This is a genomic window from Paenibacillus radicis (ex Xue et al. 2023), from assembly GCF_024722015.1.
Classification (GTDB): Bacteria; Bacillota; Bacilli; order Paenibacillales; family NBRC-103111; genus Paenibacillus_S.
The window spans coordinates 57672-115182 of the sequence record NZ_JANQBD010000015.1 but is presented as its reverse complement, the minus strand read 5'-3'; the positions used below and the strand labels follow the sequence as shown (position 1 = coordinate 115182).

The following is a 57511-nucleotide window of genomic DNA, read 5'->3' as shown; positions in this document are numbered from 1 at the left end:
GAAGAACCCGCTATCCATCATCGTAATAGATGTTGGATAGCGGGTTCTCTTTTTTCATATACAAACAGCCCCGAATTATGCAGTAGTATGCACAATTGGAGCTGCTCGACAATTCAGTACCCTTTTTATAACTATCTAGTAAGGCTTTGGAACCTCAATCTTATGCGTAACGCCGTCCTCAGTGAAGTACAGGTGCACACCATGTCCCTGATCGTCCATAAAGTACGAAACATACTTAGGTTCATCCTTACGAATCGGTACAAGTAAAGTTGCAATTCGATGGCTTCGCGCCGTGCGCGTTGATGCCGTCAAATGCCACTGGCGATCCAAGCCTTCAATTTCCGAAGGATCCACATCGGTAAATTCACTGCTTTGCGACAGCTCCAAATCACCGGAGGAGCTGTATACAAAATGTCCGTCCATATCCGCCTTCTGTCCTCTTACCTTAAATGACTGCCCATCCAGCTTCATCTCATACAAGGTGTGGAATAACCAGTCGATTTTTCCAGGCTGGGATAAATCCACTTGATCAACAACTACGATATAAGACTCGTTGAAGAAATACAGCTCTCGTACATAACGCTCCAGATAAGGCACATTTTCCTTGTAAGCCGCTGTTGCGTTACAACGAGAATAAGTATAGGCAGGATGGGTCTGAACGTCCTCCACTATGCCGGATGCAGCCATATTCAGTACTTTATTCGTTCCTGCATATTGCCCTAAGCCGTCAATTAACAGGTTGTTCGTTGAACGTGTCTGCCGGCGCCAATTCATATGCATCGTGCTGTTAAAAGCGATATAATAGCCGCTTTCAATCGCAAGCGGTTCCCCGTATGCATGGAGCAGGAAGCCGTTCTGGTCGCCATGGCTATGACTAATAGAACCATATGGGCTGCTTTTGGTCAAAAGCATGATATGTTGGTCAGGCTGGTCCATATTCGCATGAAAGGCTACCCATCCGATATCACGGAACCATTTGACCGGTTCAATTTCCTTCGGCTGTTGAGCAGGAATGGATGGATAATCATTCAGGTAAACCATTTCGTCAAATCGGAAATCCCACCAGCCGTAATTGTAGAACTTCATCTCTGAATCCGTATCGATCGCTTTTGTTTGCTCGAAATACCATTGATACAGTCCATTGCCCGTAATGCCAGCAAATTGGCGGATATTAAACCCTGTTTTCAAGCTGACAGGATCCCCAAGCGTGGATTGATCACCAAAGCTTGCGCGAAGCGTATCGGGACTGAAGCAATAGAGCGGATAATCACCTGTTTTTTGAAAAAACGGACGTTGGTAAAAATCAACCCCGGTATATTTTTTAAGCAAATTAATCGCTTCTGTTACAAATGCCATGCCCGTAGTCCAGTACATCGGCCCTTCAGCCCAGCCTCCATCAATCCCACCCCACGGTGAATAGAGGCAAGCATAGTACTCTAAAGTATAGTTAAGCCATTGTTCTGCCTTCTCCTCTTCTCCAAGCATTGCAATGCAACCTGGTACTAGTACAGAAGATAAGGAACGTACGGCATGACTATCAAAAGGAACATGATGGATTTTACTACGCTCGATAACATGAAAGGCAATCTGCTCTGAACGAAGCAGCAGGTTCCCTCTTACAAGCTCACGCTCTTCATGCGACAGCTCGTTGTACAGCCAATCGTAACCCCAAGCCAATGCACCCGTGATCCGAAAGGATGCTTCATCATTGTAATCACGGCTTGTCGTTCCATTGACTTCCCAGCTTGTAATATGAAGCAGCCAAGTTTTGGCGCGATCTATAAGGCTCTGATCTTCCAACACTACTCCGGCAACGCTTAAATGACGAACCGCATAAAGTGCTTCCTGACAATCAATATACATTTGACGCCACAAGCTGGCTACACGTTTGTTGTTAGGATACGGCTGTGGTTCAGCAATAAGATCACGTTCAATCCAAGGCTTAACAGAGCGCTCATAGAATGCTTCCCATCCTACGGATACAGGGTTCTCTCTGACTTTGCGGCGAAAATCCGGCAGCTCACTAGCTTGCAACCACAGTCTTGGATGCTCCTTGCCTGCTTGCGCATATCTTACCCCTCTGCCAGCTAAAGGAGTCTCCGGTAAACCTTCAGTAACCGTAAAGCTGCGAATCGTACTCCATTCGGTTTGAAAAGCTAATTCGTCCGGAACTGCAGTTCCTTCTTCTTTTTCAAGAAGCAGGGCATAACGCCAATAATACACTCCAGGCTCCAATACATGATCAGGCGTATATAAATTATAATCGATCGAGAGAACCGTCACTGTATCCTCCGTATTGAATTGGGAAGAACGTGAATACTGCAAAACATAGCGATCATGTTCCAATTGAGCGGGTATCCAAGTAAACCGCGGCGGATTTTCAATCAGAATAGATTGCTCATTCGGAGCATATTGGACGGTCAATACGCCGCTCTGCGGCTGGTATAGTGGTTTACTCATTGTCTTCCTCCCATGTCACTTTCAATCCTTGTTGTGCATCCAATTCACAAACAACTCTCTTTTGTTGATCCCCAATAATAATTCGCCCTGAACCCGTTCCATCTGTGGCAGCAACGGATTGCCAGCTTACAGCAGGAGCAGAGTCAAGCTTATAAATATGAATAAAGCTGGCCTTTCGGCCGTTACGCCGGTGCAATAATCCGTTCAGCTGCTTGCTAGGATCAACAGAAGTTCCAGGTGTTGCGATCCGGTAGAGAGCATCTGCTTCACTATCGAACTGTACTGTCGATTGATACAATGTGCCAGATGCAGCATCCCCTAGGTTATAGCTAACTGTCAGCACGGGAGACGATTCGCCCGTTCCACTTCCGGCGTTTGCCGCGTAGCGATCAAGCAGCTCTATGCGGTCATAGCCACACTCCTTAGAACCTAATGTCTCCGAAGCATCGCACTCGATACTAACCCATTTGCCCCCAACAGCTTCAGGTGAAGCAATCGCATGCATCCACCAATCTATCATTTGCTCGTTGTCCAGACTGACTTCAAACCAGTCTAACAGCCATTCATCGGTCAACAGCAAATGGCGTTCAAGCAAGCTTCCCTCATAAGCACCTTCAGACTGCAGCCAAGCATAGACAGATTTTTCACTTTCGGTAAATTGCTTGCAGCGCCCTTCATGAATGGCCTGCGACTTGCCTCCAATTGAAACTGTGTTATGGCTAGCTGTCTCTGCAAACCATTCTTTACGCAGTGATGAACCATAAGGAACCATACCCAGATCAGGCGCAAATGCTCCGCCTTGATGCTGCAAACTTAGGTGCAGCTTGTCATAATGTCCATGCGAGCCGCCATGAGGACCGAAATCTACCAGAAACGACAAGCCATTATTCGAGTTCCTGCCAACTGCGAATCCGGAATCAGCCAGAAGTAATGAGCTTCTGGCAGGCATGGAACCCGTCAAATCAGCGTTCCCTTCGCCGTAGACTAGAGCCTCCAACGAGATACGGGAGCGCTGCCCATCCATTTGCCGATAAGCTTCTCCCAAGATTGGCGCATAAGCTTCGTTACCATATGCAGCAAGTCCTATCTCCATAATCTCTGCAATCTCTCTAGCAAATGGTACCCTCGCTAGTGGACCGTCATGCAGTGCAGGAAGAACACCTTGATCATCGGAAAGTCCGACAAGCACATCGAACATTCCTTTCATCGACTGTCCCTGTTCACCTTCGGCACGATACAAATCAATATCGAAGCGCTGAGCCATCTCAGCAGAGATCAAATAAGCTCGCAATACAAAAATATGATAATAAGTGCTTCCTTCAAATTCGAATTGATCAGGCTTTACCCCGATCGATAAATGATGCTTCCAGCCTCCCTCACTTTCTATGAGGTCTACTAGCTGCTCGCGCTGCCCTCTTATTGTGTAGACGCAGGAAAGGGCAGCATTTAACCATGCTGTATAATTGTTCTCTGCATTTTTACGTTCATGAATTAATATATACCGATATTGTGTCATACTTGACTCAAGCATCGAAAGAAACATATCCAGTGCTGCTTGTTCAGCTTTATCAAGAGTTATGCCTTCATCCTGAAGCAGCACATAGGCACGCAGCAGCGTAGTAGACCATATAGCTTCCGTTAGCGCTTGATGAAATGCTCTGCCCTTGAGCATCCAAGGCTGGGCGTCTGGATGCACCGGATATTGCGGGAACTGGTCTGCATAGCTTACGAGGATTCGCTTCGCGAGATCCGCATAAGCTTGCTCCTTGGTTCCCGCGTACACCGCTGCCGCCTGGAGTGCGACCCGGGCCATGGACTGATGCTTAAACACCAGCCATGCGCCGCGGTAAGCGTCTCCTTCTATGCGGCATCCATGAGGGCACATGAACACATGCGCATCGCGTTCATTAGGATCGAACTCCAGCTCCGTGTGATGGGTCGGGCATACGTACTGATGCCACCAGCCACCGGGCTCTTGAGGAATATGCAGGCTTCCATTAGCTTCCAGTTGATCAAGCTCAGCTTTTAGTGCTTGTAACGTTGGTCCTGCCCAAGTTGTGTTAGTTAGCTTCTCTGATATTCTCATCGCATGAACATCCCCCCGTTGATTTCTATCGTCTCACCGGTTAAATAAGAGGCGAGATCTGAGACCAGGTACAAAACAGCTCCAGCTACATCCTCCGGTGTACCCTCCCGCTTCAGAGGAATACCGTTAACCGTTGCTTTTCTAGCATCATCACTAGTAAAAGTAGAATGGAATGCTGTCTGCCCGATAAAGCCTGGAGAAACGATATTTACAGTAACTCCATCACCCGCCACTTCTTTAGCCAATCCTTTGGAATAACTGGCTACTGCCGCTTTGCTTGCTGCATAAAGGCTTGCACCGGGACCACCGCCATTATAAGCAGCAATAGACGACATATTAACAATGCGGCCTGCCCCCTTGGCTTTCATCCCTGGCAGCACACGCTTGCACATGAAAACCGTACTTTTCAAGTTTACATTTAAAATTTTATCGTAAAGCTCCTCTGTCATTTCCGCATTCGAGATACGCTGGACCAAATGACCCGCATTATTAACAAGAATATCAATTGTGCTTCCAAATGCGCTTTCCACACCGCTAACCAGGCTTTCGATTTGTGCTGCATTTGTCACATCCGCCTGGAATAGTTCAGCTTGTCCTCCCGCTTGACGGATTAGCTTTACCGTTTCTTCGCCCTGCTCCTTGTTGTTTAAGTAGCTGACGCCTACTTTAGCGCCATTGGCAGCCAATGCAATGGCAATAGCTCGACCAATACCCGCATTGGACCCTGTAACCAGAGCAATTTTGCCGTGTAATTGTGTACTCATTTATTACGTCCTCCTATCATTAGCCGTTTAACCAGCCTTTTATTTATCATTTAAATAGATCTCTTATTGGGCTTATCCGGCATAGTTAATATAAACCTGCTGCCTTTCCCCCACTCGCTTTCAATGCTCAAGCCATATTGCTCTCCAAATACCATCTGAATTCTGCGGTGAACATTCATCAAACCGATACCGCCACGTCGATAGTAGCCGGATTGAGTTTCCTCCTCAGCCAATCGGTTCAGCATTAGCTGTTCCTGCAGCTGCTTTAGCCTGTCAGGGGCAATCCCTGCTCCATTATCCTCAACGATGACCTTAAATAACCCATTTCCCTTGTGTGCATCAATACTTATCTTATGATGAGCCTCGATGCCGTTAGGGAAAGCATGCTGAAAGCTGTTTTCAATAATTGGCTGCAAGGTCAGCCTTACCATCTTCTCGAGCAACAGGGATGGCGGAATGATTACATCGAGCTCAAATTCTCGATCGATCCGGTGCTGTAAGATGATCAAATAATTACGTACATGGTTCAATTCATTAGCAATCGTTATTTCTTCCAAATTAGTTTGAATCGAATAACGAAGCATAAAAGCCATCGCTTCAACCATCTCGGTTATCTCATGTGAATCCTGGACAATAGCGTAGCAATTGATCGTTTCCAATGTGTTATACAGGAAGTGCGGATTTATTTGCAGCTGCAGTGTTTGAAACTCGGCTCTATGCCGCTCAAGCTCAGCTTCCTGAATTTGTAGAGCTCCCTTCTGCTGCTGCAGCTCCGCTGCGTACACTTTATCAATCATTTCCGATAACCGGGTCACCATTAAATTATAGCTATGGATAAGCCCGCCTAATTCATCGGTTCGCCCATTTTCATCCAGATGCCGCCAATTCCCTTTCTCCGTTTCCCGCATACTTTCCTTTAATTCCCGAATAGGAGCCACAATGGACCGGCCAAATCTAAAGGCAAGCAGCAAAGCCAGTACCAGCGTAACCAAACCAACTACCAAGGTGACAGTACGGATTGTAGAGATCGGCTTGCGCAGCTCATCCAGCGGCATCGAAACAACGAGCCGCCAATTGGAATAATCGGATTTGCGTGCAACAAACATTCGGTTTTCACCTTGATATTTTGTTGTAAACACTTTATTTTCGCTATCGGATATATGGGTTGAAATTTCTTTAAACATGGCTTCGTCAGGTTGGAAATTTGGCGGATGGTAGATCGGATTGCCATTGTCATCCATAATAAAAAAATAGCCGTCTTTGCCAATATTCACCCGATCCCAAATTTTGGCCAGCTCCTGCAGCTTAAATTCAATGGCAACAAGCCCTCTATTTCGATCGTATGACGCGCCGCGAACCTTCCGCACCATTGTAACAACAGTTCCCTGATCCTCAGGACGGATGCTGGTATTAAGCAGAACTATTTTATTGTTGTCAGGTGCCGATTTCATGAGAAAGTCGTATTTCTCCGGAAGCAAGCTCGCATCTAGAGATAAGAAGTTCTGATTGTCATATATAACCGATCTGCCCTGTTGGCCTACAACGTAAATTGCATTTAGCTGCTTATAAAGCGTAATAATCGATTGAACCGATTTCGAGGCAAAAGTTCTAATTTGATCGGAGTAATAATAATACTCATACACATCATCTTTTCCGATTTCAAAAAAAGCTCTTACATCCGAATTGGATGAAAATGAATTGCTAAGCAGCTCATAGGTTTGTAAATAAATATCGGTTTGATAAGCCGCATTATCAATCATTTGATCCATATACTGCTCAACTTGGTGATCCAACGCGCGTGACGATTGAACATAGGAGACAATCCCGACGGATGCTAGCGATAGCACAATAACAATTGAGAAGTAAAAAAAAACTTGTCCGGACAGCGATCGTCTCTTCATTATTCAATCCCCAGCTTGTTCCTGAATTCAGATGGCAATAAGCCTGTGTATTTTTTAAACGTTTTAGTAAAATGAGGATGATCCGCATAACCAACTTCACCTGAAATATCGGTAATTCGGTAGTGAGGCTGTGCGAGCAATTTTTTGGCCTTTTCAATTCGTCTGCGAGTACGATATTGGACAAAGGTTTCCTGTGTCGATTGTTTGAACAGCTGGCTAAAATAAGAGGCGTTCAGCCCAATTCGGTCGGCGACCTCCTCTAGTGACACTTCCTCAGCCAAATGATCTTCTATATAATGCTTCGCTTCCTCTACAGGATCCCGCAGCTTTCCCTTGCGTTTAATTCGCAAATCCTGAAATAAGAGCTCCAGGCTGGCTTCAAACCGTGTCCATGCCTCGTCTATACTCGAAACATCATACAGCTGCAACCGCTCCGAAAATGAAAATACATCTCTTTCATTCAAACGTTTATTCAGCAGTACCGAAAATTCACCCAATAAATCAACCAGTTGGTTCAGCCGAAGGTTATAAGAGGTAAGCTCACTACGAGCTTTGAGCAGAAGCTCTAACAAAACGGTGTGCTTAAGCGACCAGATTGCATCCTCAGCTACAGCCACCCATTCTTCCAACCGATTAACCGAAACAAATGCCTGAGTCATTTGCTTGGCACGAAGATGTGCAAGCTTAACCAAGGCAGTTTCGACTGCTTTCTTATTAATAGGCTTTAAAATATATTCTTTGACTCCATAAGAAACACATTTTTGTGCATATTCAAAATCATTATAACCGGATACCACTACAATATGGATGTCAGGATCAAGCTCCGCAACTTGTCTGCACAGCTCCAGTCCGTCCATCTTGGGCATGCGGATATCGGTAAATAAAAAATCGGGACGCTCCTCTTGAATCTGCTGCAATGCGTCCGCCCCGTTCTCTGCAAGCCGCAAGCTCGCAATTGGCTGACCGGATTGCTGGATCAGCTTCTGCAGTCCTTTACGGATCATCGGTTCGTCATCTGCAATCAAAATTCTGAACATAAGGAACACCCCTTATTCTGGTGAAGTAGCTTGTAGTTAGTCTTAGTATAGTATACATAGCCTGATGCTGAATAGTTTGTAATAAAAACTCACTCCCCACGCTGGTTAGACGTGAGGAGTTGAGGACGAATGTTGTTAGCCCGTGCGCTGCGTAGAAATGGCTAATATTAGCGGCGCGGCATGCTGATCGTTACACTCGGATCTTTTTTATTAAATTTCTCAGTTGCTTCTTTAATTACGTCGTTACCGCCTTTGGACTTCCACTCTTCAAGCACCTTCGGCCAATCGGAGATCGGCTCTTTGCCGTAAACCATTTTAACCATATGCTGAAGAATTACAGGAGGTGCAGTATCGGACGCAGGCGTAATATCAGGATTTTTCATGTAAGCATCCAGACCTGGATCGATTTGAATACCATCGCGACCTTCTTTTGCAAGCATATTATCATAGACGCTCATAAGTTTCTTACCTTCTTCGGTCATGCTTAGAGTACCTTTGTTATAAGTAGTGTCTTGTACCATCCACAAGAAGGCTTGACGGTAACGCTCTTCGTCTACAGCTGCTGGATCCGTAGGTGCTTTGTAGTTGATTTTACCGTTTTCAGTAGTGTAGTTCTCACCTTCAACACCAAATGTAAAGAATTTCTCAGCTTCATCAGACAGCATCCAGTCATAGAATTTAATGATAGCTTCTGGATTTTTCGCTTTTTTGTTAATGAACCATGCGCGGGTTACAGAATTGTACAAATAATGGCCACCCTTGCCATCAGGTCCTGTCGGGGAAGCGATAAGCTCAATTTTGGCAGTTGGAACGTTAGCCTTCAATTGTTGTTCCCATTGCAAAGCTTCGTTAGCATTCATAGACCAGATTCCTGATTTACCAGCAAGAACCGAGTTTTTATAAACAGTCGGGTTAATCGTAGCAAACTCTTTATTGATCAAGCCTTCATCGAACATAGTTTTATACGTTTGCAACGCTTTCATCATGTTGTCACTGTTGAAAAACTTAGGTACGATTTGATCGCCTTGCTGTGTCAACATAGATAAGTAAGGGAATGCATCATAGGCGCCAAAGAATGTATCGGCATATTTGAAGTTTTCACGGCCCTGGTAAGGATTCTCAACACCCATTTCCTTGAACTTACGCATAACGTTCAAGTACTCGTCCACTGTTTTAGGAATTGGCAATCCGGCTTTATCCAGCAAGTCTTTACGAATTGCAGTAGTACGGCGGGAAGGATTGGACAAGAACTCAGGAATTGCATAAATCTTGCCATTCAAGGTCTCTTTTTGCCAAGCTTCTTTTGGAATCTTTTTCAATAAATTTTGACCATACTTTTGCAAAAGATCATCAAGCGGCAAGAACACTCCGGCTTGAACGGAACCAGCCATCTCTTTACCTGTTGTACCTCCACTACCTTGTACAACATCCGGGATGTCGTTGGTTGCAAACATTTGCGCCATCTTCTGCTCAAACTCTTTGTGAGGAACAAGCACGATATCCAGATCCGTATTTGTTTTTTGCTCCAATAATTTAACCCATTTATCCTCATTGATATTGGGCGATTTCTCTACGTGATTAAATGCCAACGTACGCATGGATACGGAGAACTTCGCTTTCTCTCCTGGTTTGCTCCCCTGTGTTGTTGGTGCTTCCTGTGGCTTGGAACAAGCGGAAAGCGTGCTTACTGCCAGCACAGATACCATACTTACTTTTATCCATTTTTTCATTTTTATACCCCTTTTCTCTCAACATGTTTGTCTTTGCAATTATGTTAATAGCGCTTTCACACAATAACTACATTGTAGTGCGGTCTTCTGCGATGAACAATGGAGTGACTTTAGTTGCAGTTGTATTTTCTTTAGATTAAGAATTTAAGCTTATAAGACTTTAGGACTTGACAGAACCGATCATCATCCCTTTAACAAAGTGCTTTTGCAAGAATGGATAGATCAATACAATCGGAACCGTTGCGATAATAATAGTCGCCATTTTAATCCCTTCAGGATTGGAGTGAACCAGTGAACTGAATTGGGATGCTGATGGATCGATATTGATATCGTCAGCCGTAATTAATTGGCGAAGCTTTACTTGGAGCGGCCATAAAGTTGGCTTGTTCACATAATAGAGAGCGGCCATGTAAGTATTCCAATGTCCTACCGCGTAGAAAATTCCTAATGATGCCATAACCGGCTTGGATAAAGGCAGCACGATATTCCAAATCATTCTCAGCTCTGTGCAGCCATCAATACGGCCAGAATCAATGATTTCCGGAGGAATTTGCATAAAGAAAGCTCTCATTACAAAGAAGTTGAACGCACTGATAGCTCCTGGAATCAAAAGCGCCCAAAGTGAATTTGTCAAACCCAAGCTTTTCATCAAAATAAAGTTAGGGATCAACGGAACGCTGAATACCATCGTAATTAAGACAAAGAATACTACGTATTTTCTTCCCATATACTCTTGTCTTGAAACAGGATAAGCCAGTGAGGCTGTTGCAATCAGATTGATAAAAGTACCTACAACTGTAATATAAACGGTAACAGCAAATGATCTCCAGATTGAAGCATCGCTAAAAACATACTGATAATTAATCCAAGTGAAATCTACAGGAAGGAAAAATACTTTCCCTGTAACTACGGCTTCCGAATCACTTAAAGATTGAGCCAACACATTTAAAAAAGGTAGAAACATAAGCAATGCCAATATGGTCAAAAATGTAATATTAAATACATTGAAGGTTTGCTGCCCCAAGCTCAATTTCCTCATTCAAGTCACCCCCTTAATAAAGGCTCTCGCCCGTTGTTTTTTTGCTTAACATATTCCCGATGACGATCAGGAGTAAACCTACAATAGATTTAAAAAGCCCAACCGCAGTTGTGTAGCTGTATTGTTGGCCTAGCAAGCCGGCCTTGTACACATACGTATCTAAAATTTCCCCATTATTGATATTTAAAGGATTCAAGAAAACATATACGCGTTCGAAGCCTAGATCAAGGAACTTACCAATATGAAGCAGGAACAAAATCATAATAGTAGGCATTAAGGAAGGCAATGTAATAGAAATCGTCTGCCGCCAGCGGCTAGCCCCGTCAACTTCAGCAGCTTCATACAAATCCGGATTAATACCAGCCAAAGCAGCCAAGTAAATAATAGTACCATAGCCAGAATCTCTCCAAATACCAGAACCAATCAATACGGAACGAATGTAGGATTCTTCACCAAGGAAATAAACAGGGTCATAACCCAGCCAGCTGATGAAGTGATTCACAATTCCTGTTGAAGGGGACAAAATACCGATTGCAATCCCACTTACGATAACCCAGGACAAGAAATGCGGCATATAAACGACCGTTTGCAAAACCCGCTTGTACAGTACCAGTCTCAGTTCATTCAGCAGAAGAGCTAAAACGATCGGAGCAGGGAAACCTAACACTAAATCGTACAAACCTAGAAGTAAAGTATTATTCAAAATATTAATGAAATCATAATGCGCGAACATTCTTTGAAAATGCTCAAGTCCAACCCATTTACTACCGAAAACCCCTTGAAAAATATTGTAATCTTGAAATGCGATAATGGAGCCAAAAAGCGGGACATACTTGAAAATAATAAAATAGATAATCCCTGGCAAAGAAATCAAATAGAGCGCTCTATATTTCCACATAAAGCTTAGAAAGCTCTTTTTCGTTATTGACTTGTAGCTTACTTGATCAGATGCCTGCACTTTACTAGCCATTGAATGGCCTCCTTCTTAAATAATGTCGCTTACCTTATTTGGTTAGTCTTATCCTAACCTTATAAAAGCGATCCAACAATGGATTCCCTTTTTCACTACTTGTGTTTTTTTTAGGTCACCGGTCAAATTTCGACAAATACACATACAGAGCTCCCCTGTTTTGTTTTTAATATGCTATAGTATGGGTTAGCAAAGTTTACTAATAACAAATCAAGAATTAGAGAATACTTGCGCAGTAATTTTTAGGAGGACCCTATCATGACATTTTCAGGCTTTACACAAACCGACTTTGATGTATTTACCATCCCTGGACTTGAGGCACGAATGGAAGGTATTCAAGGACATATTCAACCGAAATTTAAAGAGCTGGGCCAAGAGCTCTGTGACGAAGCCGCTATGCTGGCAGGCAATGAAATGTTTCTGCATATTGCCAAGCATGCTCGCCGCAAAGTAAACGCTCCAGTGGATACATGGATGGCTGTATGCGATAATAAACGCGGCTATAAGCAGCATCCTCACTTTCAGGTTGGACTTTTCGATGACCGGGTATTTATATGGCTTGCTCTAATCTACGAGCTTCCCAATAAGCAAAACATTGCTCAACGATACTTGAACAACCTGAAGCAATTCCGAAGCAGCATCCCTAAGCAATACGTATTATCCTTCGACCATATGAAGAAAGACGCTATTGCTTTACAAGAGTTAAACGATCAACAATTAACTGAGGCGCTTTGCAGGTTCCGGGATGTTAAAAAAGCAGAGCTGCTTATTGGTCTTAACCTTGACTCCTCCAATCCCGTGCTCACTGACGGCGAAGCTTTTGTCAAGCTTGCCAAAGAGACGGTTACATCATTGATGCCGTTGTACAAAATGGCTTGCCAGGCCTAAAAAATTAATCCAATTCTAAGGTTTTCTTAAAGTGCCTTTAAGCTTGTATGCATACGCTAGAAATGGTTAAGTCTCGAACTAACCATAAATTTAGGGAAAGGTGGTGTAAGTTATGAAAAGTTTGTCTCCCAAAAGAGTCATCGTTACCAGCCTCGCGCTTGCCCTCATGTTGGGCGGAAGCGTACTTTATGCGAATCGACAGCCAGCATTAGCCGATCCAGCTGACAATGCTGCGTTATTGCAACCAGCCCCGCAGGATAAGCAGGAGAAGAAGCAAGTCAAAGAAGGCCGCGGCAAGGAAGCCAAAGGACACTTCAATAAGCACATGCCGATTATCGATGAAGCCTCTGTTATATTAGGGATCGATAAGGACACTCTAAAAACTGCTTTAAAGGAAAAAACTCTAGTCGATATTGCAAAAGAAAAAGGGATATCCGAAGCTGATCTAATAGCCAAGCTCAAGGCTGCCCGCAATCAAAAGATCGATGAAGCGGTGCAAGCTGGCAAGCTCGCTGCGGATAAAGCAGAGAAAATCAAAGCAGGCATGGAAAAGCATTTGAAGTTTATGGTTAACCATAAAGACTTAGACTTTTCCCACAAGCACGGCAAAAATCACAAATCGATGATGCCTGCACCCGATAAGTTATCTGCGCTGCTTGGCATCACCGAAGATGAGCTGCATACTCAGCTCAAAGAGGGCAAATCTTTAACCGAAATTGCTCAAGCCAAAGGAATCAGCAAGGATCAGCTCATCGAAAAAATTAAGAACGAAATGACGCCATGGATCGAAAAAATGGCCGATCATAAAAAAGAGTCCGCTTCCAACAAGCAGAAATCTAAGTAATGAGAACATATACTACACTAGGATAGACGTATCGCAATTCCATCAAAGGGATAACGTTTATCCGAGGTTGGTCGATAATACTTAACTGCCAAATACTGCCGTCCTTATCATAAGGGCGGCCTTTTTTTCATACTATGGTCCTGGTCCCAGCCTTATCTCAACCGTTTCATAAATTTTCTCACTATTTCACACAATCGTCATATTATTCATTTATAATGGAGAAAAGAATCGAAACGTCCAGGAGGCCCACTTATGAAACGCCCTATTTTTACTAAGCATTCTTCAATTTTTGTACTTGGTGCGGTTGTATTGATTTCCTGCAGCTTTCTATTAGCACCTGCTCCCGCTCGCTCTTCAGAGTCTTTGAATATCATAGCCGCAACATCCTCCTCACTTAATAATGCTCAGAACGGTAAGGAATTGTATGAAATGAACTGTTTATCTTGTCATGCAGCGGAAGGGAAGGGAATCGATAAATACCCTTCTTTAGTAAGTGATCACGCGAAAAATAAGCTTTCAACTTATGATAAAGCATTCGAGTTTATCTCCCGCAATATGCCTCAAAATGCTCCCGGATCATTGCGAGAGGATGATTATAAAGCAATTACCAATTACATTCTTTCGTTAAACGGTATTCCTACCGGATTTAATGACATAGAAGGTCACTGGGCCCAGAAGGAAATCAACGAATTATTCGATAAAAAATTTATTGACGGCTATATAGATAAGCAGGCCGGAACTATGTCTTTCAAACCAAATCAGAACATAACCCGTGCCGAGTTTATTCGCTATTTAGTTAAAGCCAAGGAGCTGTTCTTGTCCAACAGCACGGATTCAGAGTTCAAAGACATTGCAGATACTAACAAGGATAAGGTTTACATCATAACAGCAGTGGAATACGGTTTAATTAACGGTTATCCCGATCAGACATTTAGACCTATGAACAGTATCACAAGAGCCGAAATCGCAACCATCCTTTCCCGAAGTGAAATGCTGAAGGCCTCCTCAACGAGCTCATTCACTGATGTTGCGGCCGATTATTGGGCTGGTGATGCAATCCGTGCTGTACAGCAGGCTCATTTGTTTAATGGCTACGAGGATGGTTCTTTCCGTCCTGATTTTAAATTGACGCGAAGTGAAGCTGTGGCCGTCATTTATCGTTTGATCCATCCTGTCTCATGACATTCCTTATATCCTGCAGATTTAACTGCTCAACGAGAAAATCCGCCGAAAGCTCCAAATACGAGCCCGGCGGATTTTTATTTTTAATACGTCCCGATTTTGAGCTTCAAGACAGCTAAGATATATAAGACATCTTCCGTTATCTGGCAAGCGCTCTTTGTTCCCCATCTGCCGATATAAAACGGTATAGCAGATATAGAGCTCCAAGCGATAAGGCGGCCCCAATGTAAAAAGGAAGCTGCAGGCTGTACTGATATACTCCTACACCTAGCAAAGGTCCCGTGATTCTTCCCAAGCTATCCATGGAGGAGCTGAGTCCTGAAGCTACACCTTGCCCTACTTTGGTTTTCTGGGTAATTAATGAAGTAACACAAGGCCGGATCAAGGCATTTCCTGCCGCGAACACGGATAAGTATACGGATGCAGTAAACAAGCTTGATGAAAAAATAATGAGGATAAACCCTAGCGCCGATAATACCAACCCGTAACCAATAACCTTCGCCTCATCACCCTTTTTAATAAAACGTCTAACTACACCACCCTGAATCAAGGCACCTACAATGCCGCTAACTCCAAACATAATACCTAGCTCCAGTGAAGTGGCATGAATCATATCTTTCTCAAACAGAAGCAGCGTTGCTTCTAATCCGGCTAATGTAAAGGATACGAAAAAAGAAAGCACATATAAATATTTAACCGATCCGACAAAGGCCGACCAACGTGATGTTTTGTTCTGGCTGTGCCCGCGGCGCTTCTCAACGCTCAAAGATTCAGGAAGCATGATCAAAGCGAACACAAAAGTACAAAAGGCCAAACCCGCAGCTGCGAAGAAGGGTACTTGATAGCCCCATTGACTCAGTATACCTCCAACAGCCGGTCCGAATATAAATCCGAGTCCGATCGACATCCCTACCAGACCCATACCTTTCGTACGGTTCTCTTCCGTTGTAATATCGGCAACATAAGCTACAGCACAAGCCGTGGCAGCGCCGGAGAACAAACCTCCAAGAATACGTGAGACGTACATAAGCAGCAGGCTCTCACCTGAGATTCCGAATAAGAAGAAGCTGACACTAAAACCTAAGGCTCCGATTATTATTAGCGGCCTTCTGCCAATTCGGTCCGAAATACTCCCCCAAACAGGTGACATCAGGAAAGATGCCAATGAATAGACCGACAAAAGCATACCTAGATGAAAGCTGCTTGCACCTGATCCCGAAATAGCGTCGGGCAGCACCGGAATAATGATGCCGAATCCGATAAATATCGTCATCAGCAGTACCATAATTATGGCCAGCTGTTTTTTCATAAATGATTCCAGACCTCCCGATCAATTGTTATCCAGCATCTTGGTGAACATGCTGCTCTATCGTATCATAACTTTTTTCATCATGGAAACAAATCAGGAGAAGATTAACAAAATGGACAAACCCCGACCCCTTATCAGCCCTACTTTTGACAAAAATGATAATAATAACGGTTCCTGCGACAAATACTGAGAAAACTTAACATAACGTTTAATAAAAACCGCTTGCAACGTTGTCAGATTATCGTTACTATGAATTAGATTTGGAGTTTTTATATTATAAGAAAGGTAGGGATGACAGTGGATCATCAACGTACGCCCCTATTCTCCGCTCTAAAAGAGCATGCAGCACGCAATCCGGTTCAATTCCATATTCCAGGCCATAAAAAAGGAGTCGGGATGGATCCGGAATACCGCCACTTTATTGGCGATAATGCCCTATCCATCGACCTTATTAATATAGCACCTCTGGATGACCTTCATCAACCGACCGGAGTCATTGAAGAAGCACAGCAGCTGGCTGCCGATGCATTTGGAGCCGATTATACATTTTTCTCCGTTCAAGGTACCAGCGGTGCCATTATGACAATGATCCTAACCGTATGCTCTGAAGGCGATAAAATTATCGTGCCTCGTAATATTCACAAATCTGTCATGGCTGCAATCATTTTTGCTGGAGCCAAGCCGGTGTTCATTTCACCAGTACGAGATGCCAATCTTGGAATCGACCATGGAATAACGACTCGCTCCGTCAAACGTGCTCTGGAGAGACATCCGGACGCCAAAGCAGTGCTGGTTATTAATCCGACCTATTACGGCGTATGTGCCAATCTGAAGGAAATTGTCGAGCTGGTACATAGCTACAATATGCCTGTATTGGTTGATGAGGCACATGGTGTTCTCATCCATTTCAGCGACAAGCTGCCGATTTCCGCTATGGAAGCAGGAGCAGATATGGCAGCGACCAGTGTACATAAGCTTGGGGGCTCCATGACGCAAAGCTCCGTGCTTAATGTAAAGGCAGGCCGCATCAATGCCGGACGGGTGAAAACGATCATCAGTATGCTGACCACTACGTCCACGTCCTATATTCTGCTCGCTTCACTTGACACATCACGCCGTCACTTGGCATTAAACGGGGCACAAATGGCAGAGCAAGCCATAGAATTAGCTCAATTCGCCCGCAAGGCTATCAATGAAATTCCCGGCTTAAGCTGCTTCGGGGAAGAGATTCTCGGTACCGAAGCGACCTTTGATTACGATCCTACCAAAGTGAATATTCATGTCCGGCACCTTGGCATTACAGGATACGATGCAGAAAATTGGCTTCGTGAGCATTACAATATCGAAGTTGAGCTTAGCGATATGTATAATATACTCTGTCTCATTACGCCTGGGGATACACATGAAAATGTGGACACGCTGCTCAATGCGCTTCGCGAGCTTTCCAGTCAAAATTACAATGTCCGACCTGCTACTGATTTGGTTATTAAGGTTCCGAAAATTCCGCAGCTGACGCTTACTCCGCGGGATGCTTTCTACGGTGACACCGAGGTTATTCCGTTCAAGGAATCCGCGGACCGGATCATCGCTGAATTTATTTATGTTTATCCCCCTGGTATTCCCATTCTATTGCCTGGGGAAGTTATCTCACAGGACCTGATCGACTACATCACTGAGCATGTTGAAGTAGGTCTGCCGGTCAAAGGTCCAGAAGACCGCAGTATTGAAAATGTAAAAGTTATCGTGGAAACGAACGCTATTTTCTAAAGCAGCATTTGTCCACCCCAAAAAAGGGAATAAGCCTGCATTCGTATGCAGCCGCTTATTCCCTTTCCTTTTTCCCTATCAATCCACTAGGATTATATACGGCTTTCCAGCCATTCAATGACATCGGCCACAGCATGTTCATCATGATGCTTACAGGTGCGATTTGAGACGTTCAGAAGCGACTGATGGGCATTTGCAACAGCGATGCCAACCCCTGCTCTTCTCAGCATTTCCAAATCATTGAGATGATCACCCATCGCTATGCAATTGGTTCGCTCTATCCCAGTGAGCTCCATGAGATGTTCCAGAGCATGTCCCTTGGTGGCATTTGCCGGCAAAATCTCAAAATACTTATCATCGGAACGAACCCAGGTAATATCGGCTACCTGTTCGGATTCGGCGTAAGCTTCAACCTCATCCAACAGCTCGGGCTCCCATGCAAGCAGAACCTTGTACCAAGGTTCTTTAATTTCATTAAATCCATCCTGCTGCAGAGGTCTTGTGAAGCCTTCCATCTTCCGATGGTGCTCCGTAATTCGGTTCTCTCTTATAAAATATGGCTCTTCTCCGCAATAAATCTCTACAGCGAGCTGAGGGAATTGTTTCATTAGCCGTTCTAAAACCGGACGTACCGAGTCACCTAATGTCCGATGCCATACATTCTCACCTTTTATAAAATCATGAATAACTGCCCCATTATATAGAATAGCAGGTGCACCAATCGGAAGCTGATCAGCAAACCTCTTAGCCGAAGATGCGATCCTCCCCGTAGCCAGTGTAAATAAGCCCCCCTGCTCAACAAACCGTTCAATTGCATTCAGATTCTCTTTGCTGATTGTTTTACCGCTGCTAAGCAATGTTCCATCCATATCCGTAACTAACATCGTACCTTGAAACCTTTTTGAATTCATCTTTTCCTCTCCTCTGATTGTCATATTGTCAAATGTATACGCTTAATGCTATGATGTTCATGGCATCCCATGGGATGAAAACCTTTCCAGTCCATTTACAGGCAGGTGTGTCGACATGGCTCAAAGCGCTTATATTAAATTTGTAGAAGGCTCCGCAATACCTTCATTAACGCTCGAAGAACTAAAGGATCAGCTGCTGCATTATAAGGAGCAATTGAATCTTACCGGCAAGCAATTGGGATGGGATTACGAAGACGCTGGATTTCCGTATACGATAGAAGCAAAACCGGAGGCGGAAGGCAAGTGGTTTTATCTCAAAGGAAAAGATCAGCTGTATAAATACATTGTCATGGGTACGGGCAATGATCAAGTTGGCGATAAGAGCCGACACTACGTGCAGGTCGTCCTTCCTGACGATAGTACCCATGGCGATAAAGCCAAGGGCAACGAGTTTTGCAAATATCTGGCCAAGCTTTGGAAGGCCGAACTCCATTTGTTCAACGGACGCATTATGTATTTCAACCCACGTAAATAGCAAGTCGTTCACTACAAAAACCGTTTTGCCGGCTAACAGGCAAAGCGGTTTTCTTTCTTTAATTATGTATAACAACAAACCCCTTCCTGTCCACACAAGAAGGGGTTTGTTCTTGCCTATTCCGTTTCTTGTTCCTCTACAATTTGATTGTAGATTTTCACAACTCGTTCCCATTCTTCTTCATCTTCGATACTGGCCAAGAATGCATCTTCATCCTCTTCTTCGATTCTGAAGATTACACCGTCAGCCTCAGGATCGTTGCGGTCCAATAAAACAGCATACGGTTGATCGTTAGCCTCGAAAGTGTATACCATTACCATTTCGTGCTCTACACCGTCTTTATCGGTAACTATAAAAATATCATCTTCGTGGTCATGATCGCAGGATTCATCATGAATATGATCGCTCATGGGAAAACCTCATTTCGTGTAAATTAGTCATCCCTCGTATCGTATCATGTTCCCTCATGCAGGTCAAACCTAAGCTGCACAACCTATAAGCTCTCATTTACTTCGATGTAATTACTTTTTGTGATACTGTAGTATAATCCCCATCATCATCAACCTTAATGGAGAACTTGACCTTATAATTGCCTGCTTCACTAAAGGTAAATCCAGTAAACGGCCAAGGATACCAGAAGTTTTCCTTCTCTCCGTCTACAATTTCTTCCTTAAAAGCACTCTGTTTACCACTTGGTGATTCAATCGATATTTTAAATGAATGAAAAGGTGTGTTTAAGCTATCCACCTGAGCAAATACTGCAAAATCCATTCGAGTTCCCTTTACTACAGCTCCAAATGGGGTTTGAATTGAATAGTCATCTTTCACTTTCTCTGCTACGAACATATGAACATTAGGCTTGTAGACAGATACGGTTTTGGAACCATTATCCCATTTTACAAGTGATTGAAGCGAATCCGCCAACGTACGAACAGGCATTATCGCATTTCCCTTAATTAAAAAAGCAGGCGTTTCGCTGTCCGAGTATTGCTTTTCAACACCATTAATAAGCAATTTGACTTTACCAAATCCCTCGTAGTCGCCCCACATCGAACTGGCAAATGCCCCCGTCGCACCAAAAAGCGAAAGTGATAGCACTAGAGTTAGCAATCGTGGCACTTTCATTCTGTAACCTCCATCGTGACTTGTACTTGTATTCTATTATTTTATACTCCGGATGTTGGCAAGAGTTGCGCTCGTTTCCTAAAAATCACAAAAATATTTTCATCCGTAAACCTAGATATAGTACCTAATTAATAAGTTAAGCAATTACACTACAAAATATGCCAAGCTTCGCTAGATTTCAATAATAGTCGCTCCCTTTGCTTGGATTCTGCCATTCGGAACAACCGCTCTTTCGGCCTCATTATCAATATGGTGAAAAATAACACAAAATGCATAAAATATCGATAAAATTTGACGAAATGTGTCAAAACTATCTTGAATTATTTGCTCAAACCATGATAGATTGATAAAGATATGTACGCGCTATGGAACCATGAGTGGAGGATCGTACGTGAGCTTGCAAATCCAAATGATTGGCACAGGAAGTGCCTTTTCCAAAAAATTTTACAACAACAATGCATTGGTTTTTTGCAATGGTTTCACATTATTGATTGATTGTGGAGCGACAGCACCGCGTGCACTATATGAACTTAATATCCCACTGACTAACATTGACGGTATCTTAATTACCCATATTCATGCCGATCATGTAGGTGGTATGGAAGAATTCGCGTTTCGCCTTCACTATGCTCACAACAAGCATCGCATGAAGCTGTTTGTTCCATCTACTCTGCTCTATTCTTTATGGAACCATTCATTACGAGGGGGCTTGGAAAATAAAGCTGAAGGTTTGTTGCAATTGGAAGATTATTTTGAAGTTATTATATTGGAAGAAGCTGTTACCAAAAAGCTTTCACCCAATCTAACAGTTGAACTGATTCCTTCCACGCACATTCCTGAGAAACCCAGCTATTCTCTGCTGCTTAATGAAAAGGTTTTTTACAGCTCCGATGCCAAGTTTGATGAAAAACTGTTGATTGATCTTCACACAAAGGGTCGCTGTGATTACATCCTGCATGATTGCCAGTTTGCAACACCCGGTATTGTTCATGCTTGTCTCGATGAGTTATTGACTTTACCCGAATCTATTCAAGAGAAAGTAATGCTGATGCATTATGACGACAAAGTGGACCAATACATAGGAATGACTGGGAAAATGACCTTCATGAAACAATATACATTATATGATTTCCCATAAAAACCTATCCTCGGATGAGGATGGGTTTTTCCCAGTAACAATTTGAGAAAACTTGCACAGCTGTTTAGATACATTTAATTGAAAACGTTTACTGAAAGAAATATAAAAACAATTTTATACAAAATTTACTGTCTTTTCTACTGAATGCAGCAGGATTTAGTATGAATATAGAGAATTCCATTAATATCCTTTCATCTCTACAATTTGAGTAAGGAGTTTGAAAGCATGAGCTATAACTGGATCTTATTCGTATATACAACTGTTGTCTGTGCATCTTCCATCCTTTTCGACCAAACCTCAAGCCCGGTTTTGCTAAGCATTATTGCAATCTTGTACGTAATCATCCATTTTGCGGAGAAGCGGATTGCTGCCGCCACAGCTTTTCAGATGAGTCTTTTGATTGCCTTTCATTTGTATAGTCAAATGGATTGGTGTCTCCCACTCTACTTAGCACAAATGGGCAAGCAGTTTTATAAAATTCGCAATATTAACTCGGCCTCAGCAGTAAGCCTGCTCTATACCATTACATATGCGTTAATTTCATTTACTTATATGCCTTATTCAATCTATGGAATGATTACCATTTTGTTCAGTTCTTTTAGCTGCCTCATATTCACTATTCTTTTTTACCGTTACATTCATGTCATGGAAGATCAGACCCAATTGCTGGACAACGAAAAGAAGCATCTCAGCACTCATGATGCCCTAACCGGTTTATGCAACTATGAGGAGTGCCATCGGCAGCTAGCCCAATTAGTAGCTGCTCGCAAATCAATCGTGTTGGTATTAATTGATTGCAAGGACCTCAAATCCTTGAATACAACAAATGGCTTTATTGGAGTCAATCGAATTTTAAAACAAGCCGCACAGCAGCTGCGTATGATGTTTCCTAAGGCATTAATCATCAGTCGATACGGCGGCGATGAATTTGCTATTGTACTTGAATCCACCGATTCTATACAAGCAATGAATACAATGTCCGAGCAATTCGCTCTGGATTTCCCCAAACTGACCGGTATTGATATTAATTACGGGATGGCATTTTATCCGAACGATGGTTTATCCAAGGACGATCTAATCTTTATTGCAGAACGAAATCTATATACAATGAAGAGAGAATCCTGGCTTAAACGCGAGGAGCATATGCTGCGCTCAGAAAAGCTGCGTGTTGTGGGCGAGCTCGCTTCTGGTATGGCTCATGAAATTCGTAATCCGCTGACTACAGTCAAAGGTTTTTTACAGCTTTCCAAAGCGGATAATTTCAATATAGGCCCCTGGTACGAATTAATTATGGATGAAATCACAAGAATGAGCATGCTGACTGCTGAATTTCTTCAGTTCTCCAAACCTCATGCTACTAAATTCAAAGTCCATCCGATCGAGCCCTGCATTCAACGTGTTATATCTCTACTTGACTCCGAGTCGGGACGTCTTGGCCATCAAATTCATTTTAATGCAGAACCGGCGCCATTCCATATGCTGATGGATCAGGATAAGATGCTTCAACTGCTGCTGAACTTAATCAAAAACTCTTTTGAGGCGATGTCTGACCAAGGAAGCGTGAGCATTCAATTATATTCTAGTGATAAACATGCAGTTATTGAAATAGCCGATACTGGAAGCGGTATCCCGGAGGCGGAGCTCGATAAAATTTTTCTTCCCTTTTATACAACGAAAGATTCGGGAACAGGTCTGGGGTTATCGATTTGTCATAAAATAGTTCAAGATCATGAAGGAACTATGGAAGTCGAAAGTGAGTTAGACAAAGGAACGAAATTTATTATTACGGTCCCCTTGGTTTTTCCAGAAGATCAGCATGATCTTCTTCAAGTCCAAGAAGCAAAAACCTCTTCCTTTTAAAAGTTTTAAACAAACAACCTTTCACAATTTGCATGTGAAAGGTTGTTTGTTTGTGTTCCTTCAAATTCTCATAGAAACCGGCTTAACAGGCGTCGCTTGGCACTCGGCTTCTCCAGCACATAACTAAGTGCTCCTGTACATATGCCTAGAAATGCACCGCATAGTACTTCCGCTGGCACGTGACCCAAGCTTTCTTCCAATTGGACTCTCTGCTCCTCTTTATCCATAGATGACAGTGAGCTTTCTTCCATAAGTCGTCCAACCGTAACCTCTAACGAGTTAACCTCTGTAGCAATGTTTCCCGCTTGCCTGCGTATCCCCATAGCATCATACATAACGATCAGGCTTAGCATCCCAGCAAGGGCAAACGGAATCGTTTCAATTCCTCTTTTTAAACCAACGTAAGTGGCTAAAGAAGTTACCCCGGCTGAATGAGAGCTTGGCATGCCTCCTGTTTTAAACATCTCCGCCCAATCCCATCGTCCGGTTTGCTGCTTGGCAATAGGGATCTTAACAAATTGTGCCAAACCAACCGTCGCGATCGATGTAAGTAAAGCTCGATTCATCTTATCACCTCTATGCTATAGAATCCTTAATCGATAAGTATTCTATACACAGGCTTTTTTTAAGCAGACTCAATATATAAGCCCATACCGGATTCATCCAATTTGACTGATACCTCGAACATTTGCGCAAGATCGTTTATCGAAATGAAAGGCTCGCTGCCTACCCACTTCACTGGTTTAATCAACGAAGTTCGAATACCATTCACGACAAAGTAATCGTTATCCATAACATATTCCACATTATGCTCATTATAACTAGCCGTAAGCATCCAGACATTCTCAAATCTTAAATCTGTCATCTTCGTATCGGTTGGCAATTCCTCTTTACTGAACAATCGCCAGGAGATGTATACACTTGAATCTTCACTCTCATGTCTTAGGATCGTTGTTACAGGTTTTCCATTAATGAAAATGTTAAGAAGAGGCCAATGCTCCATCCCTTCCTTCTTAAGCTCATCTTGCCATCCATATACTTCCATAGGAGGAGAAACAGCATTTAGCTGCTGGGATGAAGCATCATATTGAAACCAGTTCATATAAAACGGCGTATAGGTAAGCTGTTGATTCTCCCGATCCAATGACCAAATTTGAAAGTAGTAATAAGAAGGCGGATGCTCCTGAAACAGATTAACATCAAGCTGTGTCTCTACTAATTCAGTACCACTTCCTGTCAATCCTGTCGTCCATTTCACCGGAATACTAACTCGTTCGCCAAAGCCCATCGTATTAACGCCATATTTGATTTGCTGTTGGCCGTCCGCTGCGGGTGTGAAGGACACATGAAGCGAACCGCTATTTTCACCTTTAACCCCAACGGTATTCCACTGTTGTATTGTAGGAACTCCAAGAGGCTTCTGAGGCTTCATTCCAGCAATTTCCTCCCAATAGCTTCTGAGTTCTGGAATTGACTGAGGTGAAGGGATATACTCGTTCTCGTGCCTAACTAGATTGACAACATCTTTAGGTTGATCAGGCAATGCAATGCCTCCGACTCCGAATAAAGCAACATAATCCTCCGCCATTATTTCGGCTGGGTCCCATTTATGATTATAGGGCAATTTGCTTCCAAACCATCGTATTGGATAGCCCTCTAGCTGCCTTATTTTGGACCAGCCAGACAACTCTGTTAATAGATTCGGATAAAACCCCTCTTTCTTTTGAAGCCAATAATAGGTAAAATGATGCCCATACTCATGAATTAACGTTCGTTCAACCTGTTGTAAAGAATCCACTTCGTATAGCTGTATTATTTGCGTCTTGCTATTATAGTTCCCTACTCGAAAGCCGCTTTTTCCAGTGCTCGATTTGGAATTTAGAACAACTTCTTTAAGCTCAGCGAATTCCTCTCCATGCCCGCATCTCAGCAGCATTTCATAAAGTCCCTTCAGTCTAGCTTCATTCCAAAGCTTGCTATAGCTTGAAAATTGAATTCCCTCCGGACTAACAAAAACGGCCGTTTTCCCCTCTTCTGCATAAACTGGCAATGAAACATTAAGGCTAATAAACAACAACAAAAACCACATTATCGCATTCTTCAAAAGCCATTCCCCCAATTACGCTAAATATGTATACGCTTTCAAAAAATTTATTTATTTAGGCCTATTTTACCATATGGAATAATAAAAATAAGCCCCTTTGCAGCATCTATATCATTTCTTAATATTATTTCTCTACACTCGTTCTCTTTGGAAGAACAAAGGCGCCGCCGCTTTCTAAGCAGGACGACTTTGCTCTCAAACACTGAATAGCTGATAAAACAAGACCTATAAGGATTTCCTGCTTTCGATCGCTCGCTTCCAAGCTTCTTCGCCCAACCGCTTGAGAACCAAAGCCTGCTCCCAACGATCTGAAATTTCTACCCGTTCACCGCTTACATATTTAGTCTCGGTAATCGCATAGTCAGGAGGTCCAAGCTCTGTTACAAATGGCAATACAGCCCCAGGCTTGGCTTCGGCTAGCCAATAACTCATACCTTGCTGCCACCACTTCATAAAAGGCTCGACCATGCCATGCTCAGCATTCGGACCAATATCTACTTGCACTTGCTCCCCGTTCGAGATTCTGGCATGAATGCTTGAAGTGCGCTGCAGTAGAACATTGAACAACTCCCCTGCCAGCTCTAATTCTCTCGAAGCAGCCGCTGTCAATTCGCCAGCCACTATATAATGTGAAAGATCAATAGTTAAACGCAGATCCGGAATCGCTTTTACATAATCTACTGTACGGTGAAGATCTTGCGTCACACGTCCCCTGTGTGTTTCCACTGTGTAAGGTATGTCAGCTGATTGCGCTTCTTCTACGAGCCCTTGCAGTAAATCGATAGCCTGCTGGCCAATTACGAAAGAATCCATTACTTGAGAATTAACGTACAAGACGCCAAATTGCTTAGCTTCCTTCAAAAGCTGGGTAATATCCTCCGGTTTACGCGGAAATGAATGAATACCGAAATTAAAGCTGTACTCATCCAGTAAGCGCCTCCAACTCTCAGCCTCCTGTTCTTTCGGAAGATGAGCCATAATACCGGTGAACCCGGCTTCAGCGATTTTTTCAAACTTCTCTTCCATCGACCACTCCTTGCCGCCGCTGCCGATGCCATTCATGGCCCACCATGATTGATGTACTTCTATTCTCGGAGGTTTGGAGCTTCCATCCACAATCAAGCCGCTTCTCTGGTTCACGAATACACCTCTTTTTCATCAGACTTCTAAAGGTATTTCTTTCCCAAAGAATACGATACATTGCTGCGTCTGTCACGTAATTTTATTCATTTTTACCTTCCTTGTTTAATGACTCTTGAAATTCAATTTTATGTCCGCTAAATAGTGCTTCATCCACCACTCCCCATGAGATCTGCTTCAGCAATTCACTTATGCGATGTTCCTTGGCATGAATCAGCTCCGTGATGATTTGAACACAGCTTTGACTATATACTCCATGAAAAGGTATTGGATTAGCCTGTATTAATGGAAGAGCAGCTTGGTACTCGACAAGCCTTTTACGCTCGCATAATAACCTCGCTGCCGACGATGAGACCGTTCGCATGTAGCAAGCCGTCACCCATAGATCACTATACTTGGCTAATGAGAATGCTGCATGCATGCTGCTCAATACGCCAAAACCTGGAATAAAATCGGTAATTACCCGGACCCAACGCGGCAGAACAGGCAGCAATAGCCTTGGTTCGTTTGCAACAACAATGATTTCTTGGCATATCGATTGCATTTCATTAATGAGACGGTTAATCAACGGCTTACCATCAATTAAACAAAGTGCTTGGCCGACATCATCCTCGCCACCGGCCAATATGACTCCAGTCAGCATAGGGCGAACACTACCTTTCCGCAAAAAGTTTTCTTATTCTTAATAAATATAGCGGATTAAGCCGCTTCTGGATGTTATATTTATCACAGCACACTACAATATTGAAGCTCACATTTCTATATACCTTACATACTAAGCAAAAGTAAAAGCTCCAACTGTGATTATTGTCACATCAATTAGTGGAGAAATACATTAAGGTTATAATAACGAATGTTTTCTAATGATCAGGAGGAATCCAAATGAAGGATTTAAGCCATAAAGCGGATGGAATTCATAATACAGAATGCTTCTCCGAGGACAATCTTGCCAGATTAAAAGAAATCATGTATGAGCATAAGGTAGAGGCGGGCTCCCATTTGTTCTGGGAAGGGGATACAGCCGATAAGCTGTATTTTATTAATAGCGGGCGCATCCAAATTACCAAAACCAATGATGATGGTAAAAGCTTTATTTTATATATGTACGGAAAAAGTGATCTTTTTGGGCAACTGGACCCTTTCCATCACTCTATACACAGCTTTAATGCTGAGGTTATGGAAGATACGGTGATTGGTATCATTCAACAAAAGGATTTAGAAATACTTCTGTGGCAGCATGGGGATTTAGCAGTGGAATTTATGAAGTGGATGGGGCTCATGCATCGGATGACGCAGACTAAATTTCGGGATTTGATGATGTTCGGCAAGCCTGGCGCTCTATGCTCTACACTAATTCGCCTAAGTAATTCATACGGCAAGCCTAATGGCAGTGACATCATAATTACAAAAAAAATTAGTAACAGCGAGCTGGCCGATATGATCGGCGCAACCCGTGAAAGCGTCAACCGGATGCTCAGCGACTTGAGAAAGCTCGACATACTCGCTATGGAAAATAATCATATTATCGTTAAAGATATCGACCACTTGAAAAATATTTGCCAATGTGAAAATTGCCCTAAAGATATTTGCCGTATCTAATAAGGCAGCAGCATGGAAAGGGGGAAGCTTGCTTCCAGATCTTCTCCCATTTCTCCCCAACCCATAATCCCATTAATATAGTTCAGCTTAAAGCTTGCATCCACAGGATGTCCTATCACTTTATAAATTCCCGGTGGGAACTCCAATGGATTGAGTGTATAGGCTTTAGCTGTGTAGTATTTGCGCTCCAGCAGCTCCTTTTGACTTGGAAATTCAGCCTTCTCCATCGCCTCCAGGCTTTGCAGCATCTCCAATTCCAACTCTTCACGTGACATTTGGCTAAAAAGCTTTTTCATTCACTCACCTCCTGCTCAAAACTCAGATAACAAAGCTTCAAAATCCGCTCTTTATTATCGCTCATCCAATGATGTACATCTGCATAGCTTTTAAGGTACTTCTCCTCAGTATGTATCAGGTCAATACCTGCCCACTGTCGCCCTAAGAAATGGAGGCATAGGACTATACTTCGAAGTAGAATCAGCTGTGGCAGCGCCTGTATTTCATCCGTATTTAAGGTACCCGTTTCAGCATAACCATTGATGAAAGCTTCTATGAGGTCCCATCTATCGCTGTGATACCTTATTATTTCATTGATGAAAACAGCCGCATCCATCACACGTAAATCAGGAGTAACAAATTCGAAATCAATAACAGCCGAAACCTCTTCTTCTCCTGTAAGCACATTGCCGGCTACTAAATCCGAGTGTACAAGCTGAGTAGGCAGTTGTTGCAAGCTAGAGAGATTATCCAGGAGATTATTAATTTCGTATTCAAGTAGCTCCGCTTCCTTTGTAAGAGAGCCTTCCTGCTTGCTGAGGAGCCAGGCTGCCAGCTTTTCACGTGTAACCAGAGGATGTATCTCAAACAGATCGTAATAAGGCTCATATGCTGCTTCCAAGTCCATGGTTATATTTTCTAATGCAGAGACCAGTGCACCCATTGACCGGCCGATCGATGCCACATGTCCTCTATCGCTCAAAACAGCTCGCTTACCTTCCATGTATTCAAACAAGATCGATATTTTTCCTGATGGTGTGAGAACATAATACTCTCCATTTAAAGCTTGTACCGGTTTGGGTATTTGAAAAGCAAGTTTAGCTGTCTGAAGCTTTTGCAATAAACTATATTCGAACCTCACCTTATTCAGATCGGTATGATTTTCATAGATTCGCAATACAAACTTATGGTTACCATGATTAACAAACCGAGTCGTATTATTGACTCCGCTTTCCTTGGCTTCAATACTCCAATTTGTATCGTCAAAATATTGTTCTAACACTGCATGAATTTGCGCCTCTAAATCTACTGCCATGAAAACAACTCCTAATTTTCTCCAAAGGTAATAAAATCTTCAACTTTTCTATATGAAAATGAGGTATAATAGGGTATGTACCCAAATAATAGGGAAGGGAGAAATCGTCCATGACAACTGAAATTATGTTTCATGATCAAAGAATCCCCGTCCGCTTTATTTCGAGTGACCAGAAAGCGATTCCGCTCTTAATCCAAGTGCTCGAAAGCTGCCGCACCCAACCTGCCAACAAGCAACAAGATTATGTTTACCATATCGATCTCATTGAAGTTGTAGGCAACAATGCGATTTTGCACACTTCTATAGAAGACGAAAAAATCCATTTGCCGCTCTATTAGAGCGGCTTTTTTGTTAACTTACAGGCGTTCCGGAAAACCCGGCTACTATAAACTTCTTCTCACTTCCTGGCAACCATACCCAGCTTTTAAACAATTGACCTTCTTGTTTCATTTGATCATGCAAATCCTTAAGCCCCAGAACTGCCGACTCAATCCCATATTGTCCAAAAGCACGGAATAAGAAACTCATGCGCTCTGAGTCGCTATTCAACCCATATAAACGATCGAAAATCTCCTCATTCTGTTCATCCATTCGGATCATTTCCGACCACATTACCAGCATTCCATCTGGTTTCAATAAAGATAGCAGCAGCTTGTTGTAGTCCAATACAAGACTATTGCGCAAATATGCAAGTGCATCTATAATCTGACTTATTTCCTGTTCATTATACTGGCTGGCATAGCCTGCAAATTGGGTTAAAGCATGAATATAAAATAATTGCGTATGTACCGAAGAAGAAACTACTAAATTAAAGCTTTTCTTCAAATGCGGCAATGCTTCATGTCTTCGGACTGCAAACGCACTATCCTTCAAATACCTGATAATCTCAGCAGCTGGCGCTTGATTTAACAGCATGTCCTCCCACGTTTCGTAGAATTGAACTTGGTCCAGGCATGTGTAATCCACATTGGTCAAGGATTTAAACTTATTGGGTACAGCTATACCGCTCTCCTCCAGAACCTCTTCGATAGAGTTAGCTTCCGTGTCAAACACGGTAACCTGTGAGAATTGGTTCATTAATCTAGGCAGATCCACATCGCCATGATTACCGGCCCCAAGAACTGCCGCTTTATCTTTTATCGTCATAATCTCCATTGCATGCTCCAGGAGCTGGCGGATTTGAAAGCGGTGTGTACCCCATTCCTGACTGCCCCAATCCACAGCATTCTCAGCATCCAACTGCTGTTGATGCTGCGCAGGATGTATGGGTGATCGGCTAAATTCCTTCATCTTATACCCTCTTCCTACTCTTCTATAATACTGGTATTATAACACAAGGTCCCTGATTCCGCGCAGGTTGATACTTCTACTGATAACAGTTTTATGGCTATCATGAGACTGGTATGCTTTGTGAACATCAATATAATACTTAATCGAAATATTAGACATACCTTTCTGTAATGCTCCCCATACTTTCATCCATCAACCCCGAAATCTTCTTTGCTCTATCGCTCGTCATAGCAGCGTTAGTAACCCATTTCCCTGCTACTTTTCTACGTAATCCCCTGCTCCCCATTTTATTAGTCCTTAAACTTAGATGGATTTTCAACATAACTTTCCACAATAAAACCACAACTCAAACAAATAGAATGTATAATAGGTGAACCAGTTTTAAAGAAACTATTTAGAGGGGTTACTGCTGCATATCCAGCTTGCTTTCCTTTACCAATTTCCTTTCCCCCACATTTAGGACATTGGATCTCCATATTAGCCAATGGTTCACTCCTCATTTCTCATAAAATGCCAATTTTACTAGTAAATTCATTTGTGTTTAATCTTGCAAAAAATGCATCGACTAAGCTACGTAACCTTCTTTCTGTTTTCTCCATTTTTATTTTCCCCTTATAAAATCGTCATTTTATTGTAATTTATAATTTATTAATTAATAACACGCCCAACCAAATGCTAATACTTCCTTGTGCTCTTTGCATTGAGTAATATGACCGCATCCAGAATCTCCAAACATATAAGGCAGATTAATCTCAGAATCTATCTGAAATATTAATTGCATTTTCTCATCACATTTTGGACAATTTGGATACTCAACACCCTGTACCCAACTTGGGTAACCGCCTAGTTTATCTCCAGATGCAGGATTGAGTGATTCATAGAGTTCACTTTCTTCTTCATCAGTAAAAGATAACCCCATCTCATTCATTTCCTCGATATTGGGGTAATCAGCAATTTCATTCCAAGAAAATATCGTCATAGCTGGATAAAATTTAGATACATCGATATCCGATCTTCCATCATTAGTAGGTTCGATTATTCTCAAAAGAGTACTTTTAGAAAATGGAAAATAAGCTTCGCATTCTACTTCACAAATAGGATCATCGCTTAAACAATAAAACATTTGTAATAAACCTTTATTAATCCCGACAGATGTTTGGAACTCTTGCGGCAGTTCAGATAAGTTTAATTGGACAAATAGCTGCATAGGTTTATTACAATTTTGACATATTGGATATGATTCGTTTTTTGATAAGAATGGTATACCTGAAAATTTGGACGCTAAGTTTGAACCATCACCCTCAGTAGTTTCAGGAATCCAAGCCTTTTTCTCAACTTGTTTTAATTTATTGATTAAAGTTGACATTAAACACTCTCCTACTATAAACCCAATTTTTACATCAATGTTTATTTGTGAATTATACTGAGTGAGGCAACAATAGTACTCGTAATAAGCATTAGAATGGATACGGGTGCCCAAATTCTTCTTTCCCACACGCTCCTAGTAACGAGGTTCAGAATTGTGGATAAAGCTGAAAACGCAACAACAAACCAAATGAATGATTCCGATATTAGTTTCCACTGTGGAAGTATAATACCTGTGTTAATTAATACAATTGAACCAATGAATGTTAATATAACGATTTGAAATAAAGCAGCTATCCTCAACTTAACAGGAAATTTACCAGGATATTTTCCTCCCATTGCTAAACTCCCCCAAGGCATGCCTGCCGCTAGCGCGAGTTGGAACAGAATGATAATTCCAATCAATGAACTAAATATTATCGCTGATAATAACAGATACAAATGACATTTCACCTCAGTAGATCAGATTATCAAACAAAAAAACACCTGTGAAATGGATTATTTATCCTACGCTCCAAATCAAGTAAAGCATATAAATCCCAAATGCAATACCAACACACCCCGAAATTTTAGCGTTGTTTAAATCCTTTTTCGCAGGTTTAATAAATCGAAATAAATATCCAAATGAATCTTTAGTCGCTTTCTCCGGCCTTACTATAATGCGAATCGACAGTGCCAAAAAAGCGAAAATGATAAATGTACCAATTAGTTTATTGACCATATACAATTCCTTTACTTTCCTACCCATTGAAATTGACCTTTTATCTTGATTTAACCTTCACTTTTCTTAATAAGCTTTTCAAATTCAGGACAAATCCAAACACTTACTACCTTATTGTCTTTTAGTTCCTCTCCAGTTATTTCAAATTGTTCAGCACTGTCTAATCCTCTAATAAATACTTCGAAGTTTTCAGCTAAAAACGTAATTTCAGGGTCACCAAGTACTTCGACATCAACATGAACAACTCTTGGTTCCCCATCTTTACCAGCCATACTATAGTCAAGCATTACCGCATCATGCCCAGCCGAAGGACATGAACAAATAACTATGCCGATATCAGGGTATCCCCATTCCTCTATCATGAATTGACTTCCTAAGTCATCGGAATCAATCCCCAAACCGCCCCCAAGCCCATTAATACTTGTAATCTCTATATGATCGCTTGCCCATGAAGTTTGTTTATTAGTGGGGTAGCAAGTGTTCTTTGGAGTCCCACCATTCTTAGATCTAATCAATTCAAGATATATCTTTGGTAGTTTGTAACCAAGTTTTCGTTCAGCGTTTTCGATCATTTCTCGATTTACTGGAGTACTGTTTGTGTAATACTCAGACTCTGTCCAGAAATCGGTTAAATCTATATTTCCTAATGATTTCATAAATCATCACTCCATTTAAATTATATAAAAGTGAACTTTTATCATATCTTAAACTCCACCCAGACTAAAAGGAAACCTACTGTTTTACATAATTTACATTTGAAATTTGGGTAACCTCATTTTCCTGTAAGGTAGTTTTCACTTATCTTTTCAACTAAACTATTGACAATGTCTTTGTTCATTGGAAAGTCACCAACATAAACTTTACACGCCTTGATAAGGTAAAATAAAAATGTTTTATAATCTAAGATTACTTCCTCGGTATGTAAAGCAAACATGATGCCTTCAAACTTTTCTTCATGAGGATCTAAATCGTCTGGAGAAATGCACACAGTAGCGTTAAAACCACATCCAATACCAAGAGCCATCTGTTGTATTACCTTAATAAAGTAATCGTTAGGTATGACATTAAAAAAAGTCTTTACTGGAAAGTCCTGTAATCGAAGTAAATCTACATCCGATAACTTTTACTGCCTTGGCATTAACCACTCTCTCCTTTGTATTAAGAGATGTTGAAATAAATAGAATACTTGTAATAATATTGCTCTATTATTCAAACAATGTAGAGTCTTCTTTCTTTAACAAAAGTATATTAAAGACTTTTATGATTTCAGCATAACCAACAATTTTAGAACCTTCTTGAATATTGATTTTTTTCCCAACCCACAAGCATTGCGGATATGCTTCGGGGCCTATAAAGGTAATAGTTCCAAGAACAGATTCACCTAAGACAACTTCATGTTTATCATAATAGTTATGTATACCTGTGGTTAAATAATCATCTTTTACTAAATGTGCAGGTCGATAGCCGTTGAACACATTTCTAGTTCTTCCTCCGTCTATTAAAAAGGTTATCAAAGCTTCAACATCTGCCATCGTAACACCTTCCTCATTCAACGAAATACATGTTTTATCTAGCCATTCATATGAAGAATACGCTCCGCTATTTCTTGAACCCTTTTCAATTTAATACCATTTCTTTGTTCAACTGCAAGTGGATGTTCTGTTGGCTCTAATTCAATAGATGGTCTACTCCCTAGCTTACGAGTATGTACCATCGTCTTTAGATTTAACGTTTCTTCTGAATAACAAGGAATAGAAGTCGACAACCATCCAAACATTGGTTCTGAATCCTTTTCTCTACCCTTCTTAGTCCAACATGATATAGATTTTTCAAAGTTATCTTTACTTAGAGAAACCCAAACATCCCAAATGAAAGCCTTCTTTTCATCTTCGACAGGGATTTCAATGTTACCACGTATGAAAAAGTGCTTGTTATCCATAACACATAAATCAGAATCAAGGCTAAACCTCTCATCCCTATCTTCTGCCTTTGTTTGAAACCATATGTAAGGGGCATGACTACCATAACTCATTGGAAGTTCATCATGCTTTTTTCCGCAGCACGAACAGATATAGCTCCTGCTGTTTTTCTTAAAAAAGTTCATGAAATAGTTCTTCTCCTGTCATTAAAATTACTTTTTGACTAACAGCTTATTCGCGGAATTGCTTATTAAGCGCCTTAATACCTTTTAAGGCATGTTCATTATCAGGTTCAATCGCCAAAATCTTATTAAGCCACTTTAATGCTTGTTGGTGATCGTTTAATCTGAAATACGCTGATGCCAAATCATTTAGAGTTTCTGTATCGTTTGGATTATGTTCGTAAACTTGTTCAAAGCAAAGAATGGCTTCACTAAACTGCTTAAGCGAGTATAAAACATGTCCCTTGTTCCATAACGCATCAAAGCAATTATTATCATATTGATAAGCTAAGTCGAACTCCTCTAATGCCTTCCCCTTATCCCCTAAATTCCAAAACACTGTTCCCAAATTCAAATGTGTTTCAGATTGTTCATGGTCGATCTCCAACGACATCTGGTAGTATTGTTTAGCTATCTCGTAATCAGTAGTCTTTTCGTAATACACACCAATATAATAATAAACATCTTGATTATTGGGACTAACCATAATTGCTCTGTTTAAATATGCAAGGGCTTCTGTGTAATTATCCAATTTTAAGTATGCACGACCTTTATTAAAAAGCAATCTTTCCCATGTTGGACTTATTTTTAGTGCCTTATCCAACAACTCTAGTGCCTGTTGAGAATTACCTAAATGTATCTGACAACACGCCATATAATTAAGGCAATCGGCATTGTTTTCTTCCTCATTAACATAAGCTAACTCAAACTTTTCATATGCTTCTTCGTAAAATCCATTAGCATACAGTTCGTCGCCTTGTTCAAATAAGTTCAGAATTACCTCCCCCACCTCTAAATAAAATCGCACTTTCATTAAAGTCCTCTGCTCTTATTAAGCCATTCGACATTATTCCAAAGTACAGGTAAGCTCCTACTGATTGAATATGAAGTTGTGGATCATTTGAATGTAAAAAAGCCATTAGCTTTTTTTGATTATCTACAAGTAACCTCCATGAATTTCTCTGTATAATGTCTAACAAATGATATGCCATATCCTCACATTTGACATTAAATTTATCAAAATTTTTGAAGACCAAAACCACGCCCTCATTGTCAGGGACTATATCTGAAAGGCAATCATTAAAGGCATCCAAATTTCTCCCATAGTAATTAGGAAACTGTAGCGTCTTGCCAATTTCTATTAGGCAAGTGCTATTATCCCAATTTTCACAATCCAAGTAATACAAATCCTTCATTTCTTATACCTTCAATGAATTTCTCCATAATACTTTGTCGCCAAAACATCATAATTGAACCATTGCTCATTATAGACTGCCAAAATAAATATCCCTGCTCCAAGTTTTTATCCGCTCCTATAGAAACCTTTTCCAATAAAATCATTCTTTTGAGAACCAATCCGCACCCAATCCTTGAAAATAACCAGAATTTCCTCCAAAATGCATGCCCCTTCAAACCAAGCCTCTTTAACTCTACAATGAACCCAATCCTGTTCAGTTCGCTCATCTTTTATTTTTTGAAAACACTTATTTTCTATCTCTGTATCTACCAAGTAGATACGAATAGCCCAACGAGGATTATTAAGTGTTTCTACCCTTACACCTTAAATATGTTCCTAGTTCCCATCGCCGTTCGAGAAATACCAATTTCCAAGCCACTTCAACACGTTCAATTGGAGTCCTCTCAATATTTATCTGCTATCCTTAAGCTTACTTCTTATAACTTATCTATCCCTTTTGAAAGTTCTTGACGATTCTTTGCACTCTTTATCCATTCTGGAAGTCTACTCGCCAAGCTCTGATTCATATAAGGAATACGCTCTCTTAATGATGAGTTGATATAACTGTCCAAAAAAGCTAAGTGATCTTTGTTGTACGCCCACAGCACTTGACCACAGCAGCCAGTTCTCAGCCAAAGATTAAGCCCCATGAATGTACAATCCTCTTATAGCTTTTGCGCCATTCAAGCAATCAGGACATTCAGTTAAAACATCAGATATATATTGAAAATCGTCTATCTTTTGACCTGTGTCTTTAAATCTTGATTCAGACATGGAATTTTACCTCTATTCTCATCCTTCCTAAGCTCTGTAAATCATAATCATAAACCACTCTCATTAAACATTTATGGCATTAGCATTACTGGGTAACGCGGCTGCTCAACATTAACATCCTGATATTCCTTTTAATCCCATTTTCGCATAAACATAAAGAAAAAAGCTACCTGATTTTCAACAGCGATAAAAGGTGCTGCATAATGGTTAACAACTCAAACTAGAACGCACAACCACTAAACTAACGGCAGTTTAGTTGAATTTCTTGATTTTTAAATGCAAACTTACATTTTGGAATATACCTTCCGTCACTTGATTCCGCGCAGGTTGATCCTTCTACTGATTAGTGTGCAAAAATAGCTTATTAAAAAAATATGAAGAAACTGTTGACAAGTGGCCGTCTCGTTGGTATTATATTACTTGTCGCTAAAACATGACTTGTTAGCTCAGCTGGGAGAGCACTATCTTGACAGGGTAGGGGTCAGTGGTTCGAGCCCACTACAGGTCATACACGAAAAACCCTTGATACATAAGGGTTTTTCTTTATTTTATCGATCTATCTATCCTACAAAATATTAGCCTTGGGGACGAATTGGGGACGGCCCCCTTTTTTCTTAAATAAAAAGACCCCAGAATCATCCTCCAGGGCTCTATACTTTCATAATATCCTTAAGTGGTCATCAGGCCTGTGAACCTTGCCTGTACGTGACTCCATTTCCACAATCCTGTCAGTTGCTCATCCCATCCCCAAACAGTAAGCAGGACTTCGTTTTCTTCTTCCTTAGCCACTACAAATTGGCTGCCCAGCTCCTCCAAAAATAATTCATCTCTTGTTGGATGCATCGCTGCATTTGTAACACCAAACATCTCTAAGGACTTTTCTTTCAATATCCTGGAGCATCCAACTCTACCCTAAGAACGTCTTTGAAATCAATCAACTCCCAGTCTGCTCCTATATCCACCTTAATGAGATGTGTCCTCGGGTTTATCCAATCTACAACCCCATTAATCTGTCTGTTACCGTATTCCTTAAACACTATTATACTGGCTCGGAGTGTATGCAGCATTGATGACCTTAGTCTGCCATACAATTCCTGCTGCTCCTCCTCCGTCAACTCTGGCTTCGTCTGTTTACTCTTCTGCTCGTTATGTAAATTAATCCTGTCTTTATGCTCTGGTAACATCATACGGCTACTCTCCCACCTTCCGTATCCTTCAAGCTTTTTCCCCATATTCGCTGTCACCCTCCATGTAATGGAATTCCCCAATATTGGCTCCCTTTCTCCATAATTTCCGTTCGTACCTTCTCCCACTGAAGCAAGAGATTATGATCGTAGCCGCGGCATTTGAATCTGGCCTGTATCCCTTCTGCTGCGCGAACTTCTTCAATAATCTTAATACCTCGCTTTCGCAGCTCTGCCTTCAATTCCATTAACTCGGAGTGAGCACTGTCCTGCGCCTTACCAAGACTCATGACATAAAGAATATTTAGTTTCAGCTTAACTTGATTCATCTGATTAATATCACGCTGAAGCACATCAAGCATGACAGGTAAGATAATCCCCATCTTAACGAGTTGAAGTTCGCCAGGTGTAAGTAATGGTGCTTTTTTCGCTTGGATCACCGAACACCGCCTCCAATATATACGAACACATGTTTGTATTATATTCAGAATAACGAACATTCATTCTTATTTCAAGAGGAATTTTTTCCAATATGTCTGATGAAAACAGAAAGCATCGATTTGATACCGATTTTGAAAATCAAGACAGCCAGCATTTGCACAATAAGTATGAGGCCCATAATTACAAAAAGGCAACGGCAGTCTAGGACGCAATAATACAGTCCTAAACTGCCGCTGTTATGATTGAACTATCGTTCTGCGTTAGTTTAATCTTATTGCTTCCTTTTCCTTACAAATAAATTATGAAAAATACGAATCCTAGAAAAGCAAGAAATTTAGGAATAAAATAACCAACCATCAGCAGGTAACCGAATTTAAGCGTCATCTATATATTGACGCGTATAAACGAGGTCTTATTGCTAGTCATCTACAATTACTTCAATACAACAAAGGAACCGTGGTAAAGCAGTTCTTTTACAAACGTAATCCGTTATGAAATTAAATTATATCGAGAGAGCTTAACGCCATCAGTCGGTCTACAACTTTATTTGCTAACACTTTATTTTCATCGAACAGCAATAACCTATTTTACTCGGGCCACACGATAAAAGATTTTGCTTTACAACTCTTAACTAACAATATTAGTATTCACATAGAAGAGGCAAAACGTTATAGGAGGGATATCTCTGCAAGTTCCATCTACTACAGTAAAAGACCTTACAGCATTATTCAAAGAGATTGCGATCGAACAAATCTATAAAAAGTTGAAACCTTCCCCGGATTTCAAAGAAACAGCGATAACAGAGAACATTATCAACGAACTTAGACAAAAACGTAACGAGAATCTACTTGCTATCCCAGGGGTAAATGAGCGCATTAAAGGAGCCGACTTGGAATGGTGGATACTCTATCATGATCAAAAGAAAAATGAAATGCAAGCAATGCATTTGCGAATTCAAGCAAAAAAGCAAACCTCGCCAACAAGCTATGGTGATATAAATCAAAAAAATCGAAATGGGTACCAAATTGACCTTCTTATCGATGCGGCTGTAGCAGACAAAGCCATCCCATTATACTGCTTTTATAATCGTTATTTTGCAGGTACCTCCAAGAATGAAGTTGAAAATGAGACGTGGAAATACGCCCATGCATCAGATATTGCATCTACACGCAACTCCAAAGGTGAGATAAATGACCATTATAAAAAATTAGACGTGTTTACAACATCTATGCACAGTTTGGCAACTATAGCCGAGAAACATCCAATCAAAATCCTACAAGACTTCATAAAAGGAAACGCAAGTGTAGACGGTATAAATTACCGGCACAATGATCTCCCAGAATACATATTGGATAAATTAGTAACAAATGAACTTACAACGCATCCATTTTTTCAACTAAATCCATGGTTTGCTAATTCAGTCTCCAAGAGCAAACTAACTAGGAGAAAGAAAAAAAGCGACACATTTTATAGTTCTATCCTAGGTACACCTACACTGTTTAAGTTTTTAAAAGAAGTAATGACCGGCTTGCGCAGTTGGTTAAAAGATATATTCGGATTTGGAGTAAAGAACCTTCCTGTCATTATAACCGTTTCAAAAGAACCTATATTCTCAGAGTACGATTAAAAGAAAAAAACTATTTATTTTCCTTGTTGCCCGTTAGCCTGGAGAATGCAGCCGATCAATCTGACCGGCTGCTCCGTTAGTTTATTCACTCAGGCTGTTCACTAACACTCAAGATCTTAGTGGTACAGCAAGCACAGGCAGCGATTATCAACTGAAGTATGAAGTGGCCCAAGAATTAGGTATTCAATTATCTCCAACCGGTTACAATGGCAACCTAGCTACACGCGATGCAGGGGCAATTGGTGGCAATATCACAAGACGTCTGTGCAGATAGCAGAACAGAATCTTTCGAGCTTTAAACGCTGATTCAACTCTTTTCAATTTAAAATAAATAAAAAAAGACTTACATCACTCTTATCTCCGAGAGTAACATGTAAGTCTTTTTGAGTTTGCCTTCCAATACTTACCGCCGCTTCTACGACTACTCATCCATTATAATTACTGTAGAGGTGATTTATTAGTGTTTATTGCACCAATGTTATTAGAGACAGCACCCGCACCATTTTCTCACGACGATTACATATTTGAGCCTAAGATTGACGGGCATCGACTGATACTATCTCGAACCGGCGGTCAAACTCGCTTATATACGCGCCACAACAACGATTGTACACATCAGTATCCTGAACTTAATGAAATAGTACTCGATGACGTTATATTGGATGGCGAAGTCGCGGCTACAGACGAATCGGGCCACGTTAACTTTGAAGCTATTATGGAACGTTTTTCTCTTCGTAATACTGATAAGGTTCGTAAAGCCGCCGAAAGTAGTCCAGTCAATTATGTTGTTTTCGATATCCTTCGCTATAGAGGCGAGGATCTACGAGGCTATCCGTTACATAAGCGCAAGGAGTTGCTATCAACATTGACTTTTGGTAACCCTCACATGGCGCTCATTCCGTCGCTTGAAGCTGAGGGGGAACAGCTATTTACCAAAATTGAAGCTCTGAACATGGAGGGAATCGTAGCTAAACGTTCTAACTCTATTTACGTTAGTAGCCGGTCGAGTGCCTGGCAGAAAATCATCAATTGGACTTTTGCTGATGTTTTTATTTCGGGATACCGTAAGAAAGATTTTGGATGGTTAGCTGCGGATCAATGGGGACGGCCAATAGGAGTTATAGAGCTTGGAGTTACTCCCAGACATAAGATGGCCTTCTACACCATCAAAGATCAGCTAATAGTAGGTGAGGACCCTGACTATGTTTATTTAGAGCCTCGACTGAGAGGGAAAGTTAAGATAAGGAACTGGACGAAAGCAGGGCTGCTCAGGTCACCAGTGTTTGTGGATTTCATATTATGAACGTCCATTCTATATTTTAGATAGTTGAGTTGACGACCACTAGTATTATTATAATTTGATATACAATAAAACCAAATACAGCCACAAATAAGAATATAAACCCCCACATGATATTTCGTTCCTTGGCAGTGCGAGGGTCGGATTCTTTTATTCTTTTCATAGTAGCCGGCTTATTACTACAAGTGTAGCAGAACCCCGGATTGTTATCATTATGGCAATCCATGCACAAATAATATCCACAGTTATGACACTTAGTTACAGCATTAAATTTCTTATGCGCGGAACATTTCGCCATAAGCACACTGATCCTCCGTCCATCATTGTGACTTCGAGGGGTATTCCAATTTCAATGCATCAAGACTATCGTATTTCGGAGTTTCGAATACGAGTTTTGCAGGCGCCTTATCCGTTCTATCCTTCAGGATGTGCCCGAAATATTTTCCGTTCTTCTCAAAGATGCATATCGTACGACCTGGTTCATTCAATAGTTGGTACCGTTCAATCATGTTTCAACACCCCTTTTAAGCTTTACTTGTATTCTAACATATTGAATCTACTAGCAACGATGAAAATAAAGAGAAAGGGTGTGAGGTTATGCTATACCATGTTATAAATTTGCAAACACATGAAATGAAAACACTACAACCTTCCGATATTTTAGATATGGATTACGATGCTGACGGAAGAATAGTCATTGTAGATAAAGATCAGGAAACCTATTATTTACTTGCGCATAAAGACATTGTAAATGAATGAAAATTTTCTTACAGGTTAAATAAGCCCTCAATCCAATTTCGGAAAGAGGGCTTTAACATATTTATTGAGCAATCTTCTTGTCAATCGCTTCAAACCCTTTTGCGTCATTCCACATCTGTTCAAACTGTTCGGAGAATGACTTGGCTACCTCCGGATCCCGGAGCACCATTAACACTTCATCATTCGTTGTAGCCGCTGCCTTCGAGTAGTTGAAAGAACCGGTTGTCGCTACCCTCTTATCGGCTACAGTCATTTTCAGATGCATCAGGCCACTATGCTTGTTCACTTTCATCGGGATACCGGCGCTACCCAATATTTTTAACGCTTCTTCTTGAGCCTTACCAGCCGATTGAACTTTGTCTGTTATAAGCCTAACAGTGACACCTCTCTGCTTGGACTCTTTAATCGCTGCGACTATCTCTGGATGTGTCAAGCTGTAGATAGCGATATCTAATGAGGTAGAGGATGAGTTAATTACATCAATTAATGCTTTTTCGGGATGCTGGCTTGCTTTTGTAAAATACCACTCATGCTTTGATTGAACTGAAGAAGATGATGCACCTGCCGTTTTTGTAACAGTCTCTTTAACGTTACTGGAACTAGCAGAGCAGCCAGCAAGGGCAGCAACTATTGTCGCTAAAATTAGTAATTTCAAAGTCTTCATCTGTACCCCATCCGCCTCCAATACTAGCTTACCATTCTATACACGTTTTGTATTTCTTCACCAATATTACCTTATGCGGACAAAATAAAAAAGCCCAAGGGATGCTTTCCCTCAGGCTAGAATTCATTATGGTGCTGGTGTATATTCGTTTACTTCAAAAGTTTCAATCTTATCAAAGGCAATATAATCTTTCCGTGTTAGGAAATTCGCTTTATTGAATGATTTATTGATCGTATAGACTTCCGATCCAGTACCAGCAGCGCGTCCGTTATACCAGGTAATGAAGTTATTTACTTCGCTCATAGGAAGATCATATTCTTTTTCAAGGCCGCTTACCAAAGTAATGACGAGTAAAGCCTTGCTTGAGGATGGCGTTACCGTTCCTTGTGGTGTTGCTGATGCTTCGTTTGAATTGCCGCTTTCACCAGCTGTATTAACAGCTGTTACTACATAATAGTATTTAGTTCCGTTTGTAACATTTGTGTCATTATAAGAAGTACCGAAAGCATTGGAAGCAACTGTTATGTAAGGACCACCTGCTGTTATGGAACGTTTGATATTGTAACCTGTAGCTCCATTAACAACAGACCAAGATAGATCAACTTTTTGATTACTTCCTGTTGCAACTAGATTTGTAGGTGAACTAGGAACAGCTTGTCCTGACCCTAAATGAATTTTTAAAGGAAATATATAACCTTTACTTGAATGATCTGGCACTATAGGCACAGTGTCACCTATTATCCAAGTAAAATCATCTACTGTGACTGAGGTTGAAGAAGAGGTTGAAGTATAAACAACAGGTAAATTTGTATTTTGCATGCCTACCCCTTTACCAGTAATTGAGATAAAATAGTCAACATTAGCAGTTAAAGCTGCGTTTGGTGAAAAAATGAAAGATTTAGATTCGAGATAATTTATATCTATTGTATTGCTTGTACCAATAAGAGAAAAATCTGATGCACGATATATTTTCATTGTTAATGAAGTTTTAGTAATATTTCCGTTGTAGTAGTCAACTGAACTTACGACCACATCATTATTAAATTTCACTTTTTGCGATACCGTAAGAAGGTTTGAACTCATCGTACCGTAAGAAGTACCTGAAAATTCAATTACCTCACTACTAGCTAACACTCCTCCGCTAAATGAAAAGCACATAGCAAGTAAAAACAATAAGCAACACCATAATTTCATTCTTTTCAAAATAGTCTCTCCCTTATTTACATTTTTCATTAAAATAACAAAATAGTAGAATTAATAAATTTTCATGGATTGTTTAAATAAACCAAACCAATTTAGAAATAAATTTAGAAATAGATTAAGATATATTTGTAAAATGAAGGATGGATAGTGTCGTATTGCTATGGCAACAGAGTGTACTCATTTACTTCAAAGAACTCGATTTTATCATAAGCAATGTAATCTTTCCTGTTTAAGAAATGTGCTTTGTTAAAATTCTTATTGATTGTATAGACTTCAGATCCAATACCAGCAGCGCGGCCATTGTACCAAGAGATGAAGTTGTTTATATCCGTCATTGGAAGGTCATACTCTTTTTCAAGTCCGTTTAAAAGTATGATAACGAGTAGGGCTTTATTAGATGTAGGCGGCGTAACGGTCCCTTGTGGTGTTGCTAATGCTTCGTTTGAGTTAGCACTTTCACCAGCAGAGTTCAGAGCTGTTACAACGTAATAATACGTTGTGCCGTTTGTGACGGTTGTATCTGTGTAAGAAGTGCCATAGACGTTGCTAGCTACCGTTGTGTAAGGGCCCCCTATAGTTGTTGAACGTTTAACGTTGTATCCGGTGGCACCTGTTGATCCATCCCAAGTAACTTGAATCAAGGAATTTCCACCGATTGCAACTATGTTTATTGGTGTTACTGGAACATTCCTGTACACTTGAACAAAATTAGTTGGTGTATCTCTACCGGTTCTGCCACCAATAAGATATATATCCCCATTTAAATTAGTAGAAGCAATTAAAGTTCTTTTTGGTGTAATAGAACCGAGTGTACTCCAAGAATCATCCTGAGTGTTATATTCAGAAAGTAACCCTAAATTATCTTGACCTCCTGATAGATATATCTTATTTCCTATTGAAGTATAACCCATCTCAGAATTCTCAGATGGTAGTGGTGTTCCGCTTGTCCAGGAATTTAATATAGGATCATAAATCTGTACATTTTTTGTGTACTGAACTCCCCCTTCATTTTTATCACCACCTATTATATAGATTTTGTTATTGACAATCCCAATAGCAAAATCATATACACCTATTGGAATAGGTGTGCCTGATGACCATGAATCGGATAATGGATCATAAATATCAACAGTATTGTATACTGTACGTCCATTTAAATCTTGGCCACCAAAAACATATATCTTACCAGCATAAGTAACAGCACCGGCTTCACTTCTTGGTAATGCCATAGGTTGTTTTGTGGCCCATGTATTCCCTTGGATATCATACTCATAAACGTTATTGACTGTTCTATTGCCTTCATTTTCCGAACCACCAAAGGTATAAATTTTGCCACCAAAAATTGATGTTGCAGCACCCCACAATGGTTTAGGTAATGAACTCTTCATAGTCCAGCTATCATTTTTAGGGTTATAAACTTCTAAATCGTCAACTGGACTATTAAGACTTACCAGACCTCCAATCACGTATATTTTCCCATCATAAACTTGAGTACTTTGAGCTATACCAAATTTTGCGCGTTGCATGGGACTTTTATCTTCCCAAGAGATTGTAGACGCACTAGTAACAGTAGCTCCGAGAAATAAGAACAAAATCATGAATAACACAAGACCAAACTTTTGTATCATTAAATACATTTCTCCTTTTCCATATTTTCAATTGAATAACAGATAATAGAATACATATATTTACATGGAATGTCTAAACATTTAAAGTAAAATAAAGTAAATGATGTTAATAATATTATAATTATTAATAGGTGAGGGGATAGGATGCCATTCGCTACAAGGAGAATGATGTTCTATTGAATCTTAATGACAATCATCTACTTCAATGCTACAACAAGGCTCTTGAACTTAAGCTTGAGAAGGCGTTTATAGAATTACTAGAAAAAGAGTTAATTAAGAGGGGTATTGTTTTTTCGCGGTCATCGGAGGACGAGCATGAGAGTTGAATAGTAATTAAAATTTGATGGGCGAATGGGTTCTTTCCCTTCACCACAAAAAAAGCCCCGCTAGTGATGAGCTGGCGGGGTCAGACAAGTTTTCCTGAGAAACAAAAAAACCTCTTTCCTTTTGAATTGAGGGTTACTTCGCGGAAGCAGACAAAACGTATAGCCCTTCCTTCTTAATTTTCTTTCGCTCCCCCACTTACTCAACTATATTTCTATCAAAGTAAAAATGCGCTGCTACGGATCCGGCATTTATATTATTGTTGTAATGTATTACTTCTGTGAGATCATTCGACACTTCAAAATAAATCTTATTATTATTTAACTTATACTTCGTGTTCTCCCCGTTTTCTTGAATGAGTATTTCTTTATTGGAATGAAAGACAACCTGGCTTTGTGAATGATAAATTTTTGAAGTGATTATTTGATTACCATCAACAATTTTGATTGAAGTATCACCATTAACTTTAAAAGTCATTACTTCCTTTGGCGTGAAATTATAATTGTAATAATCCATAACCTTATCAATCCGATCATAACCATCTTTGTCATCAATTGTTAGAAAAAAGCCAGCCAATACAATAAAACAACAGTAAACAAACGTTCTTACTTTCTTATTCATCCACAGATATCTAAATTTAAAGTTACTCTCAAGTTTTAGCTTTTCGATCTGTTCATTGTGCTTTTCTTCAAGAAAACGTATATGATTCTTTAAAATTATTTCGTTAGGACTCTTTTCTCTGTCATACTTAACTTCAAAGCCTTTTTCCTTGTAAATATTTACAATTTTATAAAACTCATTATCGTCGCCAGTCACTTGCACCACTCTGGTGTCCTTGATTTGACTGTTAGAATGAATCCAATTCCAATGATCGATATTTTTTGCGTTCTTTAACATATTCGCAAGTTTCTTCATCTCGTCTGGATTTAGATTTTCTCCTTTTATATATATTTTCCCAAAAGCTTCTTTTCCGCTCGAAACAATTTTAGGATTATTATTATTTTGGACCTTAGCCCTAACAAGAATTGCGTGTTCAATTGTTAAATCAACACCTTCGGGATAATTTTCCTTTAGCCATACCTTTAAAAGTTTAATATGACGGTCAACTTGTTTGACTGGGTCAGTATTAAGTTTCTTCCGGTTGTCGGCATATTCCCATCCACTTAGTAAAGTGTGAATGTTACCGCTATAATTCTTAGTCTCTACAATTGCAAGACCTCCGGGAGAAATAATAAAATGATCAATCTGAATGAATTCGTTTGGGGTTATTTCTAATGTAAGATCATTGATGAGAATGTATTCGCGAGGAAGGTGCAGCCAAAGTTCTATGCAGACTCTTAATTCTCCAATATATCCTTTATGCTGATTCACTTTCATTCTTTCTATTTCCCTTAAGGCTTCCTCTTTGGATAGTTTACTTAGTCTTTTGTTGTCCATATCCAAGATTCTCTTGTAAAAACGACTTCTCACTTCTTTGTTTTGTCTTATGATTGTCGGGAACAAAGGACCACTCCTAAAGTCTCATATTGATACTCTCTTCGACAAATAGGAACTATTTTCCTCTTTTTCAAATTAAACCTTTTTATGGTATTAATCATTCAAAGGCTGTGGTATTGTGGACAATACATAGGTCAGATCGAGAGGCTGCTAAATATGAAAAAAACAGTTATTTCAGGCATATTATCATTTATTCATCCAGGTCTGGGACAAATATACAACGATGATATCATTAAAGGAATAATTTTTATTATAATTGTTTTTATAGGAACGGTTATTGAAGTTTGTATTCTTCCGGCTCTTCTTGTACTTCAAAGTCTCTATGTAATTTTTGCAATAATTGATATTTTGTTCTGGGTGGTTTGCATTATTGAAGCAATTCTTAAAGCAATAAAAAACAACAAAACCATTATTGAACCGAGAGCACATTTGAATATCTATGTAAAAGTTATTTATATAACACTAATAGTTACTATTGTGCCTGTTAATTTTATTGTACATTTCTTATTAAATTTTCTTCTGGTTCCGATCATAATGGAAGATGCCGGGTGGATCAACATAGGAATAATGGGTTATTTAGGGGGTTAGTTCAAGGAAGGTCGAATTAGAACGGACATTGCTCAAATCCTGACCAAATAAAATTATCCCCCCTTCACCTACATGTAGCGTGAAAGGGGGGTGTCCTAGACTTAAGGTGTGGGATTAGTTTTTATTGAAGGAGGTGTAATTTCAAAAAAAGTATCTGGTAATTTGACGCCCAAAATAATTAAAGCGCACATCAAAACAATAAGACCTGCAATGACCCAAAAGTACTTTCTTAAATATGATTCAATAGTGAGCTTTGAGGGATTGATGTAAATTCTTTTTATATCATCTAAGTCATCCTGAGCCAAAATAACAAATTTTTCAATATATTGATCATAAAGATCCAGAGTTTCTTTCATTCTTCGCTTAACGTAGCCCCTATTAAACAGGTAAGATAACAAGAAGACAAGCAAATGCAGCGCAAATGCTACAAGGAGAAACCATCGTTCACCTTTAGATAAACCCAGTGCTCCAGAAAATATAGCTGTGATAATTCCAATAAGCGATGTATTTATATATGTTAATAATTTTTCAGCTTCGCTCTTTAAGTCAGAGGCGAATTTATGAGCTTCTTTTATAACTTCTTTGCGGTCATTGAAAAACTTTTTTATGCTATCTTGTATGTATGCAGTGAAATGACTTGAAATTGTTTTTTCGATTTTAGGAAGTAACTCATCTAATTTTTTCGTGTTATCGGATGTGTTTAAATATATTGTAAGGATATTTCTTGAAATTTCAATTTTGTCATTATAATGCTTATCCTCAAAGGAAAACTTAAAAATTCTATAAATAACAGCTGCATTCATTACTATAAAATCTTGAGAGAAGATTAATTCTACATTCTTATTTCCCCGAATTGTTATCTGATTTTCAGCAGTAATTTTATTTGATAGATAAATGAGGCTTGCATGAAACAAGTTTTGTTCAAACCACGGCTTTAATGCTCCACATAAACCTTCAATTTCATAAAAATCCGGAATGAAATAGTTTGTCATTGATCGTGATGTTTCTTCCCTGATTTTGAGAACTCTATCTTGTTCTTTTATATTATTGTCATCAAGCACTATTGCTGGATGAATGACACCATCTTCTATTCGGTACAATTTAACGTATGGGTTGTAATAATTCTTATCAACGGTAAGATGAAAATGAATAGCTTTGCTAGTGTCAATTCCTTTATTAAAACCTGTATTAAATGTGTTGAATATCTTTTGAAAAGATTCAAGTTTGAAGAAAACAAATGTGTTTTCGTCCAGTTTTAATTGTTGCTTCTTGTTAATCGTAAGAGTCAAACTTATATCTTCCGCCGGTTTAAGAAGCCTCGATGCTAGTTTAAAGTTTTCGAATCCCATTTTCCCTTCACAAATGACCTCAAAACTTATTTGATAATTGTGAAAAACCGCTTCATAATTTGCGGCTAATTTTTTAATAGTATCAATATGGGTTTTATAATTCACCGTAAAAAGCTCTGAATCTTCTTTATAGCCGACCTCTGAAGACTCCAGCTCTTTCATTATCGTTAGAAATGTATTTAACAATACATTCATGACACTTCTCCCTAATGCTTAAATTTCTCCTTCAATTCAACACCTACAAATCGTATAACTGTGGTTTTTGTGCCGTCAGTTTCATCTTCATAACCCACTATAACTGTTGTGTTATTATATCTCACTGGGAATTGAATCCTAATATCATTTCCTTCATCCGCATACATGGCAATGGTTGGTTTTTTATCCGCAGTGAACACGAAATAAACGTTTTCACGTTTTTCCATGAGTTTTTCTTTATATCGTTCTATTTTTTGTCCGCGGTCAGCCTCTCCTGGAGCATAGGAAGCAAATAAACTATCTAAGTCTCTTTCAAGGTCAACTTCTTTACCTGTATGAAGTATTTGATCTACCTTCGAAACAAAATCTACGATTTGAGAATGAGTTGTAATTAACCCTTCTTCGACAGCAAAATCCATAATTGTGGCATTAACCAGCTCAGTCATAGCCTTATCATCAACAATGGTATTCGCTTCTAAAAAACCCGAGAGAAAATATTTCGATATTTCACCAGCTATTTGCTGCTTATCTAGAACTCTCAGATGTACTTCTTCATCCCAGAGATTTTCATCAATTTTAATAAAAGCACATTTATGAAGTCTCTCATTCACGCTTGGTAAAATATCCTTTTCAACTTTAAAAGAAAATGTATCGCGATTAAGGCTAATTCCGTTATTGGGATCCATCTTAAGTATCCCCAAGAATCTTTGATTTTTTTGTGTATCAAAATACTGAATGAAAATTAATGCCCCATTAGAGGCTGCACCACTCATATTGTTAAACAATGATTGCGTCATATTAACCGTACTGTCGATAAATGTTTGATCATCTTCTGTATCGTTGGCTATTTCAACGGTGTCTCTAAGAACCGCAGCATCTTGGTAAGTGAATTTGCATAGTCTCACTTGCTTCGTTTTTAAAGCATTCTCAATATGCTTTGCAAAGAAATTTTTCACTTCCTCGTCTGTTACTATTATTAATTGCGGAAAGAAGATAGGACCTGCATTACCTAAATTTAAATCATGCGCTATTACTTTTTCAATAGTTATAATAGACAATATTAATTCTCTCCCCCAGAAATAGCTAATACAAATAATTTTACCACATATTACCTCTTTGGGGTATTTTCAATATAAAAAAGATGGGCCATATTGCCCATCTTTCAGAAAATCTTATTAGGTTGTCGTAACATTAAGATTTTTAAATCTTCCAGTAAAGCTGCAAACCCCATCCCAATGACCTTCTAGTGAAGTGTCTTGCATTTTAGGATTAATCATTGCATACAACAATTGCGTTGCCGCATCCTCATCACTTCTAGGAGCGCTGTACTGATCTGAAATCGCTTCAACAACAGCATTGTCAATTAATACGTCGCACGTTAGAACAAGTTTAGCTTGAACAACCCTAGGGTTTTTCATTTAATCAACTCCAATTTTAGTTATTCTCGCTTATACATATATCTCATTATCAGCAAATATCATCTTTTATAGACTATATAAATATTCCATCTTTTATTACCCTAATCAGGCGGGAATTTCCCATAGCCAATCCCTCCAGCTTTTCTAAAGACTTAAGCAACTCCTTCACCAACCGGTAAAACACTCCCTGTACATACCGATTGAAGGTATTATATACGTCCGGTGTTTTCCCAAGGAAAATTTTCCTGACCTACACTTCTATTTTCCGATCAATCCGACCATCCAACACCGTGTTCAGGAAAGCCAGCTCAGAGGCTGTGAGTGTCTTATCCACGATCTTTTGCATCCAGTTCCAATTGAGTTGATCGGCGTTGTAAGCATTCCCCATAACCTTGTACAGCATATCCCATTGCCATTGTTCCAGTTTCATAGGCATGTTCGTTTCATCCTCCTTTGAATCCTCTAAAATATCGTATTGGTGAAGAAGGTTATTTTCAATTATCGAAATTAGCTTCGTGGCATAACTAGGATCCGTTGCATAACCAGCCGCCTGCAATGCTTGTGCCGCTCCTGCATAATCTAGTACGGAACATCGGTCTAAGAATCCGGCCTTTGTGTAGCGGCTGTTTTCTATCAGAAAGTTGCTATGATCGATTACGCTGCCTTCCCAGTTGGAGTAAACACGAAAACCGTCCGTAACAGTTACAAAAGCCCCGTTGATGTATTCTTGTGTGGTAAACTCTTGCCCTGTACCTTTGATACCAAACAGGTTGTTCCTAGGTGCAGCAGATCCCCAAGCGCTTTCTAATGCTCCTTGAGAAATCGTGATGCTGGCTAAAATACCGGTTCGTTTTTGCTCTGCTACAGCAAGGGGCGCGAGTATGTCTATAAAATTCTGTGCTTTCACAGCTATCAGCTCCATTTTTAATAGTTTATGCAGAATTGGAATTATCCGAATCTTGCGATTGCCCTGGAGGTTTAATAGATTTATGTTGTATCTGCCCAGCTGCAGCCGCCACTAAAAACGAATTAGCAAACGTCAGAGCGTACACTCTCCAGTCCGACCAACTGGCTCCTAATGCCAGTTGAGCAAGCAACAAAACAAAGTACGCTACGAAAACGGCATATACATCTGTCGGTAAAGTGACATATCGATCAGCGAGGACTTTTGTATATTGCACAATAAAAAATGTTAGCAAAGAAGCTCCCCCCATAGCGGAAAGAGCTTCCCATGTGAAAAATTGACCTTCCATTAATCATTCACCGCCTTAATCGCTTTATCTGTCCAATAGATTATTTCAGCATTTTTTCTTGCAATAACTGCTTCTTCCTTACTTTCAAAATATCCAATGTAGATTAACTTGTTATTTACACCAATCGTAACGGTCCATTTCTTGTGTTTTTTGTGCCAGCTTACACCGCGAAATCCAGATGTATTATCACCACGCATTCGTGTATTTCTTGCTTGTTGTCCCGGAAGAGCCCACTGGCAATTATTCGGATCGTAATGTCCGTTTACGTCTATACGGTCAATAGAATGTCTTAACGTAGGACGAGGTCCCATATCTTCAAGGAATGCTTCAAAACTATTTAACCACCGTCCACATACACGAATACCCCTTCCTCCATATCGGTCATAATCATCTCGATTCTTATTTGTACAACGTGTGATCATGCCTCTCCAAATAGTATGTTCAGAAGATGCTCTATTTCTTTTAGCATGTCCATGGATTGTATTACACTCAGTAGACTTTTCACCTCTATAGCATCCACAACTCTTTGTGTGCCCACTTCTTAAATTGGATCCAAGCACAAGACTTTTTTCTCCACATTCACATTCGCATAGCCAAACAGCTTCTTGCCTCGCAGAATTCGAAATAAATCTTTCCAATACAAATAACCGACCAAACTTATGGTCGGTTAAGTCAATTAGATGCGACATATCCTTCACGTCACCCCTACTTTATTTGAATGTTATGAACTTAATCAAAAAGCCAAAGCCGGATGTAACAAGTGACGCAAAGATAGACCGCCATACCCACTTCAGATTTTCACTGACCTCATCAATTCTTTTTTGGTTAACATTCGATGCCTGCAAAGCCTCACGTGCAATGTCGTCGGACTTGTCCAACTTATCAACCAACCGGTTAACACTGGACGCTAATTCGTTGGTTGCTTTAACAGATGCCTCCTGCCCAGCTTCCAATTTGCCGACTTTTACGGCAATATCATTAAGTGTCTTCGTTTCGCTAATGTCCAATTTGATCCCCTCCATCCTATCTGGTATAAAGCAATCCTTTTAAGAGATAATCATTTTTAAAGTAAGGCATCAATGGCATTATAGGCAGCTTCTAACCTTGCCAATTCGTCACCGGCTTGGGTTGCTAACAATTCTTCCCCACGTGCCTGGTGAACGATCTTTTGAAGCTGAATTTCATAATGCTGATAACTCAATTGCCGGAGTTTATTTTGTTTGATTTGTTGCTTCGTTTCTTCATCAACCGTTAACATGTGCACCTCTCCTTCCTCTTTTTTGTTTAGGGGCCAAGCGGCTTGGGTCGTTGTTCGAGTATTGCAATATGCTCCCCTAACCATATATCCACTTGTTTTAGCGTTGTTAATGAGTCTTGACTAGTTTGAGCCAAGATCATGATGCAACTGCCGATTTCCTCCGCTCGATCTTTAGTTAAGTCGGCTATAATGTGCATTTTAAGAGCGCCTTCAGCCATACAACTACTCCTTTTCAATAACAAAATAACCTCTCCTGTGAGTGGGAGAGGTTCATACTCATATTATAGCAGGCTGTTAATACGCGTTTACTACGGATTTTATAGTGATTTTAATGCATTTACGAGTCCGTTCAGATAAGAAGCATAAATCGCTTCCCCGGCGCTTTTAGTGGTAGGGGCCGCTGTTGGCGGACTCATCCCATTAATGCCGTTTACTCCTTGGTTGAATATCCAGGCCGCGAAGTCTAACCCGGTAAAAACGCTGGTGAATCCATATGCTCCAAGACCCTTGTAGGCTCGAAACGCATCGACCTTTGCTGTGAATGCATTCCATTCTGCTGCAGACAAATTAAAATTCTCTCCGCTATTCTTGGCAGAAGCCCATTCGAAGTTTGTTGGTCTGTTACTGGTGGATACCGTCAAATGATTGGAAAAGCTTACGCTATATAAATCAATGTTATTAATGTAAAACCGTGACCTTGCTTTAAATATATAAGTAGCTCCTGATGGCAAACCTTCCCAAGTTGCTGTCCCGTTTGCTTGTACGGATTTTGTATCCATATAAACACTACCTACATCATAGCGTTGTATTTCAATATCTGAGTAATTACCACTCATGGAGCCTGTTTTTATCGAAATAGAGCTATTTGTTACGGGTCCAACAGTTATCGTTGGTGTTTTCGGTGCAGTTGTCCAAGAGGACACATCAGAATAGTCACCGTATAGTTCGCCATTGACTCCTCTAACCCTGAAATCCATAGTTGTTCCATAATATGATGAGCTAAGCACATAACTGGGTGTTGGGGATGAAGCAACAGAGTACCCGGTATTATAGCTTGCTTTATAGTTTAAATAATAAATTGTCGCACCAGCGGATTGACCCCAAAATAAGTTAAACCCACCCTCAATTCTAGAAGAAAAATCTACGGGGCTAGGCTTTGTTGGGACAGAAGGAGTTGTAAATGTCGTGTAACCTGAAAAATCTGAAAAGTAATCATGGTAGGACCCATAGGCAACTGCAAAGGCTCTGAATTTGTAATTAGTTCCATTTTTTAAGTAGTCACCAATAGTGCGATAGGCTTGTCCTGACCCTTGATCAATCCCTTCCACCATCAACGGAACATTGATCAGCTTTGCAATAGTTTTGTGATTTGCACCCACTGGTAAATTGTGATTATAAAGCAGCTGCAATACCCCGACGTCTTCAGCGGCATATGAGTTTAGTGCTCTAGTTCGATTTTGACCTTGAAAAAACGCACTTGTAGTATAATCAATCCAGTCATTTCCAGACCCTAATACTTGTCCTAATTCTTCTCTAAGAAGACCTGTCGCTGAAGCGCCGAAAAGGTCGGAGTCAACCACGATCTTTACCCAACCCGTATAAATCGATCCTCCCGAATCTTGATTCCACCATTGTCCATTATAATAAAATGCATTGCCATCGGGTGTCGTTTCTATTGGGAATAACTCAGCCCTAGTTCCAAATGTAACATTAATATCGGCAGTACCACTTTCAATGACGGATAAGTTGATTGAAGTGATAATGCTGTTTAGCTCTGCGACTATTGCAATTACTCTATTCTGATAGGTACTCCGACTGCCAACTGGAACAGATGAATTAAAGATACATTTATACGTAACACTTGGTTTTGTCCATCTTCGCAAAATGGTATCATCGCCAAAGTACCATTTAAATCCATAATCCTCATTATCTCTGAGACATACATCATAAAAGTATTTCCGAATAGCATAAGAAAATGGATAGTCTGAAGTTGAGGTGTCCATTGGACTTACCTCAAATATAGGTTTGTTGCCTTGAAAAGATGCATTAAGTCTATCTGAGTTGTCGAAGAATAAGTTAACTGGTTGAGATAATGTCCTCATTACCGTTATGCCTACTGCATATTCATATTCACTGGTCGAATTATTTTTCCATGCAATGGTGTAGCTACTACCTTGCGTCAATGAAAAAGTAGCCTCTATAAACGGTTGGCTCCCTACTCCGTTAAAACTTCTCGTCATTAAAGCCGGTACCGAAGAATCAAATACAGGGCTACCATTGTAATAGACATTCATTGTTATACTGTTCCAGTTGTTATTATTGGTTACATAAAGATAAAGCGAGCCGTCGAATTTCGTGTAATAGAAAAAAGCGTTAGTAGAAGATCCAGTAGAACTGGAAGTAATGAAGTCTGATTCGCCACTTTTGATGGTGGGGCTTCTCATGCCGGAGTATTTTGTTTTTTCCATGTAATTGACACTTCTCCTTCCTGCTATTCTATTAAAAACATAAATGTTATATACTGGAATAAAAGTAGAATTGGAGATTGATATATATGAAAAAGTATTTTCTTGGCGTATTATCTGGAGTTGCATTGTCTATTCCTATGTTTGCATTTGCCGATAATGGTTTAGAACAGGTAACAGCATACCTACGAAAAGACTTACCTATCCTGCTAGACGGTCAAAAATTGGAGCTAAAAAACCCACCGCTGATTTACGATGGGTCTACATATTTGCCGCTTAAAGAAGCAGCTGCAGCATTGGGTAAAGAAGCAAAATGGAATGAACAAACGCAATCAGTTGAAATAGGAAATAACAATAAGGGAGACACGGTGTCTATTGATGGAAAGACAGATACAACCAATTCTACAAGCAAAGATACCAGCCCAGTTGTTACAGGCGATAGAGAAAATATCATAATTTATAATGGCGTGAAGATGCTGTACATGATGAAAATTATGCAAGTTCATGAAAGTTCTTTTTTTGACTGGGAGATCGGAAAAGAGCACGAAATACTTGATTTATTTTCAATTGATAAGTCTAAAAAAGTATTCGAGAAAACACTAATGATGAAAAACGTACCGCATGTTATTTATCAAGGCGGAATTTATATAGACTTGGAATTTTATACTAATAATATTAAACCAAAATTTTAATGACTAGATTTTAAGAGAATTTGGCTGTAACCCCTGATACGGTAGCGTTCCCGAAATTCCATGTTCCATATAAAAAAGTATTACCGAAATCATCCCTCCTCAAAAAAGAATTATTTTTGTGTTTAAAGGATACCCCGGTGAGGTCGTTATATATTCTAAAAAACTCACTGTTATTGTAGTACAGAATCATGTCACCGTAACTACCACCAACGACTGCATAGTTGTTAGGTGTTCCAGCTTGGTATATTTTCTCGGCAGATAAATTTACAGTATTAATTTGATTTGCATTTATTGTGCCTGAATATACCCACGAGCTACGTACTGCGTCTGCAGTAATTGTTCCATCAATATTGGCAGCTCTTACATGAAGATTAATTGCATCGATTTGATCTGCTGTAATCTTTCCTCCGCTTACATCTATTTGATTTGCAGTAATTT

The 57511-nt window shown here is 40.2% G+C and carries 62 protein-coding genes, 1 tRNA gene and 3 pseudogenes (1 of these 66 running past the window's edge); 17 read left to right on the top strand and 49 right to left on the bottom strand.

Translation table 11 applies throughout. The features are described 5' to 3' along the window. Positions 1–135: 135 nt before the first annotated feature. The 8 genes from NV381_RS20455 to NV381_RS20420 all read right to left on the bottom strand — a co-directional run bounded on the left by NV381_RS20455 (position 136) and on the right by NV381_RS20420 (position 11987). On the bottom strand, positions 136–2460 hold the full coding sequence (locus NV381_RS20455; RefSeq protein WP_258215135.1) for a DUF4962 domain-containing protein: 2325 nt from the start codon (positions 2458–2460) through the stop codon (positions 136–138). After that, positions 2453–4546 carry a heparinase II/III domain-containing protein gene (locus tag NV381_RS20450; protein WP_258215134.1) on the bottom strand — a complete coding sequence of 698 codons (2094 nt, stop codon included), beginning with the start codon at positions 4544–4546 and terminating at the stop codon, positions 2453–2455. Before NV381_RS20450 ends, NV381_RS20455 begins: the two co-directional genes overlap by 8 nt. Continuing rightward, a complete protein-coding gene (locus tag NV381_RS20445; RefSeq protein WP_258215133.1) occupies positions 4543–5310 on the bottom strand; it encodes an SDR family NAD(P)-dependent oxidoreductase in 768 nt (255 codons plus the stop codon). The genes NV381_RS20450 and NV381_RS20445 overlap by 4 nt, the downstream gene beginning before the upstream one ends. Positions 5311–5360: 50 nt before the next feature. After that, the gene (locus NV381_RS20440; RefSeq protein ID WP_258215132.1) at positions 5361–7211 is read right to left on the bottom strand and encodes a cache domain-containing sensor histidine kinase; all 1851 of its coding nucleotides are present in this window, start codon (positions 7209–7211) and stop codon (positions 5361–5363) included. Next, positions 7211–8248, bottom strand: coding sequence for a response regulator transcription factor (locus NV381_RS20435; protein WP_258215131.1), 1038 nt, complete (start codon positions 8246–8248; stop codon positions 7211–7213). Before NV381_RS20435 ends, NV381_RS20440 begins: the two co-directional genes overlap by 1 nt. A 167-nt stretch (positions 8249–8415) precedes the next feature. Continuing rightward, positions 8416–9978 (bottom strand): extracellular solute-binding protein, encoded by a 1563-nt coding sequence (locus NV381_RS20430; RefSeq protein WP_258215130.1) that lies wholly within the window; start codon positions 9976–9978, stop codon positions 8416–8418. Positions 9979–10138: 160 nt separating this feature from the next. Continuing rightward, complete coding sequence (locus tag NV381_RS20425; RefSeq protein WP_258215129.1) at positions 10139–11017, bottom strand: carbohydrate ABC transporter permease; 879 nt, start codon at positions 11015–11017, stop codon at positions 10139–10141. A gap of 13 nt (positions 11018–11030) precedes the next feature. Then, a complete protein-coding gene (locus tag NV381_RS20420) occupies positions 11031–11987 on the bottom strand; it encodes an ABC transporter permease (RefSeq protein ID WP_258215128.1) in 957 nt (318 codons plus the stop codon). Between the two features lie 258 nt (positions 11988–12245). Here NV381_RS20420 and NV381_RS20415 point away from each other — a divergent pair, with 258 nt between their 5' ends. From NV381_RS20415 to NV381_RS20405, 3 genes are all read left to right on the top strand, one after another. Then, a complete protein-coding gene (locus NV381_RS20415; protein ID WP_258215127.1) occupies positions 12246–12875 on the top strand; it encodes a YktB family protein in 630 nt (209 codons plus the stop codon). A gap of 112 nt (positions 12876–12987) precedes the next feature. Continuing rightward, positions 12988–13719: a hypothetical protein gene (locus NV381_RS20410; protein ID WP_258215126.1), complete on the top strand. Its 732-nt coding sequence runs from the start codon at positions 12988–12990 to the stop codon at positions 13717–13719. Between the two features lie 252 nt (positions 13720–13971). After that, on the top strand, positions 13972–14901 hold the full coding sequence (locus NV381_RS20405) for an S-layer homology domain-containing protein (RefSeq protein ID WP_258215125.1): 930 nt from the start codon (positions 13972–13974) through the stop codon (positions 14899–14901). Between the two features lie 139 nt (positions 14902–15040). Here NV381_RS20405 and NV381_RS20400 read toward each other — a convergent pair whose 3' ends face one another. Beyond that, on the bottom strand, positions 15041–16210 hold the full coding sequence (locus NV381_RS20400) for an MFS transporter (protein WP_258215124.1): 1170 nt from the start codon (positions 16208–16210) through the stop codon (positions 15041–15043). Between the two features lie 291 nt (positions 16211–16501). Between NV381_RS20400 and NV381_RS20395 the strand changes: the two genes are divergently transcribed. Beyond that, on the top strand, positions 16502–17977 hold the full coding sequence (locus NV381_RS20395; RefSeq protein ID WP_258215123.1) for an aminotransferase class I/II-fold pyridoxal phosphate-dependent enzyme: 1476 nt from the start codon (positions 16502–16504) through the stop codon (positions 17975–17977). Positions 17978–18069: 92 nt separating this feature from the next. On the opposite strand, the gene NV381_RS20390 is transcribed toward NV381_RS20395, so the two are convergent. Beyond that, positions 18070–18888, bottom strand: coding sequence for a Cof-type HAD-IIB family hydrolase (locus NV381_RS20390; protein ID WP_258215122.1), 819 nt, complete (start codon positions 18886–18888; stop codon positions 18070–18072). A 115-nt stretch (positions 18889–19003) separates the two neighbouring features. Here NV381_RS20390 and NV381_RS20385 point away from each other — a divergent pair, with 115 nt between their 5' ends. Then, entirely contained in the window at positions 19004–19423 is a 420-nt protein-coding gene (locus NV381_RS20385; protein ID WP_258215121.1) for a DUF1885 family protein, read from the top strand. 116 nt (positions 19424–19539) lie between these two features. Here NV381_RS20385 and NV381_RS20380 read toward each other — a convergent pair whose 3' ends face one another. Both NV381_RS20380 and NV381_RS20375 read right to left on the bottom strand, forming a co-directional pair. Next, entirely contained in the window at positions 19540–19833 is a 294-nt protein-coding gene (locus NV381_RS20380; RefSeq protein WP_258215120.1) for a DUF1292 domain-containing protein, read from the bottom strand. Positions 19834–19930: 97 nt separating this feature from the next. Beyond that, positions 19931–20548: a copper amine oxidase N-terminal domain-containing protein gene (locus NV381_RS20375; RefSeq protein ID WP_258215119.1), complete on the bottom strand. Its 618-nt coding sequence runs from the start codon at positions 20546–20548 to the stop codon at positions 19931–19933. Positions 20549–20939: 391 nt separating this feature from the next. Here NV381_RS20375 and NV381_RS20370 point away from each other — a divergent pair, with 391 nt between their 5' ends. Then, positions 20940–21686, top strand: a complete 747-nt coding sequence (locus NV381_RS20370; protein ID WP_258215118.1) for an MBL fold metallo-hydrolase — start codon at positions 20940–20942, stop codon at positions 21684–21686. Positions 21687–21911: 225 nt separating this feature from the next. Further along, on the top strand, positions 21912–23546 hold the full coding sequence (locus tag NV381_RS20365) for an ATP-binding protein (protein ID WP_258215117.1): 1635 nt from the start codon (positions 21912–21914) through the stop codon (positions 23544–23546). A gap of 68 nt (positions 23547–23614) precedes the next feature. Here NV381_RS20365 and NV381_RS20360 read toward each other — a convergent pair whose 3' ends face one another. The 4 genes from NV381_RS20360 to mobA form a co-directional block, all read right to left on the bottom strand. After that, positions 23615–24112, bottom strand: a complete 498-nt coding sequence (locus tag NV381_RS20360; protein WP_258215116.1) for a divergent PAP2 family protein — start codon at positions 24110–24112, stop codon at positions 23615–23617. Positions 24113–24171: 59 nt separating this feature from the next. Beyond that, positions 24172–25650, bottom strand: coding sequence for a hypothetical protein (locus tag NV381_RS20355; RefSeq protein WP_258215115.1), 1479 nt, complete (start codon positions 25648–25650; stop codon positions 24172–24174). Between the two features lie 225 nt (positions 25651–25875). Further along, positions 25876–26790, bottom strand: coding sequence for a sugar phosphate isomerase/epimerase family protein (locus NV381_RS20350; protein ID WP_258215114.1), 915 nt, complete (start codon positions 26788–26790; stop codon positions 25876–25878). 82 nt (positions 26791–26872) lie between these two features. Then, positions 26873–27433 (bottom strand): molybdenum cofactor guanylyltransferase, encoded by a 561-nt coding sequence (gene mobA / locus NV381_RS20345; RefSeq protein WP_258215113.1) that lies wholly within the window; start codon positions 27431–27433, stop codon positions 26873–26875. Between the two features lie 239 nt (positions 27434–27672). On the opposite strand from mobA, the gene NV381_RS20340 reads away from it, so the two are divergent. Beyond that, complete coding sequence (locus tag NV381_RS20340; RefSeq protein WP_258215112.1) at positions 27673–28389, top strand: Crp/Fnr family transcriptional regulator; 717 nt, start codon at positions 27673–27675, stop codon at positions 28387–28389. Here the strand turns inward: NV381_RS20340 and NV381_RS20335 are convergent. Continuing rightward, positions 28386–28685 carry a YfhH family protein gene (locus NV381_RS20335; RefSeq protein ID WP_258215111.1) on the bottom strand — a complete coding sequence of 100 codons (300 nt, stop codon included), beginning with the start codon at positions 28683–28685 and terminating at the stop codon, positions 28386–28388. The genes NV381_RS20340 and NV381_RS20335 overlap by 4 nt on opposite strands. Continuing rightward, positions 28682–29701 carry a phosphotransferase gene (locus NV381_RS20330; RefSeq protein ID WP_258215110.1) on the bottom strand — a complete coding sequence of 340 codons (1020 nt, stop codon included), beginning with the start codon at positions 29699–29701 and terminating at the stop codon, positions 28682–28684. The genes NV381_RS20335 and NV381_RS20330 overlap by 4 nt, the downstream gene beginning before the upstream one ends. Before the next feature lie 110 nt (positions 29702–29811). On the opposite strand from NV381_RS20330, the gene NV381_RS20325 reads away from it, so the two are divergent. Beyond that, positions 29812–30039 carry a hypothetical protein gene (locus tag NV381_RS20325; protein WP_258215109.1) on the top strand — a complete coding sequence of 76 codons (228 nt, stop codon included), beginning with the start codon at positions 29812–29814 and terminating at the stop codon, positions 30037–30039. A 13-nt stretch (positions 30040–30052) separates the two neighbouring features. Here the strand turns inward: NV381_RS20325 and NV381_RS20320 are convergent, their stop codons facing one another. From NV381_RS20320 to NV381_RS20270, 12 genes and pseudogenes are all read right to left on the bottom strand, one after another. After that, positions 30053–30991: a hypothetical protein gene (locus NV381_RS20320; RefSeq protein ID WP_258215108.1), complete on the bottom strand. Its 939-nt coding sequence runs from the start codon at positions 30989–30991 to the stop codon at positions 30053–30055. A 290-nt stretch (positions 30992–31281) separates the two neighbouring features. Beyond that, positions 31282–31467, bottom strand: coding sequence for a transcription initiation factor TFIIIB (locus NV381_RS20315; RefSeq protein ID WP_258215240.1), 186 nt, complete (start codon positions 31465–31467; stop codon positions 31282–31284). Positions 31468–31643: 176 nt separating this feature from the next. Next, on the bottom strand, positions 31644–32357 hold the full coding sequence (locus NV381_RS20310; protein ID WP_258215107.1) for a YwqG family protein: 714 nt from the start codon (positions 32355–32357) through the stop codon (positions 31644–31646). 770 nt (positions 32358–33127) lie between these two features. After that, the gene (locus tag NV381_RS20305) at positions 33128–33733 is read right to left on the bottom strand and encodes an SMI1/KNR4 family protein (protein ID WP_258215106.1); all 606 of its coding nucleotides are present in this window, start codon (positions 33731–33733) and stop codon (positions 33128–33130) included. Positions 33734–33849: 116 nt separating this feature from the next. Continuing rightward, a pseudogene (cdiI, locus tag NV381_RS20300) lies at positions 33850–34143 on the bottom strand (ribonuclease toxin immunity protein CdiI); the annotation flags it as partial. Between the two features lie 139 nt (positions 34144–34282). Then, positions 34283–34609 (bottom strand): hypothetical protein, encoded by a 327-nt coding sequence (locus NV381_RS20295; RefSeq protein ID WP_258215105.1) that lies wholly within the window; start codon positions 34607–34609, stop codon positions 34283–34285. A gap of 38 nt (positions 34610–34647) precedes the next feature. Next, on the bottom strand, positions 34648–35181 hold the full coding sequence (locus tag NV381_RS20290; RefSeq protein ID WP_258215104.1) for a DUF2199 domain-containing protein: 534 nt from the start codon (positions 35179–35181) through the stop codon (positions 34648–34650). A gap of 46 nt (positions 35182–35227) precedes the next feature. Further along, complete coding sequence (locus NV381_RS20285) at positions 35228–36031, bottom strand: tetratricopeptide repeat protein (RefSeq protein ID WP_258215103.1); 804 nt, start codon at positions 36029–36031, stop codon at positions 35228–35230. Beyond that, complete coding sequence (locus tag NV381_RS20280) at positions 35979–36413, bottom strand: barstar family protein (RefSeq protein ID WP_258215102.1); 435 nt, start codon at positions 36411–36413, stop codon at positions 35979–35981. Before NV381_RS20280 ends, NV381_RS20285 begins: the two co-directional genes overlap by 53 nt. Further along, on the bottom strand, positions 36385–36630 hold the full coding sequence (locus NV381_RS20275; RefSeq protein ID WP_258215101.1) for a hypothetical protein: 246 nt from the start codon (positions 36628–36630) through the stop codon (positions 36385–36387). Before NV381_RS20275 ends, NV381_RS20280 begins: the two co-directional genes overlap by 29 nt. A 7-nt stretch (positions 36631–36637) precedes the next feature. Then, positions 36638–36727 (bottom strand): annotated as a pseudogene (locus NV381_RS38505) (rhodanese-related sulfurtransferase); the annotation flags it as partial. 366 nt (positions 36728–37093) lie between these two features. Then, the gene (locus NV381_RS20270) at positions 37094–37228 is read right to left on the bottom strand and encodes a hypothetical protein (RefSeq protein ID WP_258215100.1); all 135 of its coding nucleotides are present in this window, start codon (positions 37226–37228) and stop codon (positions 37094–37096) included. 435 nt (positions 37229–37663) lie between these two features. On the opposite strand from NV381_RS20270, the gene NV381_RS20265 reads away from it, so the two are divergent. Continuing rightward, positions 37664–37736 (top strand) — tRNA-Val (locus NV381_RS20265). A 161-nt stretch (positions 37737–37897) separates the two neighbouring features. Here NV381_RS20265 and NV381_RS20260 read toward each other — a convergent pair. Genes NV381_RS20260 through NV381_RS20250 form a run of 3 tightly spaced genes read right to left on the bottom strand, consistent with a single transcriptional unit; the run spans position 37898 to position 38852 of the window. Then, entirely contained in the window at positions 37898–38116 is a 219-nt protein-coding gene (locus tag NV381_RS20260; protein WP_258215099.1) for a hypothetical protein, read from the bottom strand. Then, positions 38113–38415, bottom strand: a complete 303-nt coding sequence (locus NV381_RS20255) for a YolD-like family protein (RefSeq protein WP_258215098.1) — start codon at positions 38413–38415, stop codon at positions 38113–38115. Before NV381_RS20255 ends, NV381_RS20260 begins: the two co-directional genes overlap by 4 nt. A gap of 53 nt (positions 38416–38468) precedes the next feature. Beyond that, positions 38469–38852 (bottom strand): hypothetical protein, encoded by a 384-nt coding sequence (locus NV381_RS20250; RefSeq protein ID WP_258215097.1) that lies wholly within the window; start codon positions 38850–38852, stop codon positions 38469–38471. A gap of 764 nt (positions 38853–39616) precedes the next feature. Between NV381_RS20250 and NV381_RS20245 the strand changes: the two genes are divergently transcribed. From NV381_RS20245 to NV381_RS20235, 3 genes and pseudogenes are all read left to right on the top strand, one after another. Beyond that, positions 39617–40480: a DUF6615 family protein gene (locus tag NV381_RS20245; RefSeq protein WP_308862069.1), complete on the top strand. Its 864-nt coding sequence runs from the start codon at positions 39617–39619 to the stop codon at positions 40478–40480. Positions 40481–40563: 83 nt separating this feature from the next. Further along, positions 40564–40786 (top strand): annotated as a pseudogene (locus NV381_RS20240) (alpha/beta-type small acid-soluble spore protein). Between the two features lie 154 nt (positions 40787–40940). Next, positions 40941–41783 (top strand): ATP-dependent DNA ligase, encoded by an 843-nt coding sequence (locus tag NV381_RS20235; RefSeq protein WP_258215095.1) that lies wholly within the window; start codon positions 40941–40943, stop codon positions 41781–41783. A 317-nt stretch (positions 41784–42100) separates the two neighbouring features. Here NV381_RS20235 and NV381_RS20230 read toward each other — a convergent pair whose 3' ends face one another. Beyond that, a complete protein-coding gene (locus NV381_RS20230; RefSeq protein WP_258215094.1) occupies positions 42101–42289 on the bottom strand; it encodes a hypothetical protein in 189 nt (62 codons plus the stop codon). An 88-nt stretch (positions 42290–42377) separates the two neighbouring features. On the opposite strand from NV381_RS20230, the gene NV381_RS20225 reads away from it, so the two are divergent. Further along, positions 42378–42539 (top strand): hypothetical protein, encoded by a 162-nt coding sequence (locus NV381_RS20225; RefSeq protein ID WP_258215093.1) that lies wholly within the window; start codon positions 42378–42380, stop codon positions 42537–42539. 61 nt (positions 42540–42600) lie between these two features. Here NV381_RS20225 and NV381_RS20220 read toward each other — a convergent pair whose 3' ends face one another. From NV381_RS20220 to NV381_RS20210, 3 genes are all read right to left on the bottom strand, one after another. Further along, positions 42601–43203, bottom strand: a complete 603-nt coding sequence (locus NV381_RS20220) for a phospholipase D-like domain-containing protein (RefSeq protein ID WP_258215092.1) — start codon at positions 43201–43203, stop codon at positions 42601–42603. A gap of 126 nt (positions 43204–43329) precedes the next feature. Continuing rightward, positions 43330–44397: a fibronectin type III domain-containing protein gene (locus tag NV381_RS20215; RefSeq protein ID WP_419182287.1), complete on the bottom strand. Its 1068-nt coding sequence runs from the start codon at positions 44395–44397 to the stop codon at positions 43330–43332. Positions 44398–44564: 167 nt separating this feature from the next. Further along, a complete protein-coding gene (locus NV381_RS20210) occupies positions 44565–46034 on the bottom strand; it encodes a Kelch repeat-containing protein (RefSeq protein WP_258215090.1) in 1470 nt (489 codons plus the stop codon). 176 nt (positions 46035–46210) lie between these two features. Between NV381_RS20210 and sda the strand changes: the two genes are divergently transcribed. Continuing rightward, positions 46211–46360 (top strand): sporulation histidine kinase inhibitor Sda, encoded by a 150-nt coding sequence (gene sda, locus NV381_RS38500; protein ID WP_379374517.1) that lies wholly within the window; start codon positions 46211–46213, stop codon positions 46358–46360. A 196-nt stretch (positions 46361–46556) separates the two neighbouring features. Here sda and NV381_RS20205 read toward each other — a convergent pair whose 3' ends face one another. Further along, positions 46557–47795, bottom strand: a complete 1239-nt coding sequence (locus NV381_RS20205) for a nuclease-related domain-containing protein (RefSeq protein WP_258215089.1) — start codon at positions 47793–47795, stop codon at positions 46557–46559. Positions 47796–48011: 216 nt separating this feature from the next. Between NV381_RS20205 and NV381_RS20200 the strand changes: the two genes are divergently transcribed. After that, entirely contained in the window at positions 48012–48443 is a 432-nt protein-coding gene (locus NV381_RS20200) for a hypothetical protein (RefSeq protein ID WP_258215088.1), read from the top strand. A gap of 101 nt (positions 48444–48544) precedes the next feature. On the opposite strand, the gene NV381_RS20195 is transcribed toward NV381_RS20200, so the two are convergent. The 10 genes from NV381_RS20195 to NV381_RS20150 all read right to left on the bottom strand — a co-directional run bounded on the left by NV381_RS20195 (position 48545) and on the right by NV381_RS20150 (position 56384). Next, a complete protein-coding gene (locus tag NV381_RS20195) occupies positions 48545–49987 on the bottom strand; it encodes a hypothetical protein (protein WP_258215087.1) in 1443 nt (480 codons plus the stop codon). Positions 49988–49998: 11 nt separating this feature from the next. Beyond that, complete coding sequence (locus tag NV381_RS20190; RefSeq protein ID WP_258215086.1) at positions 49999–51045, bottom strand: nucleoid-associated protein; 1047 nt, start codon at positions 51043–51045, stop codon at positions 49999–50001. Positions 51046–51162: 117 nt separating this feature from the next. Next, on the bottom strand, positions 51163–51405 hold the full coding sequence (locus tag NV381_RS20185; protein WP_258215085.1) for a hypothetical protein: 243 nt from the start codon (positions 51403–51405) through the stop codon (positions 51163–51165). Positions 51406–51655: 250 nt separating this feature from the next. Continuing rightward, positions 51656–52312 carry a glycoside hydrolase family 73 protein gene (locus NV381_RS20180; RefSeq protein WP_258215084.1) on the bottom strand — a complete coding sequence of 219 codons (657 nt, stop codon included), beginning with the start codon at positions 52310–52312 and terminating at the stop codon, positions 51656–51658. 25 nt (positions 52313–52337) lie between these two features. After that, a complete protein-coding gene (locus NV381_RS20175; RefSeq protein WP_258215083.1) occupies positions 52338–52658 on the bottom strand; it encodes a hypothetical protein in 321 nt (106 codons plus the stop codon). Then, a complete protein-coding gene (locus NV381_RS20170; RefSeq protein ID WP_258215082.1) occupies positions 52658–53347 on the bottom strand; it encodes an AP2 domain-containing protein in 690 nt (229 codons plus the stop codon). Before NV381_RS20170 ends, NV381_RS20175 begins: the two co-directional genes overlap by 1 nt. A 21-nt stretch (positions 53348–53368) precedes the next feature. Continuing rightward, positions 53369–53665: a hemolysin XhlA family protein gene (locus NV381_RS20165; protein WP_258215081.1), complete on the bottom strand. Its 297-nt coding sequence runs from the start codon at positions 53663–53665 to the stop codon at positions 53369–53371. Positions 53666–53721: 56 nt separating this feature from the next. After that, entirely contained in the window at positions 53722–53916 is a 195-nt protein-coding gene (locus NV381_RS20160; protein WP_258215080.1) for a hypothetical protein, read from the bottom strand. 26 nt (positions 53917–53942) lie between these two features. Next, positions 53943–54134 carry a hypothetical protein gene (locus NV381_RS20155; protein ID WP_258215079.1) on the bottom strand — a complete coding sequence of 64 codons (192 nt, stop codon included), beginning with the start codon at positions 54132–54134 and terminating at the stop codon, positions 53943–53945. A gap of 99 nt (positions 54135–54233) precedes the next feature. Further along, positions 54234–56384: a DUF2927 domain-containing protein gene (locus NV381_RS20150; protein WP_258215078.1), complete on the bottom strand. Its 2151-nt coding sequence runs from the start codon at positions 56382–56384 to the stop codon at positions 54234–54236. A gap of 86 nt (positions 56385–56470) precedes the next feature. On the opposite strand from NV381_RS20150, the gene NV381_RS20145 reads away from it, so the two are divergent. Beyond that, positions 56471–57073: a copper amine oxidase N-terminal domain-containing protein gene (locus NV381_RS20145; RefSeq protein WP_258215077.1), complete on the top strand. Its 603-nt coding sequence runs from the start codon at positions 56471–56473 to the stop codon at positions 57071–57073. Positions 57074–57083: 10 nt separating this feature from the next. Here the strand turns inward: NV381_RS20145 and NV381_RS20140 are convergent, their stop codons facing one another. After that, positions 57084–57511, bottom strand: the final stretch of a protein-coding gene (locus NV381_RS20140) for a phage tail spike protein (protein ID WP_258215076.1). Its footprint extends 1702 nt past the window's final position; only the last 428 of its 2130 coding nucleotides appear in the window; its start codon lies beyond the right edge, outside the window; it ends in the stop codon at positions 57084–57086.

Coding starts and splice junctions, on each gene's coding strand:
- NV381_RS20455 (WP_258215135.1), bottom strand. CDS start 2,460: ATGAGTAAACCACTATACCAGCCGCAGAGCGGCGTATTGACCGTCCAA.
- NV381_RS20450 (WP_258215134.1), bottom strand. CDS start 4,546: ATGAGAATATCAGAGAAGCTAACTAACACAACTTGGGCAGGACCAACG.
- NV381_RS20445 (WP_258215133.1), bottom strand. CDS start 5,310: ATGAGTACACAATTACACGGCAAAATTGCTCTGGTTACAGGGTCCAAT.
- NV381_RS20440 (WP_258215132.1), bottom strand. CDS start 7,211: ATGAAGAGACGATCGCTGTCCGGACAAGTTTTTTTTTACTTCTCAATT.
- NV381_RS20435 (WP_258215131.1), bottom strand. CDS start 8,248: ATGTTCAGAATTTTGATTGCAGATGACGAACCGATGATCCGTAAAGGA.
- NV381_RS20430 (WP_258215130.1), bottom strand. CDS start 9,978: ATGAAAAAATGGATAAAAGTAAGTATGGTATCTGTGCTGGCAGTAAGC.
- NV381_RS20425 (WP_258215129.1), bottom strand. CDS start 11,017: ATGAGGAAATTGAGCTTGGGGCAGCAAACCTTCAATGTATTTAATATT.
- NV381_RS20420 (WP_258215128.1), bottom strand. CDS start 11,987: ATGGCTAGTAAAGTGCAGGCATCTGATCAAGTAAGCTACAAGTCAATA.
- NV381_RS20415 (WP_258215127.1), top strand. CDS start 12,246: ATGACATTTTCAGGCTTTACACAAACCGACTTTGATGTATTTACCATC.
- NV381_RS20410 (WP_258215126.1), top strand. CDS start 12,988: ATGAAAAGTTTGTCTCCCAAAAGAGTCATCGTTACCAGCCTCGCGCTT.
- NV381_RS20405 (WP_258215125.1), top strand. CDS start 13,972: ATGAAACGCCCTATTTTTACTAAGCATTCTTCAATTTTTGTACTTGGT.
- NV381_RS20400 (WP_258215124.1), bottom strand. CDS start 16,210: ATGAAAAAACAGCTGGCCATAATTATGGTACTGCTGATGACGATATTT.
- NV381_RS20395 (WP_258215123.1), top strand. CDS start 16,502: ATGACAGTGGATCATCAACGTACGCCCCTATTCTCCGCTCTAAAAGAG.
- NV381_RS20390 (WP_258215122.1), bottom strand. CDS start 18,888: ATGAATTCAAAAAGGTTTCAAGGTACGATGTTAGTTACGGATATGGAT.
- NV381_RS20385 (WP_258215121.1), top strand. CDS start 19,004: ATGGCTCAAAGCGCTTATATTAAATTTGTAGAAGGCTCCGCAATACCT.
- NV381_RS20380 (WP_258215120.1), bottom strand. CDS start 19,833: ATGAGCGATCATATTCATGATGAATCCTGCGATCATGACCACGAAGAT.
- NV381_RS20375 (WP_258215119.1), bottom strand. CDS start 20,548: ATGAAAGTGCCACGATTGCTAACTCTAGTGCTATCACTTTCGCTTTTT.
- NV381_RS20365 (WP_258215117.1), top strand. CDS start 21,912: ATGAGCTATAACTGGATCTTATTCGTATATACAACTGTTGTCTGTGCA.
- NV381_RS20360 (WP_258215116.1), bottom strand. CDS start 24,112: ATGAATCGAGCTTTACTTACATCGATCGCGACGGTTGGTTTGGCACAA.
- mobA (WP_258215113.1), bottom strand. CDS start 27,433: ATGCTGACTGGAGTCATATTGGCCGGTGGCGAGGATGATGTCGGCCAA.
- NV381_RS20340 (WP_258215112.1), top strand. CDS start 27,673: ATGAAGGATTTAAGCCATAAAGCGGATGGAATTCATAATACAGAATGC.
- NV381_RS20335 (WP_258215111.1), bottom strand. CDS start 28,685: ATGAAAAAGCTTTTTAGCCAAATGTCACGTGAAGAGTTGGAATTGGAG.
- NV381_RS20330 (WP_258215110.1), bottom strand. CDS start 29,701: ATGGCAGTAGATTTAGAGGCGCAAATTCATGCAGTGTTAGAACAATAT.
- NV381_RS20325 (WP_258215109.1), top strand. CDS start 29,812: ATGACAACTGAAATTATGTTTCATGATCAAAGAATCCCCGTCCGCTTT.
- NV381_RS20320 (WP_258215108.1), bottom strand. CDS start 30,991: ATGAAGGAATTTAGCCGATCACCCATACATCCTGCGCAGCATCAACAG.
- NV381_RS20315 (WP_258215240.1), bottom strand. CDS start 31,467: ATGGAGATCCAATGTCCTAAATGTGGGGGAAAGGAAATTGGTAAAGGA.
- NV381_RS20310 (WP_258215107.1), bottom strand. CDS start 32,357: ATGTCAACTTTAATCAATAAATTAAAACAAGTTGAGAAAAAGGCTTGG.
- NV381_RS20305 (WP_258215106.1), bottom strand. CDS start 33,733: ATGAAATCATTAGGAAATATAGATTTAACCGATTTCTGGACAGAGTCT.
- NV381_RS20295 (WP_258215105.1), bottom strand. CDS start 34,609: ATGGCAGATGTTGAAGCTTTGATAACCTTTTTAATAGACGGAGGAAGA.
- NV381_RS20290 (WP_258215104.1), bottom strand. CDS start 35,181: ATGAACTTTTTTAAGAAAAACAGCAGGAGCTATATCTGTTCGTGCTGC.
- NV381_RS20285 (WP_258215103.1), bottom strand. CDS start 36,031: ATGAAAGTGCGATTTTATTTAGAGGTGGGGGAGGTAATTCTGAACTTA.
- NV381_RS20280 (WP_258215102.1), bottom strand. CDS start 36,413: ATGAAGGATTTGTATTACTTGGATTGTGAAAATTGGGATAATAGCACT.
- NV381_RS20270 (WP_258215100.1), bottom strand. CDS start 37,228: ATGTCTGAATCAAGATTTAAAGACACAGGTCAAAAGATAGACGATTTT.
- NV381_RS20255 (WP_258215098.1), bottom strand. CDS start 38,415: ATGATGTTACCAGAGCATAAAGACAGGATTAATTTACATAACGAGCAG.
- NV381_RS20230 (WP_258215094.1), bottom strand. CDS start 42,289: ATGATTGAACGGTACCAACTATTGAATGAACCAGGTCGTACGATATGC.
- NV381_RS20225 (WP_258215093.1), top strand. CDS start 42,378: ATGCTATACCATGTTATAAATTTGCAAACACATGAAATGAAAACACTA.
- NV381_RS20220 (WP_258215092.1), bottom strand. CDS start 43,203: ATGAAGACTTTGAAATTACTAATTTTAGCGACAATAGTTGCTGCCCTT.
- NV381_RS20215 (WP_419182287.1), bottom strand. CDS start 44,397: ATGAAATTATGGTGTTGCTTATTGTTTTTACTTGCTATGTGCTTTTCA.
- NV381_RS20210 (WP_258215090.1), bottom strand. CDS start 46,034: ATGATACAAAAGTTTGGTCTTGTGTTATTCATGATTTTGTTCTTATTT.
- NV381_RS20205 (WP_258215089.1), bottom strand. CDS start 47,795: ATGGACAACAAAAGACTAAGTAAACTATCCAAAGAGGAAGCCTTAAGG.
- NV381_RS20200 (WP_258215088.1), top strand. CDS start 48,012: ATGAAAAAAACAGTTATTTCAGGCATATTATCATTTATTCATCCAGGT.
- NV381_RS20195 (WP_258215087.1), bottom strand. CDS start 49,987: ATGAATGTATTGTTAAATACATTTCTAACGATAATGAAAGAGCTGGAG.
- NV381_RS20185 (WP_258215085.1), bottom strand. CDS start 51,405: ATGAAAAACCCTAGGGTTGTTCAAGCTAAACTTGTTCTAACGTGCGAC.
- NV381_RS20175 (WP_258215083.1), bottom strand. CDS start 52,658: ATGGAAGGTCAATTTTTCACATGGGAAGCTCTTTCCGCTATGGGGGGA.
- NV381_RS20170 (WP_258215082.1), bottom strand. CDS start 53,347: ATGTCGCATCTAATTGACTTAACCGACCATAAGTTTGGTCGGTTATTT.
- NV381_RS20160 (WP_258215080.1), bottom strand. CDS start 53,916: ATGTTAACGGTTGATGAAGAAACGAAGCAACAAATCAAACAAAATAAA.
- NV381_RS20155 (WP_258215079.1), bottom strand. CDS start 54,134: ATGGCTGAAGGCGCTCTTAAAATGCACATTATAGCCGACTTAACTAAA.
- NV381_RS20150 (WP_258215078.1), bottom strand. CDS start 56,384: ATGGAAAAAACAAAATACTCCGGCATGAGAAGCCCCACCATCAAAAGT.
- NV381_RS20145 (WP_258215077.1), top strand. CDS start 56,471: ATGAAAAAGTATTTTCTTGGCGTATTATCTGGAGTTGCATTGTCTATT.